Below are 57,671 nucleotides of genomic sequence, written 5' to 3'. Positions count from 1 at the left end.
ATCATCCTGAATAGAGTGCTTCGCCAATGGTAATGTGGATGAAATTTGGCGTATGTTTGATTGTTAGTATCATCCTGCTTCTTGTCGTTTTTAGACAAAAGAGTTGAAAGGTTTTTGTGATCTTAAAACAATATAAACAGAAAAAATAAATTTAAAAGCAATACTATAGCGTAACGACTAAGATTTCACCCTTAGTCGCTTTTTATTGTGGAAATTTTTAAATATGGCCAAATAATTGATTATAGTCCTAATATTTATTATAATTGAATAAATAATTTGAATTTAATTAATTAAAAGGAGTATTTATGAGAAAAAAGTTTTTAAGCCTAACGAGTATATTTTTATCAATTTTTATATTTTTATCTCCCCTGTCCTTGGCTGATGAAAGTAAATCTAGGCCTTGGGATGAGGAAATTATTTATATGGTAATGACTGACAGATTTTTTGATGGGGACCCAACAAATAATAATCCTCATAATATAGAAGGGTCTTATGACAAAGATCATCTTGAAGCCTATCACGGTGGAGACATCAAAGGCCTAATCGAAAAGGTTCCTTACCTAAAAGAACTCGGTATTACAACACTTTGGATAACACCGATTGTAAAAAATATTGAAACAAATATGATGGCTGACAAGGGCGGCAAGCAATATGGCTACCACGGCTATTGGGCAAGTGATTTTACAAAAATTGATCCCCATTTAGGAACAGAGGAAGATTTGAAAAACCTAATCGACCTCCTTCATGAAAACGGGATGAAACTAATGGTTGACGTGGTTATAAATCATTCGGGCTACGGGACAAAAAACCTAGGTGACTTTGCCGGTATGCACAGAGACCAAAGCAGGGCAGGAGATATAGAATCTGAACTTGCAGGCCTACCTGACTTTTTGACAGAAAATAAGGAAGTTAGGGATAAAATTATAAATTGGCAGGTTGACTGGCTAAGAAAAATTAAGACAGAAAAGGGCAATACCATAGATTATTTTAGGGTAGATACGGTAAAACACGTTGATATAGACACAATGAAAGACTTTAAGGCAGCAGCCCTCAAGGAAAAACCAGACTTTAAGATGATTGGGGAAAATTTTGGTGCTTCAGTTTTTAAAGACGGCGGTTACCTTGATCCAAGTATGATGGATTCGCTTTTGGACTTTGAATTTAAAGAATTAGCTAAAAACTTTGTTTATGGAAAGATTTCTGAAACAGAAGCCAAATTAGTAAAGAGAAACGAGGCCATAAGCGAAGAAAGAGAAATGGGCCAATTCCTATCATCCCACGATGAAAATGGCTTTTTGAAAGTACGCTTATCTGACGATATTGGGAAATTTTTAGTCGCTTCGTCCTTGCAATTAACAGCCAAGGGCGAACCTGTAATCTACTATGGCGAAGAAATCGGCCAATCAGGCAAAAAAGACAACTTTGACAAGGGAATCTTTAGCGAAAATAGGTACGACTTTGATTGGGATAAGAAAGAAAATAACGAGATTTTAAGCCACTATAAAAAGATGATTGCCATTAGAAATGCCTTTCCAGAAATTTTTGCCAAAGGCAATAGGGAGAACATTTATATGGACGACGGAGTTTCGGTATTCCAAAGGACTTATGGGGATAAAAAAGTAATCGTAGGTCTAAATACAAGTGGTGAAGCCAAGGAAATAAGCTTTGATTCTAAGATAGAAGGAAAAATTGTTGACCTCTATGGAAATACAAAAATAAACAACAAGGGCGGTAAAATTAGCCTAAAAATCCCTTCAAGAAATGAGGGAGGAACAGCAGTTTTAGTTGAAGAATCAATTATTCCAGAAGGCTTTAAGCTTGAAAAGTCAGGCTCAAATAAAAATATTTTCTACATCATAGGAAGCCTAATTGTCCTAGGTTTGGTGGCTATTTTATTAGTCCAAAGTAAAAACAAAGCGAGAAAAGATTTATAAAGTTATTTGAGATATAATAGACTAATAAAAAATATATTATTTTATGCTACACAAAAATAATTATATCAATCAAAGTCTTAAGAAACTTTATTTGATAAAAATGTAGGTAAATTTACCTACATTTTATCTTTTATAACAAATATTTAAAATAAATAGTAGGTTAATATGAATAAAAAAATATTTTTAAGCGACAAGAAATTTCTTCGTATGATGTTATCTGTCGCAATCCCAGTATCAATACAATTTTTAATTTCAACATCAATAAATATGGCAGATACCGTGATGATAAGCTCCTTAGGAGGTTCTGAAATTGCAGCTGTAGGACTTATAAATCAATTTGTATTTTTCTTCTTTGTTACGTGCTTTGGAGTTTGTAGTACCGGGGCTGTATTTTTCTCACAATACTTTGGTTACAATGATATAAAAAGTGTTAGGAAATATTTAACGACAATAATGCAATTTAGTATTTTAATAGGTTCTATATTTACAATACTTTCATTGTTGTATCCATATCAAATAATGAAAATTTTAATTCCGGATGAATCCGTTATTAATGTTGGTATAAGTTATTTGAGATTAATTTCATTAACTTTTATAATAACGGCAATTTCTCAATGTTTTAATACAGTATTACGTTCATGTAATAGAACTAAAGAACCTTTAATGGTGTCAATTGTTTCTTTTTTTGTGAATATATCTTTTAATTACATATTTATTTTTGGAAAACTAGGATTTCCGGCAATGGGAGTATCAGGAGCGGCATTAGGTACCGTTATAGCAAGAATTATTGAAATTATAATGCTTACAATAATGATTGTAAAAAATAGTCCTGGCGAGCATTCATTGATGCCTACAAATTTGTTAAAGTTTGAATCAAAAATAATTAAAAGATATTTTCAAATTGGAACAACCATAATTATTGCTGAAATTTTATGGTCTTTAGGTCAATTATTATTTGCAATAGCGTATGCCAGAATTGGAAAAGATGAAACGGCTTCGATTCAACTTACAACTACAATTCAAAATATATTTTTTATAGTTGTAAATGCCGTAAATACATCTGCAACAGTGCTTATTGGACAAACATTAGGTTCGGGAAAAATAGATAAAGCAGATAAATACTCAAAATACTTTTTACAAATAACTTCTATATTAGGAATTATTTCTTTAATATTATTGTCTACAATGCCAGATTTATTTATGAAAATATATACAAATATAGAGCCACACGTATATATTACATCTATTAATTTATTAATAATAAGAGGAATTTTCATACCATTTAGATTCCTAGATGGTATGCTTTATACAGGTATATTTAGAGCTGGTGGGGAAACAAAGATACCATTTTTGATTGAGTTTGCAACAATGTGGGCATTTGCAATTCCAATGGCATTCATTGGTGTACTAATATTAAAATGGCCAATAGAATGGATTTTTATGATAGTAAGCATTGAAGAATTTATAAAATTCTTCCTGATTTTACCTTTATATAAGAAAAAAAGATGGTTGAATAACTTAACAAATGAAGTCAACGTAAAAACAAATATAGATTAAGCCCTATCTATTTTGATCTAAAACTTTTAAATGAAACAAATTTTGATATAATAATTATAGTATAAATTAAAAATAAAATTTAAATATGTTTAAAATTTTATGCTGGAAAATGGAGGAAAAGTAATGAGATTTTATGAATCAATAGCTGAAAATTATGAAAATATTTTTAGTCCAAATGAGAAACAAATAAATTTCTTAAAAGAAAGGGCAAGCAATAAAATACTGGATGTAGCTTGTGCAACGGGAAAAGTAGCAAGTGAAATTAAAAAGGCTGGATTTGAAGTTTTAGGAATTGATTTAGAAGAAAAATTTATTGATAAAGCAATAAATAAAAATAAAATATCTGCAAAAGTTATGAATATGTTAGATTTAGATAAATTGTTGGAGAATTTCGGTTTAATTTATTGTATAGGAACTTCTTTAGTTCATTTGAAAACTAAGGAGCAGATTAAAAGTTTTTTAATTAAATGTTATGAAAAACTTGAAGATAAAGGTTATCTAGTAATTCAAATAATTAACTTTTATCCTTTTTTAAATAAAAATGAAAACTTTTTAGGTTCTTTACCTACCATAAAAAATGATAAAGTTGAATTTATAAGAAAATATTACAGAAATGGGGAATATATAAGATTCAATACCATTATGAATGATGGGGAAAATTCAATTGAAAATAATATTGATTTATTACCTATAACAGCACCAGAAATCAAGGATATACTGGAAAATATAGGATTTAATAATATAGAAATTTACGGTGGGTTTAATAAAGCTAGTTTTGATTTAGAAACGTCAATACCACTTGTGATATCTGCGGTTAAATAGTATCTTTATATGATTTTAGAGTGTAAAAAAAGTATATTTAGCAATATCCATAAAAATAAGAGAGAATCTGTTTTGGAAAAACTACAATCTATAAAGAAGTGTTATTATAGGGGCAATATTCCAGTTGAGATTGTGTAAAATTTTTGTATAGAAAACTCCTGATTTGTGTAAGAAAAACTAATCAGGAGAAATTTTTATGCAAATAGAGCTTGTATGATTCATTTCTCACAAGCCATATTTACATAAGTTAAAATCTATTAGAATGAGTCTATCAGTTCTAATTTATTTAAAGGAGTCATGACTACATCTATGGTATCTCCATCTTTATCAAAAAACTCAACTTCACAATTTTTATCATCATAAAGCAAAACAATCGTTCCTTTTGTTCCTTTACTTATTTCTTTGTAATCCTCTTTCAATCTTACAACATCGAATTCTTTCATTATAAATTTTTAACTCTCTCAGTTTCTTTATCATCAATTTCAAAGGACCCATCATTTATTTTATATAGTCTTTTTTTAAGTTTCTCTAATAATGCAAGCATTTTATATTTGTCTTTTTTCTCTTGTTTCTTGTCAAAATATACGGGTTCATCATTGTAATCAATTTTATAATATGATGAATATAAATTCTGAATTTCACCATTTATTTTTTGGACACATTCATCATTATCTACCACATTTATACCTGTAACTAATTCTTTCTTTTTAGTATCGTAAATATCTTTCCAAATTGGACCCGATATAAAATCTAACATAATTCTTAATTTTTTCATTATTTTGAACCTCCTCCTGGATAAACTGTAATAATCCTATATTTTGTTTTTCCTGAATCTTTTTGGAAAATGCAAACAACATTAGCAGTAATTTCTTTGTCGTTTTTTCCTACTAATTTGATTTTATAAGTGTTCTTTATTCCATAACTTGTATTTTCAACTTTTATTAGTTCTTTATAATAATTTTCTTGTTCTAAAAATCTTTTCGGACGTCCATCTTTAGGCACAATAAGCCCTCTTTTTCTTAGGATTACTAATTGCTGATTAAAAAGTTTTAAATTCTTTCATATGTATTCTCCATAAAAAAATAGCCAGGGCATCATATGCTTCCTGACCTAATCTTATGATTGAATTATATATCACAAATCACTAATTATCAAATGCTATAAAAAACTTTTTACACCCCTATATATAATTTTCTTACTTTTATTATTCCCTATTTTTCCTTTATTTTGCTATACAATTGAATTATCTATCAAAAGTCCTATCACCTTCTTTTCAACCCTATTCAAACCGACATTTTATTGTCAGATTATTTATTTACTAAGTTATGTAAAATATATTCATTAAAATATAGTGTTATATTCTTTATTTTTATCCACCAACACTATTTATTGTAAATCCGAGAAATTAAGATGTTCCTTTTTTATTTATTAATATTATGTAATATATATTATAAAATTAATATTTTTATTAAATATTGAAATTCTACCATTTTGTTAAATTTATGCAAAAATAAGAACTATAATTAGTTTGATTTTAATTTAACCATGTGCTAAAATATTTTTGACATTAATGTTAAAAATATAATAAACAGGAAAAGAATATGAAAAGATATGTAAAAAATATTAGTATGGTTTTAATTGCTCTTATATTGTTCTCCGTGGGAAGTGTTAATGCCCAAAGTAATAATTATGATTATTATGGTACAATTGAGGCAACAAAGAGGTATTTTGATTCCAAGAATGTAACAAGTTATGAAGAACTTAGTGAAAAATAAAAAGAAGAATTATACAATATAATTGATGCGTTAAAGCCAGTAGAATCCTTAAAACGTTCTGGTGGCACAACAATGCCGTCTGGTAAGAGAAATGATAAAATTCCATCGAAAGGAAATTATTATGGAGAAATTTTTATTACAATGGATAACTCTACTATTGGGTTTCGTCATGGGCATGCGGGTATCGGTGCAGATGGTCCTGGAGAGGTTATTGAGGCAAATCCAGGAGATGGTGTAAAATTATATAAAAATAGAATTGCAGATTATTGGATAAAATGTAATACTGGCGGAATCATGAGAGTAAGAGGTGCTTCTGCGAAAAAATATAGGACAGCATATAATTATGCTAAAAGTAAGATTGGTTTTAAATACTCAATAATCTCTAGAAATGATACATTTTATTGCAGTGAATTAGTTTACTATGCATGGAAAAGTGCAGGTTATAATATAGCATCAGGAAAGTGGGGATATCATTATTCACCATATGATATTATGTCTGATGACGATACATATTATTTATATAAATGGAGAATATAATGAAAATCAAAAAATATATTTTTGCTTTATTATCATTTTGCTTATGTTTATCTGCATGCACAAATAAACATATTACTTCGGGAAATATTAATAAAAATGCTAAATATATAACTTTATCTCCACATAATTCTCAATTTGATATAAAAGCAATTATTAGCTTATATAGTGAGGATGGTAAATTTTTAGAAAGTCATAAGTTTAATAATGTGAATTTAGACAGAGCTACGCCATTTAATGATCATATTTATTACCATGGTCCTAGGGGAGTAATAAAAGTTGATAGAAATAAAAATACAATTAAAAAGATTTTAAATTCTTCTTCAGATATTATTGATGAGGAAGATGGAATTTTATATTACAATGAAAATGATGGATTTGTTGAATTTCCTAAATCAGAATACAAAGTAAAAATTTGTAAATTTGGAGAAAATAATTGTATAAGTTTTAATGAGATAGTACACGGATTTAAAGTATTAAAAAATAATTTATATGTTATTTTAGATACACCACAGCTAGGAAGAGAAATTTGGACATTGAGAGTTTATGACTTTAACACAAAAAAGATATTAAACGAATATAATGTGCCAAAAGGTACTGATTTGCAGAAAGCAGATAATAAAATTTATGTAATAGAATCGGGAAAGCTAGCTTATGAATATGGTAATAAAGAAAATATTCTACTTACTAAATATGAAAATAAGGAAGATATTTTATCAAAAGAGGATTATATTAACAATATATTTTTAAATAAAAATGGTAAGCTACTTGTAGAAAAATATAATTTCGAAACGGGAACTTCTATTTTTTCACTTTATAATTTTACAGATAAAAAAGAAGTTGTAAAAATCAGTGATGGAGTTGGTATGTATTATACATCATATTCCGATGTTATTATATCAATGGATACAGCGAATAATAAATTTACTGACTTAAGTAATAATAAAACAATCGATTTAAAACAATTCTATAACTATAAGACTTTTAATGCGCTTCCTTTAAAATAATGTAAATTCTAGTTCAAAAAGTGGGTAATAGACGATGATAAAAGCGAAAATCAAGATTATCCTCGTTCAAATGTTTAAATTACTACGATGATAAATACAAAAATTGGAATTATCCTCGTAAATTTTTTAGAAACAGTTAAACTTCTATTCCCACACTAGTAAAATTAATTATCAAAAGTAGTTTTTGAGAATAAAGTAAAAAAAGACCAGTTCCCATATTTTTGGTTCTACAATAAATAGTGTTGGTGGATAAATTTCATCAACGCTATCTTTAATTTAAAATAAAAAAAGACAAATTGCTCAATTTATCTTAGAATTAGATTAACCAAAAACATACTCTTGCCCTAAATGTGGTAATTGTGATGATAGTAAAATAATTAAACATGGTACCAAAAATTCAATCGTTAGAATTCTTCCTATAAATGGTCAAACTGCCGCCATTGATCTTAAAAAACAGAGATTTCTTTGTAAAGAATGTAAATCTACTTTCATCGCTGAAACTAATCTAATAAGTAAATTTAAATCAATTTTAAATAGACTTAAAACGAAAATTTTAAGAGATATTTCTCTAGATTTACAGAAAAAGCTAGAGCTATGGTTGAGACTGTATGTATTGATATATACACGCCTTACATGAGTTTGATAACAGATATGTTTCCTAATGCAAAGATAATTCTTGATAGATTCCATATTGTAAATTTAATATCTAAAGCCTTAAATAAGACTAGAATAGCTACTATGAAGAATTTTAACACTTCAACTATGGAATATAAACGACTTAAAAAATATTGGAAATTAATTCTTAAAGATTCTCCTACATTACGATTTTCACATTTTTACAAATACACACATTTTAGGGAACTTAAGTCTCAAGAAACAATGGTTGAAGATTGTATAAAATGTGATCAAGAGCTTAAAGACACTTATGATGCATATCAAATAATTCTAGGCGACATTAGAACTAAAAATTTTGAAGATTTACAATCACATCTAGTAATGCTAAAAGATAATGTATCAGAGGTTATGAAGACAGCATTTGAAACACTAATTGAACATATAGAATATGTCAACAACGCATTAAAATATACTTATTAAATGGTTATACTGAAGGAGTAAATAACTATATCAAAACTATAAAAAAAGTTGCTTTTGGATATAAGTCATTCTTTCACTTTAGAAATAGAATATTAATTTCTTTCAAATTAAAACAACAATTTAATACAATTTAAAATAACAATGGAGCTAGATTCTACTCTAACTCCAATAAAATGTTATTCTAATTCTTTACCAACACTATTTGACAAAGAACCAAGATTTTTAGATCTTAAAGTCATGTGCTTTGTTTTTAAGTTGCTCTATGATTTAAAGAAATGCATTTTGCTTCTCTTACCCAGACTCTCCTTTGTATTTCTCTTGTCTTTTCTGAATCCAATACATATATACCCTTAAATACATATGCCTTTTCTCCAGATTCCGTTTTATAATATGGGAAAACGATTCTTTTCTGATCTACCTCTGGCTTTTGTAAGACTGCCTCAACAAACTCATTATTGTTTTTATTTGCTGATTCGTAGATTGTGTTTCCGTCAAGAGATATTTCATTATTATAAGGTACTCTTTGAATTACATCCTCTAACATGAGCTTCGGACACCAAATCCATATATTAGATTCCTTTCGACTTTTCGAAGTAACACCCCTGCATACCACGATATCCCTTGTCAAATAACTCCGACACTTCTTGGATTGTCCTCAATGCAATTTTGCCATCGAATATATCTTTACCTTCAGCTTTTACTTGATCTGCAGTTTTGATGATATCTTCCCACTCTAATGGTTTATTGCGTTTATTGATTCGTTCTTTAATAAGTTCAACAACTTTATCAATTTGTGCGTTTAGTGATTCAAGCGTTTGACTGGACTCAGCATTTATTCTTAATTCCTCTGGTTCAAATTCAACCACGTTTTCTAAACTACGCATCTTCTTAAGAATGTCTGCAGTACGTTCTTTATCCAATTCTTCTTGCGACTTATGGTGATCTTCGTCAATCTCAACCGATAAATTTAGTTGCGGAAAGTACAAATCTGCTAAGGCTATTTTGTTTTCTTTACGCCTGAACATTTGTTGTGTTACGAATTTTAAATCTGGATTGTCAATTTTATTATAGATTCGTTCTATGCAGTAATTTTCGCTCTTCTTATTCCAAGTTCTTCGAAACTGGTGAAGAATATAATCCTTTCTATTTGTAATTTTGCTCATTATTTTTTCTCCATATCCTTATCTCTTCAAATTCATATTTGTCACTCGTTATTTATACAAAAGACTCCCACCAAAATGATGAAAGACTTTCTAAACTATTTACCTAAATTCAACAACTCCCTTTCAGACCTGCTTTTTCTTACTTTTAGTATCAAAACAGTATCATCTAGAGAATTTCGCTACAATAAAACCGCTAAAATCTTGTATTTTCTACAGTTTTATAACAGTAACATATTTGCTACTTTCATTCCCATTCTTCTTTTTCAAACGTACGATATATCTCAAACCATTCAAAATACTAGATTCTAATTTTTCTAATATCACTAAATCCACCTAATTATAAGACGTTTTCAAGTTTTTAGTCCCGTCCCAGTCCCAGTACCGGAAAATTTCTTTGTTTATTTTGACGAAACAAATAAAAGATAAGAATATAATAAATTAAAGATAGGTTGATCCTCCATATAGAAACCATCATTTACTATACGTGTTAAACCATGAGTAGAAAAGTTATATTTATCTGCAAACTTACCACTTATTAAATCTTGTTTATTTAAATCATATATACTTTTAAGAGCTTTTTTATCTCTATCATCGATAATCTTATTAAATAAATTATTTTTTATTATTTTCTCTGAGAATACTTTTTTAATATTTTCTTTTAAATATTCGCTTTTATCTTCTTTCAAAACATCTAAAATATCACAGCTAATAATTTCTAGGAGAGTTCTTATTGAAGCAACTCTTAGTAACTTATAGCTATTATTAATATAAGAACTATTAAATTGATTTATAAAACTTGATAAATCATCATCTATAATAGAAGTATCGTCTATTGAGATTATTGAGTGAATAAACCCTGCTTTAAGAGCCTTAACTTCAACCTTTGTGTTATTAACACATAAAATTGATTGATTAAAATTAAAATTCTTACCCGATATTTTATCAACAAAGGTAATATTAAATTTAATTTCTGATGGACTCATAACGATTAGTTTTTCATTAGTCCTATCATATGAAATACTTTTTTTAGGTTGAATATCTATATTAGTTTTTATTCTTTTTGTGCCTTTACAATCAAAAACTTCTATTATATCATCAATACTATATTCTTTGCCAACTTCTAAAGTGTTGATTAAAAAGCGCATCTTTGCATCTGGATAATCAATAACATCTATGTTCGTCATATCTCCATTTTTATGAAATATTTTCCAACAGCCAAGTTTTTTAGAATCGAATAATTTAACTAATTTATCTTCAAAATATATTTCTTTTATATTGGTATCATCTATTCCCTTATCAGCTAGCGATTCATCTTTCATCATGTTAATTTTTTTTATATTTGGTTTTTTATGTTTCTTCAAATCCTCGATTTCCTTTATTTTAATTTGAGATGAAGAAGAAACAAAATCTAAAAATTCTTTTAATAAAATCTGATTTTTTGACTCTATTATTAGAGTTCTATCAGAATTAAAATCTAAAATTCCTTTATTAAATAAATTGATATTTATAATTCCAGTCTGTTGTCTAATTACATTTTTATTATTTTTAGAAGCATTTATTTCAACATCATACAATTCATTGTTGAAATATACATTGTTAAAATAAATAAGAGGTGAAATCTTTTTTAGGTTTTGATCTTTATAATAACCTGAAACCTTCTTTAGGCTTCCACTATTAAATTTATAATAATCTATTTCGAATTTAATTTCAAAATTATCATCTAGTAAGAATTCATTGTATTTTTTATCTATATCCAAATCATACCATTCATCATTTATAGCAATCCTATAGAAAAAACTAGTATTTGTTTTGTTTGAATTACTATCAAAGTAAGATTTTGCTATTATCTTGTCATTAACTTCAGAATTAGTAATATCCAAACTTATTTTACTTGAATTTTTATAATGTTTATTTATTCTTATTTCAAAAGTATCATCTATAATTGCATACTTTAGCTTGAGAAAATTCGAAGGATTATCTAGCAAATTTTTAAAAATTTGAATAGTTTCTATATCCAGGTTATCTATGACAATTTTAGTGCCATGCTTATTTAAGTCAATACTTTTACTTTCCTTAATATCAATATCTGAATCTTGTATATCTTTTAATTTTTCAATTTCATTCATATCAAGCATAAATTTATAATCTAAACCTTGATTTGAGGTCTCTACCCTAACATGGCTTCCAAATTTAAACACAGAAAAGAAACCCAATCCTTTTTCTCCAGATATTATTCTGCCGTTTTTAATAACTCCATATTCTTTATTGCTATGGCTTACTATAAGTAAATCTTTAATATCGATTAGATTCATCCCACTTCCGTCATCTATAATCTCAATCTTATTATCATATATATTGATTTCGATGAAGCTTGCCATAGCTTCATAGGCATTTTTAATTAATTCTACTATAGCATATGTCGTACTTGGAATTTTTTCAGAAATTTCTTTTATTATTTTCCCAGATACTGATAGTTTCATATTATCCCCCTATTATTACTTAGTGAATATTATAATTGTTTCCTTCTGTATTGTTTTTATTGTTTTCTTATCTTTTAATAAAGGTAATTTTGAAGGAGAGTTTTTATATAATATATTTCTATTGAATTTAGAAATCATCTTCAAACCCAAACTTTCTAATATTTCAATGGTTATATTATCTAAAGGTTGCCTTACTGCATCTACACTCCTATTGCCAACCGTCATTATTAAATAGCCGCTTTTTGCTAAGCATTTCTTCATGCATTTAAGTGATATATAATAATCTTCAAAGAAATTAATTACTTTTGCTTGCTTTTTTAATGAAATCTTGTCTAAGAAATCTTGCAATGATTTTATATCTTTAGTATTAATTATTTTTCTTTTTTTTCCACCAACACTTATCTTATCTATAGTTGTATATTTTTCTAATAACTTCTGACTGCAATATAAGTCTTTTGAGTCAATCCATTTTAAGAATAAAATAGAAGCTTGCCCATATGTTACTGTTGTCGGATTATCACCATACGGTGGGGAAGTGCATATAATGTCAAATTCCCTTTTTAATTTATTATTGATGATACTACTTGAATCACCGTATATTATATTTGAACTAGTTGTATTGCTATAATTTAAATGTTCTGAATTATCGTTAATAATTTTGATAAAATATTCTATACATTTATTTTCTATTAAATCTATTTTTTCCTTTGGATGAGCGTGCAATTTAAACGTGCTAGTCCTATCATTGCTAAATTTAAATATAACTTCAGATAAACAAATCCAAAAAAATTTTCTTATATCTTGACTTTTCTCTAATAATATACAATGCCTTATTTGACTCAAAGATTTTATTATATCATCTCTAAACCATTTTTTAATATTATAAAAATCATATATTGGAAAATTTAATTCCTTCTCTAAATTACTTTTAATTGTCGAAATTGCATTATAAACACCTGCTTTGTCATATTTATTAGTTTTTACAAACGACAATAATGTAGCGTATGGATTTATATCAATCCCTACAGAATTAATTCCTAATTCTTGTGCGATAACTAAAGTTGTTCCATATCCACAAAAAGGATTTAACAAAGTAATATTTTTATTATTTAAATGCTTGCTTATAACACTTAATAGCTGATATTGCATATCTGGGACCATTGTAGCAGGGTATTTGCCAATATTGTGTATGCCTGACTTAGTTGTCCCTTTAAAATCCCAATAATTATCAGGATATCTGTTTAATTCTTCGGCTATTTTATTCATAAAACTCTCTACTTCCATTTACAATCTATAGAAATAATAGTAGTAGGCATGCCTATTATTTGTATATCAAACTTCAAACTTGTTTCTACTTTAGTTGCTGCATTGTGTATTCTAAAGCTAAATTGCCAACCCCTATCAAGGTATAGTTCCAAAGTATTTTTGCTTCCTGGTCTAAATTCAAAACTAACAATCCTCGTAGGTAACGAAGCTATTGGTAGCTTGACACTTCTTTTTCTTACATTACCTTCTTTATTCAGAGTACCTCTCAGGTTATAGCTTTGAACTTGTGTCATTTGTTTACTGTCAATACCGATTACTTTATAAAAATCAAACTCTCCTAGCAGATATTCAACCATTAATTTTGGAATATCTTTACCATAAACATTATTTTGTCTATCGATTTCATTCTTAAAAGCATTTAGAAGAGGTAAGTAAACATCGTCTTCTTTACTAGGGAGATTTCTCCATTTTGATTCTTTTGCCTTTTCATTCTCTAGGTAATCAAAAATAGGTTTTATATCTTCCCAATATTTATCAGAACATTTTATTCCGTACCATTTTTCTCCAAAGTCTAGTCCTTTAGATAATCTACTATGCTTAACTGCAAAATGATTATGCTTTACACTTAGACCAATCTCCCATTCTATGCCTTTTCTAATGATTAAAACGTCCCTTACATCTCCATCTTTGCCCTTATGATCAGTCTGAATTTTTAATTCTAACTCATCATCTCCATCATCTAAAATTAAAGGCTCTAATTCTAAAATAGCATTAGTTCCTGCCAAAGCACTTACCTTATACATATCTTTTTCAGATTCTTCTAAAGTATTCCACGCCTTCTCAGCAGCTTTGTAGCTTGAGTTTTTTTCAATTTTTGAGACCCTATATTTTGATATTTCTTCATGTAGAGTATTTAAATATGCAAATTCATAAGCTCTACCTTGGTTATTACTTTTGTTACTCACAACACACCTCTAAATCATTTGTAATTGTTTAGGATAAGAAAATATACTAGGTTTATTAAGTGCTAAGTCAATGGCTTTAGCCATTTCATAGGCAAGATTTACTGGAACAGCATTTCCTATCATCTTATATGCATCATTTAGATTTGTATAATAGAATTTAAAATCATCTGGAAATCCTTGTATCCTTGCACATTCTCTAACAGATAATCTTCTATATAACTCTTCCTTACCTGGTTCAAATATTTGCTTATTCTTATCTTTTTTAATCATTTTAGGAGCTTGAGGATGCAATTGGCATTGTCTACCAGAAGCCTGAACAGTAAATGCTTGCTCATCCCAATCACGCACTCTATTCCTACTCATAAATATTGGCGAGTATGCCCCTATAAAATATTCGTGATTTGAAAAATTGCAATTATCACCATTAGTTTTATTCTTTTCTAAAGCTGGGATTGCGCTATCTCTTAAGTCATAAATGGCGTCTCTAAATATCAACTTATAATCGTATGGTTTAGGAGGTAAATCAAAACTAATATTTAAATCTTTTCTAAATCCTACATAAAAGACTCTTTTTCTATCTTGTGGAACACCATAGTCACTTGCATTTAATAAATGGATAAATACGTCATATCCAGCTTCTTCAAACTGTGAAACTATATTTTCTACTGCAAAGTTGTGTCTTTTTGCCATCATTCCTTTTACGTTTTCAGCAAGGAAAAATTTAGGCTTTTTATCTTTTAAAATTCTAATATATTGATAAAATAGTTGTCCTCTAGGATCATTAATTCCTTTAAGTGAGCCTGCTTCACTCCATGATTGACAAGGTGGTCCACCTATTATTCCATCACACTCTGGAAATTCATTTGAAGGTATTTTACATATATCGCCTTTTATCAATTTTGTTTCATGGTTTTTTTCATATGTTTCCCAAATAGTTTTGTCAAATTCATTGGCTGCAACTATCTCATAACCAGCTTTTTGAAATCCTAAATCAAGTCCTCCTGCTCCTGAAAATAAACTAATCAATTTCATCTTTTGTCTCCTTTGTTTCAAACTCTACACATTCCATCACATCTGATATATCACAATCCAGTGTATTACAAATTCCTAAAAGCACATCTGTAGTAACATTTTGTCCATTTTTTATTTTATAAAATGTACTTTTACTTACTTGTGCTTTGTCCATAAGTTCAGTATTTTTCATTTCTAAGTCTATAAATTTTTTAAACAATTTTTTATAACTAAATTTCAGCATGAGGTATTCGAAACAACTCCCTATATTTATCTATATTGTCTTAATTATACCATTAAAACCATTCTTTTAACAGGCTTTTATTCTCTTATTTCGAACTAATTAAATAATTATTTTCTTAATAACCGGGAATGTATATCCCATATCTCTTTTGACAACTTTTCTATTTTTTCTCTCATATAGTCAATATCTTTCTTGTAAATAACACCAGTTGTATTAGTAGCTTTTGCAATCTGGTTTATATTATTTGTTACATTTGAAAGTAGCCATTGTAGATTTCTAAATGGTTCTAAATCTACTACATAAATCTCTTTTTCTAATACACATTTCCTAAGAAAGTGGGACATGGTTTTGCACTTTGCAAGTTTCATTTTCTTTTCAAAAATTTATTTTTCTTCGTCTGTTAAATATATTTTTAGTTGATTTTTTCTTTTTCTATTATCCATATATTTCTCCTTTGCACTTATCTTTTGGGAGCTTAGGGTTCTCCCTAACAAGGTAAAAATTTAAAAATTACATAGCCTTCAAAGTTATTGATTTTTTGATTTTTTCGTAAGTGGGTACTCACTTACTGTGCTTGCTATTAATAACAAGTCTTTAATTTATTTTCTAATAATTTTCCAAATAGGAATTAATAAGTGTAACTGTAACTTATAAAATAAAAACTTCCAAAATTAGGCAAGCTTGTTTTAAGAGTCTGTGTTTACCCCTTATTATCAATCCATTAATTTATGTAATCCTAATTTAAGAAGATTTATAACGGTAGGTTACAGGTTACAAAGTTACATCTGTATTTTCACTTGATTTACTGTATCTATTTCTAATTGATTTTCTTTTTGCCATTCTTCTGGCAACAAATTCTTATCAACTTCTATAAAGTCAGTTTCGTTTTCTGTTTTCTTTTCATAATATAGTTTTACTGGGATTGAAACTCCACTTGGTGATATTCTTTGGGTCTTTGATGACCTGACTGGAATCTATTCTTGAAAATAATTATCCATAATCTCTTAAAAAGACTTTGATTTTATTTGGTAGCCTTGCATGGTTAGTTCTTTGAAACAAGTTATATTAGGATTTGCACTTTTTGGCTTATATTCTTCTAAGAAATACCTAATATCTTCAACATCTGGATTTAGATATTTAAACTTTTCTTGCTCCTTATGCAAGTCTTTTAAAAGATTTTTTGGTATAGTCCATGCATGAGTCTTGTTTTTAAAGATTTCATATCCCAAGGCTAGAGCCTGATTAAAATCTTCTCTTATGCGTGACATATATTCTTTATCCGAAAGTTTTTCATTGTTATTTTTATCTGGATATATAGACCTTATTCTTTGATTCGGGTTACATTCAACAGGCAAATATCTTCTTTCTCCAGTATGGTCATTAAGAAAAGTTCTTTCATTTAATGTCCCTATGAAGATACAAGTTCTAGGCACATCTGTGGCATATTTTTCGTAGGGTATTCTTATCCTATCACTTAATTTTGATAAAAAAGATTTAGCTTCATTAGCCGATTTTGTATTTCTTAAAGCAACAAATTCTTCGATTTCAACGACAGTTTTACCCATAAGGTTCATGACAGCAGCCTTACCTTGAATGTTTTCTATTGTACAAAACCAATCATCTGTTATGTACAAGTATCTTGCAAAAGTCGATTTGCCTATACCTTGTCCCCCAACTAAAACAATCATCTCATCAAACTTAGATCATGGATTGAAAATTCTTTTTATCATGCCCAATATCATGTGTTCCATTATCCAATTATTAAGCTCTGTATCATCTGCTCCCAAATACCTTGGCAAAAGTTTTCTAATGGCATTTTTATCTCCATTCCATTTTAAATTTTGAAGATATTGCTTTGGCGGACTCACTTCATATTGATGAGCCACAAAACGAATAGCTTCCCACATTTTATTGGCGTTATAATTAATTCCAAAATGTTTTTCTATCTCTAAGCCTAGTCTATTATTTAAGGAATCATCCCAAAGTCGTATTTGATTTTCCTTTATATTTCTTTCTCCAATAATTTTCCTCTGGAATTTTATTTCAAAAGTATTCTCTATTTACCTTTCCTCTTTGTACACGATAGCCCAATTTAAGTAGGTCTTGATTCATATCGTTTATTATCTGATATGCTGTTGTCCTACTTACATCAAGAAATTCTTGAACATCTTTTGCATTCATAAAAATACCTTTCATAATGTCCTCCTTTTATAGTTTGTAAGGTTCTACATCCTCAAAAAAGGCGAGCATTAATTTATATGTCTTACAATTTCCGTTCAACATTGAACTGTATGTGTATATAATAACAGTTCATATTTGTTCTGCCAAGCTTTTTCTATATATTTTTTCTAAAATATTCAGATACTTGCAGATATTTATAACAGAACAGTTTTGTTGAGCTTTTGTTTATTTTGTGATAAAATATTTATAGTTATTGTGAAATAAGGAGGAGTTAGTTTGATTTCTGGAGAAAAATTAAAAAAGTTAAGACTTATGAGAAACTTAACTCAAAAAGAACTTGCCATTAAGTCTGGTTTGACAGATGCTGCTATAAGAAATTACGAACTTGGAAATAGATCCCCAAGTAAAGAACAGTTACAAAAAATATCTGAAGCACTTGATTGTGATATATCAGCATTAATTAATCATGAACCTAATTCTATTTTTGAAATAATGCATATAATTTTTGATTATGAAAAAGACATGAAACTTAGACCCTTAGCAGACGATGGAGAAATTACAGGGCTCTTATCAAATGATGTAGACTTCAATAATTTTCTAATAGAATGGAATGAAATGAGGAAGAAACATTACAACGATGAAATAACAGACGAAGAATTCGAAGATTGGAAGTTGTCTTACCCTAAAAAATCAAGATTTTTAAAGAAAACTAGATAAAATGAGCAAATTAGAATTTAAGAGAGGGAGGACAAGTCATGAAAGAAATAACCAAATTTCTTTTGTTATCTTTATTATTAATATTTCCACCACTAATAAAAGGTGTGATTGCTTTGATTTCGAACGGATTTAATTTTTCTGCATTAACCCTCAAAATTATATCCTTAAATTTTTTCCAAACAATTATGGAAAACTTAAATTTTTACGCAACTTGTTTTAGTTTGATATGGGCAATAGAGTCATATTTTAAACAACAAAAAGATAGAGAGGAATCAATAGCCAGAGATAATAAAAAATTTCAAGATGAAAATAGAGAGATAAAACTAAAAGAATTGGAAAAATACAAAGATAGCTTTCGCCCAAATTTTGTGTTGAGTCAAGATGGTAAAAAACTAACCTTAATAATGAAAAATAATGACTACTATTTAGAAAATGTTTACTATTATAAATCAGGCAATGATAAAGGGGAACGATACATAAACTTAGCACATAAAATGAATATTGATTTAAACGGAGTTAGCAACAACTATTTTGTGACTGCGGAGACTTTAATTGGCGAAAAGATAATTTTTGGTGTAATTTTAAATAATTTAAAAGTTTACAAATTACTAAAAGAAGGTCGTTCTCCAATTATTCCTAGCGATTTTCATAATATAAATAATAATATAGAAAATAAAATCAATGATAATTGGATTTCTTTCAATGATATTGACATAAATGATGATAGCCATGATTCGAAATTTATAGATATAAATTTTATGTATAAAACAGTTGCTATACGTGAAAAAATGGCATTAAACAGGACAGAACATATGAAAAAAATACTATCAATAAAATCAGTAAAAGATATATTTATTACAGTTCTTGGAAGCATTTCTTCTAACAAAAAAGAATTTAATGATACTATAAGACAAAAAGTGATTAAGGAGCTTCAAGAGATATTAAAAGAAAATTTAGATAACATAACTATTAATCCAAGTAATATAGAACAAAATATTTGGAAATACATTAGTAGTAAAAGCAGCGTTCAAAATAATTTAACTGATGACAAGAGTTATGCAGCATTATATCTTATTGAGCCACATGTTAATATTATGTCTTCCAAAAATATAGAGAATGTTATCAGCGTCTTTATGACATTTATGAAAAATGCAAATTTTTCAGAACAATTGGAACTAAATATAGAAATTTATAAGTATAGGATACTTAAGTGTATTGAAAACTAAATCATTTTATAAGACATCTGTAAGGGTAAGTGTCTTTTTTATGCCCTTTTTGAGAAAAAGAGAGATTTTAGTAACCAATAGAATAATGGGCAAATACTGTACATATGTATAAAGAAACACAAAAAGACCGCAGCTTGAAACTACGGTCTAATTTTTTATCCAAATGTAAACCACCTGGAACTATTATTCAATTTATTCTTTTTTACAAATGTTCCCATTTTAATCCCAGTTACAGTTTTTCATCTTATGTAACTGTTGAATTTGCAAAATTTTTTAGTTTTTTGCTACTATTCCCATTCAATTATTACATTGTGATATATTTTATTAACATCTTCAGCATCATTTAGCATGGACATTAATTTATCAAATGTTTCAATATCCTCTTTCTTTGTTAAAGTAACAAATTCATTAGGTATCATGGCAGTTTCCGATTGAGCAAAATCAACTTCTGGTATAAATTTTTCTATAGAGTCTTGTCCAGCACCAAAATCATCAAACGTCGTTTTTACAGTCATTACACCATCATCAACCTTTACATCCAAAACATCAACGCCATCTTCTAAAAGAACCTCTAGCATTTTATCCTCATTGTCATAATCAAATACGAATAATCCGACAGATTCATAATTATATGAAACGCCACCAGAATTGACCATTTTGCAGCCTTTAGTCTTTGTGAAAGCTGTTCTAACATCCGTCATTGATCTCATTGTATTGTCTGTTAAGCAGTCAACAATAAATGTAGAATTGGCAGGACCAAAGCCTTCATATCTAGCTTCTGTATAATTTTCAACGTCACCACCTTTAGCTTTTTCAATGGCTCTATTTATAACATCTGCTGGAATTTGATTTGATTTAGCCTCTTGAATTTTTCTTTTAAGAGTTAAGTTCATCTCAGGATCAGGCTCACCGCTTTTTGCTGCTATATAAATCTCTTTACCAAATCTTGAATATAATTTTGTCTTAAAAGCAGCTGTTTTAGCCATATCTTTAGCACGAACTTCATGCGCTCTACCCATATTATTACCTCTTTTCTAGTTTTAAATTATCTTAATTATTATAACAAAAAATATTTAGAATGTGAAGAAGTAAAGAGTTGAGACACTCAACAAAGTGTTCTCAATATAAATTGGTATCATTCTTAAAATAAGATTATGGTAATTATAACTTAACATTGAAATTCAATCTTTCTAATGTTAAAATATCCAGGTATATTTAATTATGAAAAGGGGAAAAATGAAAGAGAATTTTTGGAATGAATTACCAAGGCCATTTTTTATACTCGCTCCGATGGATGATGTAACCGATACGGTCTTTAGGCACGTTGTTGCTAAGGCGGCAGCTCCGGATGTTTATTTTACAGAATTTACTAACACTAAAGCGTATAGTCATCCTAAAGGTAGAAAATCATTAACAAGTAGATTGTTTTATAGTCAAGACGAGCAACCTATTGTTGCCCATATTTGGGGAAATGAGCCTGCAAATTTTGCAATAATGGCAAAGGATATGAAAAAGTTGGGATATAAAGGAATTGATATAAATATGGGGTGTCCCGCACAAAATGTTGTAAAAAAAGGAAGAGGCTCAGGACTTATAAAAAGGCCTGAATTAGCAGCAGAAATAATTCAAGCTGCAAAAGAAGGGGGGCTTCCAGTAAGTGTAAAGACTAGATTAGGGTACTATGATGTTGAAGAATATAAGGAATGGATTAGTCATATACTTAGACAGGATATAGTAAATTTATCGATACATTTAAGAACAAAAGTTGAGATGTCAGATTGTGATGCTCATTGGGAATTAATTCCAGAAATAAAAAAACTCAGAGATGAAATTGCTCCAAATACTTTATTGACAATAAATGGTGACATTTTAAATAGAGAAATGGGTCTAGAGTTAATAGAAAAGTATGGGGTAGACGGTATAATGATAGGTAGAGGAGTTTTTAAGGATATTTTTGCATTTGAAAAAGAAAAAAAAGAACATTTTACCAAAGATTATATAGAAATGCTTTATTACCATTTAGATTTTTATGAAAAGATGGTTCAAATTGAACCGAGTTTAAGTAAGTTAATAAATAGACTGTACAAAACATATATTAAGGAATTTAGAGATTCAAGACAGCTTAGAGATAAATTAGTAAGGACTAGAAGTACACAAGAAGCTCGACAAGTATTAAATGACTTTGGTTTTGAACATAAGAATTATATGATTAAGTGAAAATATAAACAAATATTGCAATTAGTAGCGAATTAGAGTATACTTATCAAATAGATTTTGTAAATGGAAACATATTAGAAAGAATGCTGTAAAATTCTAATGTTTGAAAATTTCACTAAAGAAAATCTAATATATAAATGTTTAGAATATTATATTTTGGGCATATATGTATAGTAAAATGTTCACATTCTTAATTTAATTGTGTAGGCTTTGCCTATTTTAATTAAGTTAAAAACAATTTATAATAGAATTATATTTATAAGGAGAGATTATTATGAATAATAGAAATACGAGAAGAGCCAATTGGTTCTCAAAACAATATGAAGGTGAAGATAGAACTAATGTATCATGGGGAGCAATTTTTGCTGGTGCAGTTACATTTGTTTCAGTATTCTTCTTACTAAGTTTAATAGGTGCAGCAATCGGATTTGGAACACTTAACTTCCAAAGTTCAACACCATTTTCAGGAGTGTTTGAAAGTCTAGGAATCTGGACAATAGTTCAAATATTATTATCATTCTTTGCTGGTGGTTTTGTATCAGGTTTAGCATCAAGAAGAGTTGGATTTTTACATGGTTTCTTAACATGGTCACTTTCAACAGCTTTAATAGTATTTACAGTGTTTTCATTAGTAACAGGATTAGTAAATACAACAGCTAGAGTTGCAGGTAGTGCAGCACAAACTGCAGGAAAAGCAGTAGGTGGAGTAGCTTCATCAGCTGGAGATTTAGTAAAAACAGCTACAGATGCAGCAACTAAAGAAATTCAAAAATCACTTACTGGTGTAAATGATGAAAAAGTTAAAGCAGATATTGAAAAGTATCTAAAAGATACTGAAAATGAAAAATTAAAACCAGCTTACCTAAAAGGTCAAGTTGAAGAAGTTACAAATGAATTAGTTGAAACAGCTAAAAATATAGCTTTAAAACCAGAAAATGCTAAAGAAAACATTGATAAATTAGCAAAAAATATTTCTGAAAGAGCTAAAACAATTAGCAACTCAGTATCAAAAGAAGATATCAAAAAGTCAGTATCAAAAAATAGTGACTTATCTCAAGCAGAAGTTGAAAAAATCACAAATAATATTTACGAAGGAATGCAAAAATCACAAGTTGAGCTAGAAAAAGCACTTAAAGATGCATCAGCTCAATTAGAAAAAGTGAGTGCAGAAGCAGAAAAAACATTAAATAAAACAGCAAAAGCAGTAAAAGATACAGCTGATAAAGCAACAAACATTACAACAGCTGCAGCGATTTGGGCATTTGTAGGATTTTTACTAGGTGCAGTAATTTCAATATTTGCTGGTAAACTAGGTGCAGATTTATCACACAATCCAGATGTATTAAATAGCTAAAAATAATTTTCATAAGTGATACAAAATGATAATTCATTTTGTGTCACTTTTTAAATTTTATGGGTATATAAAACAAAACTAAAAAAAAGAAGGATATTTCAATGAAAATATTAGATATAAAAGTAGGCGATATACCACTAAAAGTATTTAGACCAGAAGGCTTTAACGAAGATACAAAAACGATAATACATTATCATGGATGGACATCAAATATTGATAAATTTAATTCGTATGCAAAGTTATTTGTTTCTAAAGGGTATCAAGTGATTTTACCAGAGATTGTTCATCATGGTAATAGGGAAAAAATAGAAGATACATTAGATGAAATGATTTTTTTAAAAGTAGTCGTTCAAACTATCGAAGAATATGATATTATTCACAAATATCTCGTAGAGAATGAGATTATAAATAAGGATAGATTAATTTTAACAGGTCATTCAATGGGTGGATTTATAGTAAATATATTAAGAGGATTGAAATCTAGCTTAGTATCCACAATTTCGTTTAATGGAATTGCAAATATATTTGATTTATCGCCGAAAGATATTGGAGATTTTGAGGGTGAAATTGAAGATGCAAAAATTGTGAATAGAATAATTGAATTAAATCCGGCATCAAATTATCAACGTTATGATGGCAAGAAAATGTATGTGTTAATAGGAGAATTAGATAATACCGTACCGCCTTCAAATATGAATAAATTATTAGATCAAATGGAAAAAGCGAATTTAAAATTGGATAGTATAGAAGTAGATCATTTTCCTGATGCAAATCATGATATGAATATGTCTATGGTGAAATCAGCTTTGAAATATGTAAAAAAACTATAAAAAAGTTGGAGAAATTCTCCAACTTTTTATGTTATTTAGCATTTAATGCAGCTTTTACAATATAGTTATATGGTTGATTAAAGTGAGGTAAGAAGAACATATCAGTCAACGCTAGTTTATCAATAGTTATACCTTCTTGAATTGCTAGTGAGAACATATGGATACCCATAGACATATCATATTCTGAAGCTATTTGAGCCCCAACTATTCTTCTTGATTCTTTTTCATAAACTATTCTAATCTTTACTGAAGGATTTATATCCTCGATAAAGTTAGGTTTTTGTTTATCTTCAAAGTCTGTGTATTTAACATCAATACCTAATTTTTTAGCTTTTTCAACCGTAATACCAGTTGAAACCATTTTTAGTTTATAAATTGAAATACCGTTTGACCCTTGTACGCCGTTTGACACGATATCGCCACCAGCAACATTATGACCACCTACGATACCTGATCTGGCAGCATTTGATGCAAGAGCTATATAGTTTGTGCTTTCAATAGCATTATCATAAACTGTAGCACAGTCACCAACTGCGTAAACATCTTTAATACTTGTTTCTTGTTTTTTATTTACCAAGAATGATCCATTGGCATATAATTCTAATTTACCATTAGCAAGAGCTGTGTTTGGTCTAAAACCAATACATAGGACTACCATATCAGTGTCCCATTCTTTTTTATCTGTAACTATAGAGGTTACTTTACCGTTTTCACCTTTTATTTCTTGAACTAATTGACCATATTCAGAATTAATACCATGTTTTTCAAGATTTTCCTTCATTAATTTGGTGAATGATTCATCATAATATGCTGATAGACAAGTATCTGCCATATCGACAATAGTAACATTTTTGCCATGTCTTTCAAAAGCTTCAACTAGCTCAACACCAATATATCCAGCTCCGACAACTGTTACATTTTTAATTTCAGGATCTTTTAATTTTTCGATAACAGCCTGTGCGTCTTGGAATAATTTTACTTGCTGTACATTTTTTAAATCTTTACCAGGAATATCTGGAGTTATAGGTAGTGAACCTGTTGCTAAAACCAACTTATCATAACTATCTTCGATTTCTTCACCATTTTTAAGTTTCACAAAAACTTTTTTGTTATCAAAGTCGATATCATATACATCAGCTTCCATATGAACCGTAGCACCTTTTTCTTCAAATTCTTCCTTACTTGCATAAAATAGTCCATCTGGTTTTGAAATTTGATGACCAATCCATAAAGCCATTCCACATCCTAAAAAAGATATATTATCGTTTCTATCGTAAATTGTCACTTCATGTTCTGGATAATTTTCTATAATAGTTCTAATTGCGGCGGTACCTGCATGATTAGCACCTACCACTATAATTTTTGACATATTGCCTCCCTTAAAATTATATTATGTTTTTATATTAACACATTTTTATAAGAAAATAAATAAAAACCCTACTAATTTTGTAGGGATTAAATTAAATCTTTGTTTATATCAAATTATAAGCGATATTAGTCGTGTTGAATTTAAGCTTATAAATTAGATGTCTATTAGCATAGAAAAAGAAACTAAAAGAGGATACTACCTATATAAGTAGTATCCAAATTGCTAAATATATTTAATTTTTTATAACAAAACAAATAAAAAATTTATGCTATATACTTTCCAAATCTTGATATTAATATTTTTAATAAAATTATTGAAAGAATTGCCTCTATAATTATTTTTAATAATCTAGCACTAAATAATACAAGATATGGTGTGCCAAATAATTGTGATAACCATAATGTATTTAATAATAAATGTGCTATAAAATAAACAGAAATTACAGATAATATTATTTTTGTATTTGTTTTTTCTCTGTAGTCTGGTCTATATATTACAAAGCAAATTATTGCAGGTAACAATGCGTTTAATACTGATGTGAAAGTAAACCCTAAATGAGGTGTTCCACCTGCATTTATAAGCACTCCAATAAAATCCGAAGTAATACCTGCAAAGATGGCAGCTACTGGACCAAAAAACATTCCAGATAAGATTAATGGAATTGATCCAAAGCCTATTCTTGCCTGAGGTGTAATATAAATTGATAAAAATCTGGTTAAAATTATTGATAAAGCTGATAATATAGCTACTTTCACTAAAGTTTCAACATTTAATTTCATTAGATTTCCCCCTTTCTTAAATTTCAAAGTGGGTTAGCGGTTGCAATAAAGAATCGCAGTTTTCACTTTCGTTTAAGCACGACAACCCATTGCTTAACACTTGACGTTCTTTACCTACTCTGATAGTATTATTTTATTAAAAAAATGACTGAAATACAAGAGGTTTAAATGGCAAGATTTGAGAATTTTAATGAATATATTGACTGGATGTATTCTAGGGGGAAATCAGGGGATATACCTACGCTTGAAAATATAAAGATATTATTAAATAATATAGGGAATCCTCAAGATGATGTGAAAATAATTCACGTAGCAGGGACAAATGGAAAGGGATCGACCTCAAACTTTATTTCAAGCACAATTTCAAAAGTAAAAAAGTGTGGATTATTCGTATCTCCATATATGTTTACAATTACTGACTCTATAAAAATTAATAACAAAGAAATATCAGAATCTAAATTTATTGAATATTTAGAATATATGTTTCCTTATGTAGAAGAGTTAGATAAAAAAGGAAAATCTGTAACATATTTTGAATTGCTTACTGCTTTAATGTTCAAGTATTTTAGTGATGAAAAAGTAGATTATGCAGTGGTTGAAGTAGGGCTAGGAGGAGAATGGGATTCCACAAATGTTATCAAAAAACCTTTAGCATCAGTAATCACTACAATTTCTATGGATCATATTAATGTTTTAGGTAATAATATTGAACAAATAGCTGAAAATAAAGCGGGAATAATCAAACAAAATTGTCCAGTATTTATATATCCACAATTGGAAAAAGTTTTTAGTGTATTTAGTAAAAAAGCAAAATCTATGGAATCAGATATTTATACTTTTACCATAGATGAAGTTGAAATTATTGATCTAAAAGAACGTGAAAATATATTTAATTTTAGAAATTATAAAAATGTAAAATCTAAACTTGTAGGTATACATCAAGTGTATAATGCTTCATTGGCGATAATGGTTTTAGATTTTTTCAAAGAAGAAATAGGCTTAAATAAGCAAAATATTTTAGATGGTATAAACGACTCTATAAATGTTGGTAGACTACAATTTGTAAGTGAAGATCCACGTGTGATTTTTGATGGTAGTCATAATGCAGAGTCGATAGATGTATTAAAAAAGTCATTAGAAGCTTTTAATTATGACAAACTTATTGTTGGATTTAGTGTTTTAAAGGATAAAGATTATAACTATGTTATAAAAGAAATTGCAAGCATGGCAAGTAAAATTGTTGTCACCACTATAGATAATCCCAGTAGAGAATTTAAGTTAGATGAACTCGTAGAAAAAGTTAAAAAAATCACCCCAAATGCTATTGGTATAGAAAATAGAATAGAAGCATATGAATACTCTAAAACTCTTGCTGGTAAAAATGACTTAATATTATGGTGTGGATCCTTATACTTAATAAGAGAACTGTTGGTATATATTAAAAATTCTAATAAATAAATTTAATTATATAAATTTAAGATTTTAATAAAAGGCAAACTATATAAAGAATATATTAAACTAGAAGCTATACTTAGTTTCTAGTTTTTTATTTCTAAAAAATATTAACAAGAAAACAATATCTATAAAAAAATAACAATAATATATAAAAATGTGCAAGTGTTTTCATGATAATATAATGATGATAACTAAAAATAGGAGGGAACATGGAAAATATACGTAAAAATAAGACGTTTAAGACGTTTTTAACTATGTTATTGTTAGTATGCATGATAGGAAATCATATTTCTTTTGCGACTAATGCTGTTTTGAATGAACAGCCGAAAAAAGCTGAAGAAAAAGCTGATAATACTAAAGATGCAGAAGATACAGCTGGTCAGGATAAAACAGAAAAGGATGCTGATAAAGCAGATGATGCTAGTGATGTGTCTGGTACGGATAAAGCTTCTGATACGGATAAAGCTGCTGATGATGAAAATGTAGCATCAGAAGGTAATGAAAATACAGTGAATAAACAAGAAAAAAAAGAAAATATTGACTGGGAAGCTACATCGGATGTAAAAGGGGAAATCTCAGTTATAGAAAAAAATGGAGTTAGATACAATTCATTAAAATCTAAAGCTGGACAAGAAAACTCAACTGCACCGGCAACATTCACTAAAAATGGCTGGAAAGTTTCAGAAGACGGAAATGCTTCAGTTGAGCTAGAATTTATTGAAAAATCTAGTGAAAATCATGGTAGATTTGGAGTTTTTCTATACTATAAAGATGCAAATAACTTTGTTTTTGTTGGATACGACAAAGATGGTTGGTTCTGGGAATATAAAAAAGATGGACAAGGAACATGGTATAGTGGACAGAGAATGGCGGCGCCACAAGTAGATGAAAAGACCACTTTAAATATATCCTTAAAATCTGACGGTCAATTAAATGCTACAGTAAATGATCAAAAAGCATTTGATACAACAAATATTCCGGAAGATGTATTGACTGCATTAAGAGATCACAAACAAATGCAATTAAAACTTGGATCATTTGGAGACGAGAGAACCAATGTTTGGATTCCAACATCTAATCAAGAAGGTGTTACACCACAGAAAGAAGCTCCAACAATAGAAGGTGAAAATTTAGACAAAAATCAAGAACATGAGGTTATTAGCTCAAATGAAATGAAAATTACCGTTGATAAAAAATTTCCAAGAGTATATAAATATGAAATGGATGGAAAAGTTTTATCTGGTAATATTAATACTGTAGACACAATTGGAATAAACGATACACAGGTAACTCCAAAAGTTAAATTTACAAAGGTTGATGATACAAAAGTAAGATATGAATTAACAGTAAAAGATGAAGCAAATACTATTGATGCCGTTATAACATTAGAAATAAAAGTTGAAAAAAATCAATTGCATTTTGATGTTACAAATATAAAAAACAATTATGAAGTTGTACCAGGAAAATCAATAGATAATGTAGCTAAACTATTAGAAAAGATTGACTTTTCAAATATTCACCTTGTATCTGTTTCTAAGAAAGATACAAATGCAGTATTTAGTGGTGCACGTATGAGTACAAATACACAGAAAAAAGGTGATATACATGTAAAACCAGGTGAAAATCTAGCGAATTCAGGATATATGTATGGATTTGTTTCTACTAATGAACTATCAGCAGGTGTGTGGAGTAATTCACAATTTAGCTATGGTGGTAAAAGCAATGATTATACAAGAGTAACAGCAACAAAACAAGTTATTGAGGGCAACCCATATATTGGTATTGCTAGCTCACCATATATTTATCAAAGAGCATATCAAAATGGAAATGTAAATAAAGTTTACGATGAAAGAACATTTATTTTACCTAAGACAAAAGTTGTATTAACAAAAGATGTAAACAACGATGGTAAGGTAGACTGGCAAGATGGTGCAGTTGCATATAGAGATATAATGAACAATCCAACAGGCCATGAATATGTAAAAGATTTAGTAGCGTATAGAATAGCGATGAACTTTGGTTCACAAGCTCAAAATCCATTTTTAATGACTTTAGATGGTATTAAGAAAATATCCTTAAATACTGATGGATTAGGACAATCTATACTATTAAAAGGTTACGGTAGTGAAGGACACGACTCAGGTCACTTAAACTATGCAGATATTGGTAAGAGAATTGGTGGAGCAGAAGACTTCAAGGCACTCATTAATAAAGCGAAACCATTTGGAGCAAAAATTGGTATTCATGTTAATGCTTCAGAAACATATCCAGAATCAAAATACTTTGAACCGGATCGTTTGAAAAAAACAAATAGTGGAGGCTACTCATATGGTTGGAACTGGATAGATCAAGGTATCAATATTAATGCTGATTATGATTTAGCTCATGGAAGATATCAAAGATTTGCCGATCTAAAAGAAAAAATTGGAGAAGGATTGGACTTCATTTATGTCGATGTATGGGGTAATGGTCAATCTGGAGACAATAGTGCTTGGGCAACACACATGATATCAAACGAAATCAAGAGTCTTGGATGGAGACCTACATTTGAGTGGGGATTTGCTGGAGAGTATGATTCTACATTCCAACACTGGGCAGCTGACTTAACATATGGTGGTTATACCTTAAAAGGTATCAACTCAGATATTACAAGATTTATAAGAAATCACCAAAAAGACTCATGGGTAGGACAATATCCAGAATATGGTGGAGCAGCAGTAGCCCCATTACTATTCGGATATGATATGAAAGATTTCGAAGGATGGCAAGGTAGATCTGACTATAAAGGATATATAACAAATCTATTTAAGACAAATATTCCTACTAAATTTATACAACATTACAAAGTAAATAAACTTGAAATAGGTGAAGCTACTCAAATGAATCATAAAGGTAATTCATACAAATATGAACCTATGATGAGAGCAGAGCTTATAAACGAAAATGGTAATTTAGAAATCACAAGAAAATCAAATGACTATGCTGGAAACCGTGAAGGATATATGCATAGAACGATGAAATTAGATGGAAAAGTTATTTACGATGGAAATAAATACTTAATTCCATGGAAAAACGATGCTAATGGTAAAACATTATCAAGCAAAAATCAAAAATTATATCACTTTAATGAAGAAGGTGGAAATTCAACTTGGAAACTACCATCATCATGGAATGTATCAAAAGTGTATGTTTATGAATTAACAGATATTGGTAGAACAAATGAAAAAGTTGTAAATGTAAGCAATGGTGAAGTGACCTTAACTTCAGAAGCTAATACACCTTATGTTGTGTATAAAAATGCCCAATCAACTGATGAGCATTTAAGTACTAACTGGAGTGAAGGAATGCATGTTTATGACCAAGGATTTAACTCAAAGAGTTTAGATCATTGGACCATAAAAGGAGATTCTTCAAAAGCTAATATAGCTTATTCACAAGGTTATAATCCTATGTTGAAAATTGCTGACAATGAAGAAGAAGTTTCATTAACTCAAAAATTAACAGGCTTGAAACCTAATACAAAGTACGCAGTATATGTAGGTGTTGATAATAGAAGTGATTCAAAAGCTAAAATCACTGTGAATACTGGAGAAAAAGAACTCTCCAATTATACAAATCACTCAATTGCTTATAATTATGTCAAAGCTTACGCTCATAACACCTTAAGTAGAAATGCTACAATAAATAACTCATCATATTTCCAAAATATGTATGTATACTTTACAACAGGTGATAATGTTGATAATGTAACATTGACATTAAGCAAGGAGTCAGGTGAAGGAAGTTCATATTTCGATGAAATAAGAGTCTTTGAAAATAAATCAACTATGTTCAATGATTCACATGACACAAAAACTGGATCAGACGTCGTATTTAAGCAAGATTTTGAAAATGTAGCACAAGGTATATTCCCATTTGTAATAGGTGGAATAGAAGGTGTAGAAGATAATAGAACACACTTAGCAGAAAAAAATGAACCATACACTCAAAGAGGTTGGAACAACAAAGTAATAAATGATGTTATTGAAGGAAACTGGTCAATTAAAACTAATGGACTAGTATCAAGAAATAGATTAGTTTACCAAACAATTCCTCAAAACTTTAGATTCGAACCTGGTAAAAAATATGAAGTATCATTTGATTATGAAGCAGGTTCAGATGGAACATATGCTACAATAGTTGGTCATAAACAATATGATCAAAGTGCAATAAATGATTTTGATATAAATGGATTAAAAAATACTTGGGAAGGTTCAAATAAACCTAAGAGAGTAAAACTATTTATTGAAGGTTCAGAAACTGGAGAAACATGGTTTGGTATCTATTCAACAGGTAAAGCACCAGAACTAAAAGGTACAGGCGGAAACGAAGCTAACTTTAAATCTTACAAAGATTTCATGTTAGACAATCTGGTAATTAGAGAAGTTGAGTTTAATGCTAAAGATATTTTAGATGAATTCATAAAAGATATAAAACCTCTGGAAGATGAAACTCCTTATACAGAAAATAGCTTAAAAGCATATAAAGATAAGTTACGTGAACTTTTCTTAGTAAAACCTGAAGAATTAACTGTAGAAGAAGCTAAAAAACTTATAAAAGAAGTTAAAGCAGCGTATTACAATTTAGAAATAAAGAGAACAACAATTACTAGCGAAGACATCGAATCATTCGAAGCGAATTCACAAAATGCTTCAAGTTCATTGGAGAAAGCTTTCGATGGTAATGAGTCAACATTATGGCATACAGCATGGAATGGACAACATGCATTTGATCCTGTAAATATTACTCTTGTAAAACCTACAGAAATTAAATCATTAGAATATTTACCAAGATCAAACGGGGTAAATGGTAGATTAAAATCTGGTAAATTTACAATTACTGATGAAAATGGTAAGGCACACGAATTTACATTCCAGGATTGGGAAAACTCAGCAAAAAGAAAAACTATTGATTTTGGTAAAGTGATAAATGCTAAATCAATTAGATTAGATATCACTGGTACCTATGGTGATACACCTAATGCATTCTCATCTGCTGCTGAATTTATTATAAATAAAGTGGTAGAAGAAGAGCAAGAAAGAGAAAAAGTGGATTATGAAAAAGTACTATCTACACTTAATAAACTTAAAGGATATAAAGTGACAGATGCAGTACTATTAGATACATTGAAAATCAAAGATAAACTACAACCTTTCAATTTATTAACAGCTGAAATGGCTAAAACAATAATTGAAAAATCTGAGCAAATTTTAGCAACTCAACCAGCTCCAAAGAATCCTGAAGAAACATCAAAGGAAACATCTGAAGAAACACCTAAAGAAACAGAAGGTGAAACATCAAAAGAAACACCTGAAGAAACAGAAGGTGAAACATCAAAAGAAACACCTGAAAAAGAGAGTCGAAAACCAAAAGATAATAAAGATTTATCAAATAAGAATCCAGGTACTGGAGATTCTGGAATTACAGTATCATTAGTACTGTTATTGTTTGCGACATCTATGATTTTTGTAATAAATAAAACAAAAAAAGAAAATAATTCCTAAATAAACTGACGCAAGTTTTTGTTTAATAAATAAAGATGAATTTTAATCATCTAAAAAGGTTCTAGATTTAATTTCTAGGACCTTTTTTGTTTGTATAATAAAGAATGGAAATATAGCATAACAAAGGGAACTATATAAATTTACAAATATGTATTTTTGTAGTAAACTATAGCAAGAAAATTAATATATATTATATTTAATTTTGATAAAAATTAGTAACTTATTTTAATAGGAGGGAAAATGGATGATAAGAAAAAAATAAATAAAAAATTTATTTTAAATACCATCAAGAAATTTACAGTTAGTGCCTTAGTTGGTGCAATGTTAATTAATTCAAGTGCATTCACGGTAAATGCCCAAGAATCAAGGGGGGGGGGGTAGATAAACAAGCTACCCAAGGTGCAGAAAACACCAATCAAGCTGATGATAACATCCCAGTACAAAAACCTGATGGAGATGGAAAAGTAGTTTTTGAAAAAGACGGATTTAGATTTGAGTTAATAGATGATGTTGAAGCAAATAAAAAAGAGAGATATAACGGAGAATATGTTAGTGAATATCGTCATAAAAGATTGAATATTACTTACTCAGGTGCTGAAAATATTGAAAACGCCACATTAAAATTATCACTTCCTACAGAAGTAACCAATAAAAAAGAAAATGAAAGTCACTCAAATAATATTAACTTTAGATTGAATAATGTTGAAGATACTAAATCTTATACTAATGAGAATAATCAGTATATTGAAATAAATGAAAAAAATATAACTTCCGGTGTTTATAGCCGTTCAATTCCTCTTGAGTTTAAGACAGATTCATATGCTAAATTAGTTGAAAACCTAAGAGTAACACTAAGCACAGCAGATAATAAACTTATAGACACTAAAATGCAAGTGGAACAAAAAGGACTGCTTAAATTAACAGAAGCAGATTTAATTAACACTGAACTAAATATTTATTATATAAAGTTCAAGGATTTAAATAAAAGATTACTTGGATATCAAGATTTAAATCCAGATGACCCTACTATAAGACGTAATAACCTTAAATTAGAATTTAATTCAAGATTTAGAGGTAAGGATGCACATAAAGGACCAGTATATGTATCTAATATAAGTTCTGAAATAAGATTTCCTTCTGAATTTAAGGAAGTTACAATAGAAAATTTAAGACCTCTATATAATACAAAAAAAATAAATGCAACAACATACAATGTAACATTTTCTAATACAATATTGCATAAAAACGATTCTTCAGAATATGAATTAGAATTATATATCAAAGATATTAAACACTCAGCAACGGATCCATTAGTTGAAAATCCAGAGCAATTTGTTGATAGGATTTATCTCAATAAATATAAAGAACCTCCAACTGACAAACAAAAAACACTTAGCATGTCAGCATCGATTTTTGGACAAACTATAAACTATGAAAATAATTTTTTTTGGGGATTCAGAAATACAGGTCTAAAAGAACCCAATAAACTTAAATATGCCAGTGTTAATGAAATACGATTTCCATCTATAGAAAAACTAAAAAAAGAATATAAAAAAAATCCAAATATATTTTCAGATAGATTAAATAGTGAAATACTTGCTGAAAAAGGTAGAAATAATGAACTTACATTTGATTGTATTAAAAGAAAAATTACCATGCCTACAGATAGTGAAAATAAACCACTATTTAAGATAAAAAGTATATCTTTTGTTGGCGATGCTAAAGAAATAATTAAAGATAAAGATGTTATTGTAAAAATAAATGATACAGTATTAAATAAATCTACTGAAAAAGAAGCCTTTTATGAAAATACATTAAGTGATGATGTATCGACTTATACTATTGACATAAAATTTGCAGAACCGATAAATTTACCTAAATCTAAAAATAATAATTGGTTTCGATATATTAGAGTAGAGTATGATGTAGTCGACATAGATAAAGCTGAACAATTCTTAGAAAATCCTGCAAAAGCCGAGACTTTTCAAAAGGTAATTGTCGATAGATCATCTGTATATAATAACGACAAACAAGAGGCTGACGATTCTAGAAATGTATTATCTATACTAATAAGACCAGGTGAATTACAAGATTTAAGAAATGGAACGAAAGATTACGATACACATAATAAATTATCATTTAATGAGTTGAATCAAACTATACAAATTAATAAAAATGTTTTAGACGCTGGTTTTATAAATGGAGCAAATAACTATTGGACTTCATTTACTTTTCAAAGTGAAGATAAAGAACATTATAAAGGTGAATATAATATTGGTAAAGTAACCATGAAAGCAGAAGTAACACCAGGTCTTGAAATTGACTATTCTGAATTTAAGAATGTCGAAGGATTTTCATATACAAAAGAAACTGTAGGAGGTAAAACTGTATATACCGCTACATTAACTAATGTAGATGCATATAAAGCGTTTTCTGATGATGTTGTTGATGGTAATTTAGTAGGTAAGATTTTAAGAGCACCTATCACTGCTACAGAAGGTATATTTAAAGGGAAACAATATTCATCAGCACATTTAGAAGCTAAATATAGCGTATTTGTAGAAGATACACCTGAGAAACTTAAAGTTCCTGATACACTAAAAAAAGGTAGCGAAGAATCTCTGACATTTACGGGTCAAATTGTAATGCCACAGGGACTAAGTCTAGAGCATTCATTCTCAACATCACAAGATGAAAACTACAAAAATACTGATACTGTAGGTTCGGTACTTCACAATGAAGATGTCTATCTAAAAGCATCATTTATTAACCTAGCTGGTACAGTACAAGAAAATAAAGGATTTATATTCTTCTTACCAAGAAAAAATGGATATACATTCACTGGATATCAGACAAATAAGCATGATGTGTATTTGAAAGAATTACCACAAAATGATAACTACAATGTCTACTATACAACAGATACATTAAGTGCAAATAGTACGCATGATAACACTACATGGACACAAGTTACTCAGCAAAACAATGCCCTTAATTTACAAAATATTACAGCAGTTAAGCTAGAGAGAAAAACCTCACTTCCAGCATATACAATTGATGAGATTAAACTTAAAGTATTAACACCTAATGAAGACATTGGATATGATGTAGACTTTAAGTCATATGTAAGCTTGTATGATACAAAAACAAAAGTGGTATCAGCTCCAAATGTATCTACATTTAAGATTGCACCATTAAAAGCAGTTACAACTAATGTTTCGATACCTCACGGAGAAAATGTAACTGAAAGTCCAGCAGTACCAAAAGGTGAACAAAGAGTAACTGAAGGTCGTGATGGTAATATCCAAACAACAAAACACTACAAACAAAGAAATGGTTTAATAGTTGATGAAAATAATCCAGTGAGAGTAGATGAACCAGTAAGAAAAGATCCAGTTGCTAAAGAAATAGTAAAAGGTACAGGGGTGCTACCAACACTTGCCGTAAAAGAAGACTATGTAAATAATGCTACAAACAAAGTAAGTGTAAAGCCTGATGATGCAAATACTCAAAAAACAAGCGTTAAATTCTATAACGAGGCTGGTCAAGTAATTGACAAAGAAATAAACGCCCTACAATTAAAATATGGGACAACTCTTGATGAATTAAAACAAATGCTTTATGCAAATGATAAAAATACTGGAGATATCGATTTATCACGTGTGACACATACATTTAAGGACGATAACAATCCATTTACTGACAATAAAGCAACAAAAGTTGGAAGTGGATATAGCGTGACATTTAAGCTTGTTGATGAGCATATGACTGATAAATTTACAGAACTAACCGTACCATTTGAAGTACTAGAAGCAGATAGAGTATTCTTACCAAAAGAAGATTTAACATTTAATCAAAAAAATGAAACCACTGAAAGAAATCAAGATGGTAATTTAATAACTTATGTAGGTAATGTAGAAAATAAAACTGAAACAATACCAATGCAAACTATCTACAAAAAGCTATACAAACAAGATGGTACACTAGCAGAAGGTATTACTAAAGACGAACTTCCAGAAGACTTAGCATTTGGACAAAGCTATGTGAAAAATGAAGGAAGTGAAGGAACAAAGAAAATAAAAGTAACTTATGAAGTAAATTCAAAAACTGGTGAAACTACAAATCCTAAAGAAGAAGTAATAAGTGAAACTACAAATCATAGAATAGAGTATGTAAACAATCGTCAAATGATTAATGAAACTGACAACTTTACAACACGCTATGAAGCAGATGATACACTAGACTTCAAACAAGAAAAAACAAAGACTGAAGGTAAAAATCGTATTAACAAATACTATGAAATATATCTAATGGATGATAAAGGTAGTGTATTTAAACCTGAAGAATCACCAAATAAAAAAGATATAGACGGACTATCTGAAGTTAAGAAAATTACAATTGAAAATCAAGCTTTAGAACAAAAAGTAATTGGTATAGGTAACATTGAAACCACAAAAACCCCAATCGACTTTAATACAACTTATCAACCAAAAGAAGATTTAACATTTGGTGAAAAGAAGGTATTAGTAGAAGGGAAAACAGGGACTGAAACAATTAAATATCAATATGATGTAAACCCACAAGATGGTTCACTAAGCAATAAGAGAGAACAATTACGTGAAACAGAAAAAGCTAGAGATAAAGTAATTGGTGTAGGTGCTAAAAAGGTAGAAGAAGTAACACTAAATCACGGACATCAAGAAACTACCGATAATCTATTAGCTAAGGGAGAAAGAAAAGTAATCCAAACTGGTAAAAATGGACTTGTAAAATACACATATAAATATGTGGTATATTGAAGTACGGGGAAATTTACTGGAAGAGAAGTTCTTGAAAGAGAAGTGTTAGAACAAGCACAAGATGAAGTAGTTGCAGTTGGAACATTTGAATCAAGTAAGGAACAACCAGAAACTCAGGAAACACCTAAAGAAACAGAAGGTGAAACATCAAAAGAAACACCTGAAGAAACAGAAGGTGAAACATCAAAAGAAACACCTAAAGAAACAGAAGGTGAAACATCAAAAGAAACACCTGAAAAAACAAAAGGTGAAACATCAAAGGAAACAGAAAAAGAGAGTCGAAAACCAAAAGATAATAAAGATTTATCAAATAAGAATCCAGGTACTGGAGATTCTGGAATTACAGTATCATTAGTACTGTTATTGTTTGCGACATCTATGATTTTTGTAATAAATAAAACAAAAAAAGAAAATAATTCCTAAATAAACTGATGCAAGTTTTTGTTTAATGAATAAAGATGAATTTTAATCATCTAAAAAGGTTCTAGATTTAATTTCTAGGGCCTTTTTTTTGGTATGACGGGCATGTCATCAATCTGTGGTGAAAGTCCACTAAGGGCGTAGTTGCCAACGAACCTCACAGTAATTCCCAAGGTTTGCACCGTGAGATGCAGGCGAGAAGAAGGGATAGCAAAATTGTAGCCTGACGAACAGAAACCTAATACTAAGGCTTGCACGGTGGACAAGCGGACCAAAAGTCGTGAAGTCCAAAAGGCAACCGTAAACCATGCAAGTAGATTAGGCAGGTAGACAAGGAAAGATTGATGGCTTATCCCGTGAGGTCTCACTAGCGAATAAGTAGTAACAACGAATAGTGAGAAGTCAGCAAAAGCCATAGTAGTATTGAAGCCTTTGTAATAGAGGTGGAGCGAAGGGCTGAATAATTCAAAGTCAAATGGACTTGCAAAAGTCTGTATCCATATCCGACGAGAAAATCGTACCAAAGACGTAACGGCGGAAAATTTTCACAGGAGTTAGGAGTAAGAGGATACAGAGCATAACAAAGAAAGGAGACAATCCAAATGTCAGAACTGCTAGAACAAATACTCAGTAGAGAAAACATGTTTGCAGCATTAAACAAAGTGAAAGCAAACAAAGGAGCAGGAGGAATAGATGGAATATCCACCGAAGAAATAGACCAACATCTCAAAAACAACTGGGTAGAAATTAGAGACAAAATTCGAAGAAGAAAGTATAAACCAAAACCGGTCAGAAGGGTAGAAATACCAAAACCAAATGGAGGTGTACGCAATCTAGGAATACCAACAGTAGTAGACAGAGTAATAGAACAAGCAATTGCACAAGTTCTAACACCAATAGCAGAACCACACTTTAGTGATAAAAGTTACGGTTTTAGACCAAATCGCAAAGCACAACAAGCGATAGTGAAACTTCTTGAATACTTTAACGACGGATACAGCTATATTGTAGACATAGACCTAGAGAAATTCTTTGATAACGTCCCGCAAGACAAACTCATGACCTTGGTTCATAACCTCATAAATGACCCAAACACAGAATCCTTAATTAGGAAATATCTTAATGCGGGAGTAATGATAAAAGGAAATTATGAAGAAACACCCAAGGGAACACCACAAGGAGGAAATCTATCGCCCCTTCTAAGTAACATAATGCTAAACGAATTAGACAAAGAACTAGAAGCAAGAGGACTACACTTTGTAAGATATGCAGACGACTGCATAATAGCCGTAGGAAGTAGCGCAGCAGCTAACAGAGTAATGGCAACAGTAACAAAGTGGATAGAAAAGAAACTAGGACTAAAAGTAAATGCAACAAAATCCAAAGTCACAAAACCAAGAAAACTAAAATATTTAGGATATGGTTTTTGGAAAGACAAAGCAGGATGGAAAGCAAGACCACACAAAGAATCAATCCGAAGGTTTCAAAGAAAGTTGAAACAGTTGACAAAGAGGAGTTGGTCAGTACCAATGACCTATAGAATCAACAGACTGAACCAAGTAATTAGAGGGTGGATAAACTATTTTAGACTAGGAGATATGAAGACGGTCCTTAGAAAGATAGATGAACGACTTAGAACAAGAATGAGAATAGTCATATGGAAGCAGTGGAAGACAAGTGGGAAACGCCTATGGGGACTTCGAAAGTTAGGCGTTCCGATGTGGATGGCAAAACAGTCAGTAGGATTTGGAGACCACTATCAAGCGGTTGCCAAAACCACAGGACTACATCACATAAACAAAGAAATCCTCGCAAAGCGAGGACTTCAAAGTTGTTTGGATTATTATTTGAATTAAACCGCTGTATGCCGAACGGCACGTACAGTGGTGTGAGAGGGGCTACATGTTAGCTCCTACTCGATTTTGCATAATATAGATAATTAAATTTTGTTAATTTTTCCATGAAAAAAAGAGAAAACGATTGCCTTAAATAAATCTTTAATATATAATCATTAATGTAAAGTTTATTTATAGTATGTAACTTTAGGAGGGAAAATGAAAGGTAAATTTAAGAGAATAGTTTCAACGGTATTAGCGTTAGCCATGGGGATTCCACCTATGCTAAGTTTTAGTACAGTTCAAGCTACAAATTTAGCGAATCAAAACCAAACAACTATTACAGGAGATCCGGTAAAGACCAACTTTGATAATCTAGAGTTGTCTTTAGGAAGAAAAAATATTGATGAGAACTGGAAATTCTATAAAGGAGACCAGTCAGGGGCTCAAGCACCAGAATTTGATGCATCAAATTGGGAAAATATAAATCTTCCACATGACTATAGCATCAATTCAGAATATACACGTGAGGGTGAAGCTGAAAGTGGATATAAACTAGGTGGAATTGGTTGGTATAGAAAGTCTTTACAAGTGGGTGAAGACTTAAAAGGAAAAAGATTTGTTGTAGAATTTGGTGGCGTATATATGAATGCTACAGTTTACATAAATGGAAAAGAAGTAGGTACACACCCATACGGATATTCTCCATTTGCGTTTGATTTAACAAATCATATCGAATTTGGTAAAGAAAACGTAATCGCAGTAAAAGTAAATCATCAATTCCCATCAAGTAGATGGTATTCAGGAAGTGGTATTTATAGAAGTGTACACCTAACAATATCAAATCAAATACATACTGAGAGATATGGTGTAAGTATCACAACTCCTAAAATAGATGAACAATTTGATAGTAAAAACATTGATACAAAACTAAAAACTAAGGTTGTAAATAATGGTACAAGTTCAAAACAAGTATCAGTAAAACAAGAAATCAAGCTAAGAGGTACTGAGGAAGTTATAAGTACAAAAACAACCGAATCTCAAACTTTAGAGGCTGGGAAAACTAAAGAGTTTGTAAATGAAATGACAGTTTCAGAAGTTAAGATGTGGTCAATAGAAGATCCAAATCTTTATGAAGTTGTAACTAAAGTTATGGTTGATGGTGAAGAAGTAGATAAAGTTGTAAATGAATTTGGTTATAGAATTATAAAACAAGATCCGGATACTGGATTCTATTTAAATGGTAAGCCAATGAAATTAAAAGGTGTAAGTATGCACCATGACCAAGGAGCTTTAGGGGCTGCAGCACATTATAGAGCTATCGAAAGACAAGTAGAAATATTGAAAAATATGGGTGTAAATGCAATTCGTGTTACACATAATCCGGCATCAGACAAACTTATTGAAATAGCTAATAGAAAAGGTATGATGATTATCGATGAAATATTCGATACTTGGATTAGTGCTAAAAATGGAAACATACATGACTTTGCAAAATGGTTTAATGTAAAAATTGGTGAAGAAAATAAAGTCTTAGGTAAAAAAGATGATTCTCAAACTTGGGCAGAATTTGTTACAAAACAAATGGTTCTAAGAGGGCAAAATGCTCCATCCATCATCATGTGGTCAGCAGGTAATGAAGTAATGGAAGGAAATAGAGGACCATACAGAGATTACCCTCAAATTTTAGAAAATATTATTAGCTGGATTCAAGAAATCGATACAGAGAGATTTTCAACAATTGGTGACAATAAATTCAAGGCTAACTGGAATGAATCAAAAGAATTTGGTAAATTGATAACTAAAAAAGGTGGTACTGTTGGGATGAATTATTCCAATGGTCAACAATTTGATAGATTTCATAGAGATTATCCAAACTGGAGCATATATGCATCAGAAACAGCATCTGCAATTAATTCAAGAGGTATTTACTCTACAGAAGACACAAATAGCGACAAATTAATGACTTCATATGATACGAAAACAGTTGGATGGGGTCATAAATCAGCAGAGTCATGGTATTCAATAATTCAAAGAGACTTCATGGCAGGAGAGTTTGTCTGGACAGGTTTTGACTATTTAGGAGAACCTACAAACTATAATAAAATAAATAGGGGAGCACATCCTTCAGGCTGGCCATCTCCAAAATCTTCATATTTTGGTATAGTAGATACAGCAGGTCTACCAAAAGACAGATACTATTTCTATAAATCACAATGGGATGAAAAATCTACAACCTTACACATCTTACCTGAATGGAAAGAAAATGAAGTTAAGAAAGATGCAAAAGGAAATGTGAGAGTTAATGTATACAGTAATGCGAAATCTGTTGAGCTATTCTTTAAATCAACAAATGGAGAAGAAGAAAGCTTAGGAAAGAAAACATTTAATAAAGAAACAAGTAAAGGTGGTAATTACACATACCAAATTTATAAAGGTAATGATAAATCTGACAAAGAATATGAAAATTTATATCTAAGATGGGATGTTCCTTATAAAGATGGGACATTAAGAGCTGTAGCATACGATGAAAATGATAAAGTAATAAGTGAAACAGAAGGTAGAAGTTCAGTTACAACTTATGGAGATGCTACAAAATTAACACTGGAAGCAGATAGTGAAAATATTACAGCAGACGGTAAAGATTTAAGTTATGTAACTATTGACGTAAGAGATGCAAACGGAAACATTGTTGCAAATGCAAAAAATATGATAAATGTTTCTGTAGAAGGCGACGGTAAACTACTTGGATTAGATAATGGTGATCAAACAGACCATGAATTATATAATAGTGGCAAGAGAAAAGCTTTAAGTGGTAAATTAGTTGCGATAGTACAATCTACTAAAAAAGCAGGATCATTTACAGTCAAAGCAACTGCTGAAGGATTAAATGAAGGAACTGCCAGTGTAACAACTAATGCTGTATCTGAAAGAGAAGATAATATTGTGGCATACACAACACCACAAGTATATTATGTAAAAGCAGGTACAACTCCAAACTTAGAAAATGAAGTTACTATTCATGAACAAGACAATTCAACAAGAAATACTAAGGTTAATTGGGATAAAGTAGATACTACAATCGAAGGTGTTAAAGTTATTAGAGGTAAATTAGAAGGAATAGATAAGACTGTTAAAACAACAGTTGTAGTAATAGAAGAAGTAGGAGCATTGCTAAACTACTCAACAGCTACAACAGTTGGATCAGGCGAAGTAAATCTACCTAAGGAAAGGCCTATAGTTACTGCAAGTGGAAAAGTATTACCTGCAAATTATCCAGTAAAATGGGAACAACAAAATGTAGAACAATACAAAACTAAAGGGGTATATACTGTAAAAGGAAGTGCAGAACTATTCGGTAAAAAATTAGAAGTTACAGCTACAATAAGAGTTACAGAAGGAGAAACAACTACAAATGATACAAATATTGCTCCAAGCAGACTAACTCTTAAACAAGATATTCCAGAAAATAAACAGTCAGATAGTTTAGAAGCTATCGTTGATGGAAATAAAAACTTTAAGACTGTAACTCAAGGAGCAAATGATAGTGTTTGGACAAACTACAACAATGCACAAGATGGGAAAAAAGAAGCTACAATAACATTTACTTTTGCAACTGCACAAATTCTTTCAAAATCTAAATTACATGCATATCAGGATTCTTGGGCAGCAAGATTACCTAAAAACGTAAAAATCCAATACTCAGCTGATGGAGAAACGGATTGGAAAGATATTGATGCGAAAGAAGAAATAGGTGAAGCATCAAGAAGTAGAAAGCCAAACGTGACTCCAATGACATATACATTTAGTCCGATTTCAGCAACAGGTATTAGATTTGTATTAACTGCACAAGATGGTGATAATGGAAGAAATGCTAAATTATGTTTAGGTCTAACAGAATTAGAATTATTTACTGCAACAACTACATTTGAACAAAATACAACAGCAGATTTATCAGAATTAAAAGTGAATGAAAAATCTATAAATGAAGATTTATCTAAAAAGAAAGATTTCCACGTTGAAGGCGCAGATTTAAAAGTTGAAGCTAAAGGTAAAGATAATGCAGCTGTAACAGTATTACCTGAATATAAAGAAAAGGTAACAATAATTACAGAATCAGAAGATAAAAAAACACAAGCTAGATATAATGTTTATTCTAAAGATTATAAATTATCAAATGAAGTAGAAAATAACTCCGAATATAAAATATATCCTAAGCCACAAGAAATTAAATATGAAGAAAAAGGAATCCGTTTAGGAAAATCTCTAAACTTGATCTTGGAAGAAAAACTAGATGAATACACAGTTAAAAAAGTAGATAAAGTATTAGCTGTGAAGAATTTAGAAAATACAAAATCCAATCAAATAGATGATTCAAAAGTCAATTTATTAGTTGGTACAAAAGGAAGTGGTGGAGTAGTAGATCAGTACTTCAATGAAAATTCAGATTTAGCAGATAACTTTGGTAAAGTAGATGCATATCAAATTATAATTAAAGGAAATGTAATTGCTATTTTAGGTAAAGATACAGATGCGGCATTCTACGGATTGACGACACTGGAACATATCCTTAAACAAGCAAAAGGCAATGAATTAAGACAATTAAAAATAAATGACTTTTCTAGTCAAGAAATTAGAGGGGTTATCGAAGGTTACTATGGTGTTCCATGGACATGGGAAAGAAGAGCAGACCTAATGGAATTTGGAGCTCAATTCAAGAATAATGTAATGATATTCGCTCCAAAAGATAATCCGTACCATAGAGATAATTGGAGAGCGCTATATCCAGAAGAAGAATTAGCAAAGATTGCTGAATTAGCAAAACGTGGTAATGAAACAAAGAATAGATTTGTTTGGACAATAGCTCCATTCCACAAAGAGGCTATAACAGAAGAAAACTATGATGAAAGTATTGAAATTTTAATAGCAAAATTAGAACAACTATACAAAGCGGGAGTAAGACAATTTGGTGTCTTAAGAGATGATATAGCTTCCCCACACGGTTATAAAACAGTTTCTAAAGTTATGAATCGTTTAAGTGAATGGGCAAAAGAAAAAGGCGACGTTTATGACTTCCTATTCTGTCCATATTCATACACATTAGAAGGCTGGGCATGGAGACCAGGCGAGTTAAATGAATATACAGCTAATTTCCCGAAAAATGTAAAAATATTCTTTACCGGTAAAAACGTATGTGCACCTGTTGAACAATCAGCAAATGAAAAATTCATTTCTCAACAAATCGTTAATGGTAAAAAGAGACCAAATCCATTAATTTGGTTAAATTGGCCAGTAAATGATGTATTTAAAGACAGTCATGGATTTATGTCATTAGTAATGGGTAATCCAAAATCTATCTTAAATACAGATGTAACAAATGCAGTTGGAGTTGTAACAAATCCAATGCAAGAATCATACGCATCATATGTTGCAGTCTTTGCAATAGGTGATTACACATGGAATACCGTAAATTATAATGCTGATGTAAGCTATGCTGATGGATTCAAATATATTGATCCAAATGCAAGCGAGGAATTAAAAGAACTATCTTCACATATGGCAAGTGCAAATGGTACAATCGGTATCCAAAACTTACCAGAATCAAAACAAATGGCTAATGAAATTAGCGAATTTGAAAATAGTATGAATAATGATCAATCAACAGATTTAGCAGATAAGGGACAAGCTTTAATCAAAAAATATGAAACAATAATTAAAGCAGTTGATAAGTTTAAGGAAAAATCAAAATTTGAAGGATTGAAAACAGATTTAGACCCATATATTACAGTATTAAAAGAAAAATCAGAAGCTGCAATTAAATACATTAAGGCTATAATAGCTAATAGAGAAGATAAAAATGCAGAAGCTGCAGCTCTATATGCGGAAGCCGAAATTAAGTATGAAGAATCAAGGAGCCATAAAGTTAAAGTTAGCCCTGATGGAAAATTAAGAAGAGCAGAGGCTGGTATTGCAAGAATTAATCCAAATATTGCAAATATGAGAAGAGTTGCAAAAGGATTAATTGAATCACCAGATGATGATTTAGAAAAATTATTAGGAAATAACATAGCAAAATCTAAAGAAGACTCAAGATTACCATTAGCAATAGCTTCATGGACAAATGATGCTTCACCATCAAACGATAAAGTGGAATATATAAATGATGGGCAAATAGATTTTGAAGGTACATCTGGAAATAGATGGACAAACTGGGTTCGTCAAAAACGTGCGGGTGACTGGGTTGGTATACTATTCGGAGAAAATGATAAAGTAGCGAAAAAAGATGTAGAAGGGATAAAACTAGGATTCTTCGAGGATAATGGAGTTACAATTCCTGAATCATATACAATAGAATACTATGATGGGCCAGAAGTAGAAAATATCCCTTCAAATCCAGCACATATTTCAGAGTCAGATAGTCCACTAAAAGAGGACTCAAATTGGAAACAAGTTACAGGATTGAAAGCTAATACTTTTGAATTAAATAAACTAAATACAGTTACATTTGATAAAGTGAAAACTCAAGCAATCAGAATTAAGATGAAGCCTAAAGCAAATATGGGCTTAGCAATAACAGAGTTTGAAGTATATTCACAAAAAGAAATGAAAGGTGCATTCGATAATCCATACATCACTGAAGATATGGTTATTGGAAAACCAGATTCAAGACATTCAATCTGGCAACAATATGATAAATCTAAAATGATAGATGCTGATGATTCTTCATTTACATGGTGGAATTTACAAGATAATAAAGCTAAAGCTGGAGATATAATTGGTTTAGATTTGAAGAAAGTTATGAAACTTGGAAGGTTTAGATTTGTAATGGGTGGTCAAGAAAATGGAAATGACTACTATAACAAATATGTAATTAAATATTCTAAGAATGGTACAGATTGGAAAACTTTTGGTGAACCTATAACACAAGATGAGTCCAAGAAGGTTACAGATGTAAATCTAGAAGGAATAGAAGCAAGATACTTAGTGGTACAAAATTTAGAAGACAAACCAAATTGGGTTCAAATTTCTGAATTTATGGTAGCTACAACAGAAATATCAGAAGTTCCTGAAGAAACAAAAGAGGAAACATCTAAGGAAACAAAAGAGGAAACACCTAAAGAAACAGAAAAGGAAACACCTAAAGAAACAGAAAAGGAAACATCTAAGGAAACAGAAAAGGAAACACCTAAGGAAACAGAAAAAGAAAAACCTAAAGAAACAGAAAAAGAAACATCTAAGGAAACAAAAGAGGAAACACCTAAGGAAACAAAAGAGGAAACACCTGAGGAAACAAAAGAAGAAACACCTGAGGAAACAAAAGAGAAAAATAATCCTTCAAACAAGAATCCAGGCACAGGAGATTCTGGAATTGCGATATTAGTAATATTGTTAGCTATTGTAGGATTTGGAATTTTCGTATTAAATAAAATCAAAAAAAATCATTCAAAAATAAAGTAATTCGAGCCTTTGTTTTATGAATGAAGATAAAATTTAAGCCTCTATAAAGGTTCTAGAATTAATTTCTAGGACCTTTATTTTTATGGCTAAGCAAACAATTAATAATAACCATAAAAATATTAAATATTTTTAGAAACCATTTTTATATAAAGTGATATAATTAAAATACAAAAAAATAGAATTGAGAACAGTATGATTAATAATAAAATTAAAAGTAAAATAATTAGGTACACAATAGATGGTTTACTTGTTGGTATCGTAGGTGGGGGTTTTTCTACTATATTTGTTTTCATAGTTAAATTAATGTTTGGATTTTCTGAAAAAGTATTTAGCGAAGCAAATATATACATGATAATTCTGTATCTATTAATATTTATTATAATAGGAGTGATTTTATTTAAATTGCTTGAATTTGAGCCGCTTTCTTCAGGCTCAGGCATTCCATTTATAAGAGCCGAGTTAAATGGATATATGGAAATAAATGAATCTAAAATACTAATATCACGAATAATAAGTGGAGGATTAACTTCATTTGCAGGGATGTCACTTGGCTCATCTGGTCCGTCCATTCACATAGGTAGTTCAGGTGCTAAATTAATTTGCAAAATATTTAGACATGATAATGAAGAAATGAAGATGATGATAAAAGCTGGTGCAGCCGTAGGTATGGCTGTAGCTTATAATGCTCCAATAGCAGGAGTAGTATTTATGTTAGAAGAAATTCATAAAAAACTTTCTTTTAGTATAGTGTACGTATCTTTAATTGCGACATTTACAGCAACCTTTATCTCGAAAAATTTAATGGGAGAATCGGCATTTGTTAATTTTTATGAAATAAATCCATTTCCGTTAAATAATATATATTATTTAATTACAATAGCTATTATGACGGGAATAATGGGAGTTCTATTTAATTACGGAATGCTAAAGACTCAAGAAATTGTTGAAAAGTCAAAATTACCATTGATTTATAGAATGACTTTAGTATTGATTACGGCATTTGTTATAGGGTATTTTGTAAATTATTCTACAGGAACGGGAAGTAATCTTTTATTAATTTTAAGAAAAGCAGAGTCATCACTAACATTTTTATTAATATTTCTGATAGCTAAAATTTTATATACATGGTTTTGTTATGGATTTGGAGTTTCAGGTGGTCTATTTTTTCCAATACTAATAATAGGCGGAGTCTGTGGAGCGATAGCTTTTAAACTTCTTGGATTGACATTTCTAAATGATTTTTATATTAATTTTATTTTTTTAGGAATGGCAGGAATGATGGCATCGACTATTAAAGCAAATTTTTTAAGTATTGTTTTAATAATTGAATTAACAGGAAATATAAAACACATTTGGTCAGTACTTTTTGTTGTAGTTTTATCTTATTTAATTTCTAAACTATTTAAATCAAGACCATTAAATACAATATTTTACGAAAAATTAAAGTCTAAATTTTAAGTGTTAAATTATCATAAACTTGGGTATACAATAATAAGTAACTAAAAATACAATATATAAAGGAGAAATTATGTCATTAATAGGAAAAAAAATAAATGAATTTAAAGTTCAAGCTTTTTTTGATGGAGATTTTATAGAGGTAACAGAAAAAGATTTACAAGATAAATGGTCAATCTTGTTCTTTTATCCAGCAGACTTCTCATTTGTATGTCCGACAGAATTAGAAGATTTAGCAAATAAATATGAAGAATTTAAGAAAATAGGTGCTGAAGTATATTCCGTATCAACAGATACTCACTTTTGTCATAAAGCATGGCACGAAAGCTCAGAGTCAATATCCAAAATTGATTACCCTATGATTGGCTATCCAACTCATGTGCTTACAAAAGATTTAGAAAGTCTAATCGAAGAGTCTGGTTTAGCTGAAAGATTAACATTTATTATTAACCCAAAAGGTGAAGTAGCAGCATATGAAGTAAGTGCTGGAAATGTTGGTAGAAATGCAGGCGAACTATTAAGAAAAGTTCAAGCATTACAATTTTTATGGGAAAATGGAGATAATGTATGTCCAGCTAATTGGTTACCTGGAGGAGAAACATTAAAACCTTCAGCAGATTTAGTAGGTAAAATTTAATAAAGAAAAATAAACGGATTGATTTATATTAGATTAATCCGTTTTAAATAAAAAAATGGATGACAGCAAAAGTCATCCATAATACATTTTAAATCTAAATTATTTTAGCATTGTTGATAAGAACCATTCATGTTTTAAGTATGCTTCTAGATGATCTTCAAGCATATTCGCAATTTGGAATTTACCTTCTTCATCAGCTTTTTCTCTGATTTCTTTAGCTTGTGTACTTAAAGCTTTAATATATTCAAGAGCGTAGTCAACAGCCTTTTCATCTGAGAATGTTGTTTCTTCTAATTCTTTAATTGTTGCAACTTCTAAATAACCCTTTAATGTTGAAATTGGTTGTTCACCTAACATTTTTTGTAATTCTGCAACTTCATCAATATACTCAAAAGATTCATCATACATAACTTCTAAATATTCGTGTACTTGCTTGAAGTGTATACCTTCTAAATTCCAATGTAAATTGTGTAGTTTTGTATTTCCAACTACTAAATTTGCTAAATATTTATCTAATAAAGCCATATCTCCTCCTAATTTTCTTAATTCCTTTTCAAAACATATATACCCAAAAAAATCATTTGAAACATTTATTATGATATAATCTTAAATTAGGAGGATAGATGATACATTCAATTTTAATTATCGTATTATCGATAGCGACAATATATAACTTAGTAAAAAGAACAGATTTAATATATAACACAATAATAAAAAGAACAGATTTAATAGCTTTAACTATAACAGCTATACTTCTTTTTATACTCTGCTATTTCATCTTACCTTACAATTTAAATAACTATTTTGTAGCGATAGCGTTCATGTTATTTACAATCTCATCACATTTGGTGAGGGGATTTAATAAAAAAGGGGTATATAATATAAATCAAGTAGTAACTATTGCTCGATTTATAAAGTGGCAAGATATTAAAACTATAAACATAGCCTATAATGAAGAAGAGTATATAGATGTAACTTTTGTTACGGATTTTAAATCTTTCGAACACAGATATAAAAATGAAATAGAGAAGATACTAATTAAGGTAAAAGCAGATTTAAAAATTTAAGGGGGGAATATGAAATTTTATGGTTCAATGATATGTGGGGACACAGTTTATGCAGACAAGGTATTAAGAAGCAACAATATTAAGGTTGAATATATTGATATTACAGCAAATATTGCTAATATGAAGGAGTTTATCAGATTAAGAGATTCAAGAAAAGAATTTGATAGTGCAAAAGAAAACGGATATGTAGGTATACCAGCATTCTTAAAGGAAGATGGTAGCATTGAATTTGATGTATTTAATTTAGAAGGAGTTGAAAAGAAAGAGAAAGAGCAAAATTCAGAAGGAACATGCTCCATATAATAATTAAAATATATTTTTATAAAAAATATTTGTAAAAAAATATATTTATAATTTAGACTAGAATCGATATATCTTTTCTAGTCTTTTTTATGTATATAGTTATCAATTAAAAAAAGAACATACTTATAGATAAAAATATCTTGTATAGAACGATAGATTACTTTTTGATATACTATTTACTATAAGAAAAGGTTAATTTTAAGTTTATAAGTATACTTAGTTATCTTAAATTTTAATTCAAAAAGGAGAAAATGTATGATTAAATTTATAGCTATAGACCTTGACGGTACATTATTAACAACATTTAAGAGAATTACAAAGAAAAATAAAGAGGTAATCGAAAAAATTCAAAAAGAAGGGCATATAGTTATGATTGCAACGGGAAGACCCTACGAAAATGCGATTAAGTATGCTAAAGAGCTAGAAATTAATAAGTATAGTGGGTTATTAGCCACTTATAATGGTTCCGTAATTACTGATATAAAAAATGATAAAGAGATAGTGAATAAAAAATTTGAAATCCCTCTATTAAAAGAGATAATTGCATTTATAGATTCTCAAAAAATTGATTATTCAATTATGAAAGATGATATTTTATATACCAATCATCATTCCAAATTTATATTTAAGCTTTATAGAAAATTTATAGGACAAGAGGTAGTTAAAAATAGAAATTTCAGTGAAAATATAACCTTTACTGCTAACAAAGTCCTTTTAAATGATACAAAAAAACATTTACAAAAAGCCAAAAAGTTACTTGAAGAAAAATTTGGAGATAAAATTAATGTTTGCTTTTCATCACCATTTTCAATAGAAATTATGCCTCAAAACGCTTCGAAAGGGATTGCGTGTTTAGAAATGGCAGAGAAATTAGGTATAGATAGAGAAAACATTATTACATTTGGAAATACGGGAAATGACGAGTCAATGATAAAGATTGCAGGTGTCGGAGTGGCAGTTGGGAATGCCTCACAATCATTAAAAGATATGGCAGACCATGTTACACTAAGAAACAATAAATCTGGTGTAGGGATATATTTAGAAAATTTTGTATTGGAAAAATCATGAAAAAAAATTTAAGGATTTTAGTTTATTTAGGTTCAAGTGTTGGGAATAAAGAATATTTTAAAGAAGCGGCAATAGAAATAGCTGACTGGATAGGTAAAAATAGACATACATTAGTCTATGGTGGTAATGCATATGGATTGATGGGGATACTTGCAGATAGGGTTAAAGAACATGGTTGTAAGCTTATAGCCTCAATTCCCAAATATTTATTAGAAACAGAGAAACCACATTCCGATTTAGACGTTTTTGAAATTGTAGATACAATGAATGAAAGAAAAGAGTTTATGAGAAAGAATTCAGATATTTGTATAGCACTACCGGGTGGCCCAGGCACATTGGAGGAAATAACTGAGGCTGTTTCTCTGTATCGTGTTAAAGAACACAATAATCCCTGTATATTCTACAACAAAAATGGATTTTACGACCCTATAAAAAAAATGTATGAAGATATGCTTGAAAATGGATTTATGACACAAGAGGATAGAAGAACAATTTTATTTACAGATGATGTAAATGAAATAGAGGAATTTTTTGATAAACTTAAACCGTAATAGAGTGAAAAGCAATGATTTGGGTATAAATACTAAGAATTTTAAAAAGAATAGGAGACTTAATGAATGTAATTTTAAGCAAATTAAAAGAGATTTCTTTTACAGTTTTACCTATAACTTTAATAGTTTTTATTATTAATTTCACATTAGTAAGTATGTCGATAAGTGTAATGACAAGATTTGTTATAGGTACAATATTGGTAATAATTGGACTTACATTATTTTTAATGGGAGTAGATTTAGGTGTTACCCCTTTTGGCGACAAGACCGGAAACGCTTTGGCAAAAAAAAATAGCTTCTGGATAGTTATTTTATCCGGCTTAGTTCTGGGATTTTTTATATCGATAGCAGAACCAGGGCTTTTAGTTTTAGGTGGACAAGTACAAGAAATAACAAACTCTAGTGTTTCGGCATCAAGTATATTTATAGTAGTATCTATAGGGCTTGCTTTTATGATATCGGTAGGTTTTATCAGAGTTTTTTATAATTTATCATTAAGAAAAATTTTATTTACTGTTTATGGAATAATTTTCATTTTAGCATTTCTAGTTTCAGAAGAGTTCTTAGGTATATCATTTGATGCTTCAGGAGCTACGACTGGTATCTTAGCTGTTCCATTTATATTATCATTATCAACAGGTGTTTCAAAATTAAAAAAAGACAGTATAGCAGGAGAAACAGATAGTTTTGGTCTTGTAGCATTAGCGTCATCAGGTGCAATTGTTGGAGTCATGTTGTTAAATATATTTACACCAAGTTATGAATTTTCTAAAAACTTGACTGTACAAGCATTAAACGATGAAAGTATATTTAGACCATATATAGATGGATTTTTAAATAACTTTATGGAAGCTACGATTTCTTTAGGGCCACTATTAGTTATATATCTAGCTTTAAATTCCTTACATTTTAAGACTGAGAATAGAGAAAATAGAAAAATATTAACGGGATTTTTAATGTCATATATCGGACTTATACTATTTTTAACGGGAGTAAATGGAGGGTTTATGGAAGTTGGTCTTTTGATTGGAGAGGGACTGACAAGACTTGAAACCAACATTTGGATAATACTAATTTCTTTTGTAATTGGAGTTATAACCATACTAGCAGAACCGGCAGTTTTTGTACTCACAAAACAAATTGAAGAAATCACTTCTGGTTATGTAAAAAGAAAAGTTGTTTCGATATTTTTATCAGTTGGTGTTGGACTAGCAATAGTATTGTCTGTTTTAAGGATTTTGATAACCGATTTCAAATTGTGGCATATACTTTTAGTAGGATATTTTATTTCATTGTTACTAACACTTTTTACTCCCAAGCTTTTCATAGGTATAGCCTTTGATGCTGGAGGTGTGGCAACCGGACCAATAACTGCTACTTTTATACTAGCTTTTATTCAAGGATCAGCAAGTGTAAAGGAGTCTGCAAGTTTATTGATAGAAGGGTTTGGGATGATAGCATTAGTCGCTATGATGCCAATAATTACTCTACAAATTTTAGGTATAATATTTAAAATCAAAAAAAAGGAGTCTGCAAATGTATGATTCTAGTTATCAATTAGTATATATGGTTGTACCAACTGGAAAAGCATCAAATGTTGTAAGTTATGCAAAAAAATTAGGTGCAACAGGTGGTACCATTACTTTAGCAAGAGGTACAGTAAAAAATAAATTATTAAATTTTCTTTCGGTATTTAGTTCTGAAAAGGAAATGATAATGATGGGATGTAAAAGTGAATTGGCTAAAGAAATTTTACCCAAAATAGTAAGTAAATTTAAATTTGAAAAATCAAATCGTGGAATAATTTTCTCGACCAAGGTAAATCGTTTGGCAAAATCGTCAGATGTAAAAAAGTTTAATACTGAGATAGGAGAATGCATGCATAAGTTGATTACAGTTATTGTAGAAAAAGGTAAAGCTGAAACAATTGTAGAAACTGCAAATGCTGCTGGAGCAAGAGGTGGAACTATTGTAAACGCTAGAGGTGCAGGAACTGCAGAAACTATGAAACTATTCAATATGGAAATTGAACCTCAAAAAGAAGTACTGTTAATAGTTGTAAAAAATGAAAAATTTCAAAATGTAGTAAATAATATACTAGAAAAACATGAAATTCAAAAACCAGGTTCTGGTATATTATTTGTTCAAGACGTGCATGACGCATATGGACTAACAAATTAAAAGTGAGTATAATCACTTTTTTAAAACATCTATTAAAGTAAAATTAGAGGTGATACTTTATAAAAAAACATAAATGTTACACATATTTTACAAATTCTAAATGTATAATTTAAGAATAAAGTAAAATAAGAGTATTTAATGCAAAAGTTATCAAAAAACTTAGTTAAAAAAATACTTTATTGGTTAATATGACATGTAGGTGTATAATAAAAGATGACAATATAAAGAGGAAGGATATATTATGGGCAAATATTCAGATAAATTAACAAAAGAACAAAAGCTAGAAATGTTAAAACTAATGGAAACATGTAGACATTTCGACTTACAACTTTCTAAGCTATATTCAAGAGGACTAGTAGCAGGGATGACTCACTATTCAGTTGGAGAGGAAGCTGCAAACGTTGGTGCAATTTACGCAATGAAAAAAGAAGACTTAATGTACTCAAACCACAGAGGTCATGCTCAAACAATAACAAAAGGTATTGACTTAAAAAGAATGATGGCAGAGATTTTAGGTAAGGAACCAGGATACTGTAAGGGTAAAGGTGGTTCAATGCACGTGTTTAACTTAGAAGTGAACAATATGGGTTGTAATGGTATTGTAGGTGGTGGACACGGTATTAGTATCGGTGCAGCATTTGCACAAAAAAGAAAGAAAACAGGAAATATCGTTGTTTCATGTATGGGTGATGGATCAACAAATGAAGGATCATTTCATGAAACATTAAATATGGCATCAATATGGGACTTACCTGTGATTTACTATGTAATCAACAATAAATATGGTATCTCAATGGATATTAACGATGCTATGAATGTAGCTAAAATAACAGATAGAGCAGCTGCTTACAATATTAAATCTATTCACATAGAAGATGGTAATGATGTACTAGCAATTTATGATGCTATGTCAGAAGCTATAGAACACACAAGAAATGGAAATGGTCCAGTTTTAATGGAATCATTAACATATAGATGGTTTGGTCATTCTGCTTCAGATGCAGGTGCATATAGATCAAGAGAAGAAATCAATTCATGGAAAGATAGAGATCCAATCGAAGCTTTTAGAGATGTTCTATTAGAAGATAAAACAGCTACTTTAGAAGAAGTTGATAAAGTTAGAGAAGAAGCAATTAATGAAGTTAAAGAAGCAGTAGAATTTGCTAAAAATGCTCCATATCCTGAAGAATCAGCAGCATTTGAAGATAACTACGCTGACTAATTTTAGATAAATATAAGACTTAAAGCTAAGAAAAAGGAGACTATAATGGGAGAAAAGAAAACAATGCAATTTCGTGAAGCCATAAAACAAGCTATGGTTGACGAAATGAGATTAGATGAAGATATATTTTTAATTGGTGAAGACGTAGGTATTTTTGGTGGTGACTTTGGTACTACTGTAGGTATGATTGAAGAATTTGGCGAGAAAGAGTTATTGATACACCAATTTCTGAAGCGGCAATAGCAGGTTTAGCAACAGGTGCTGCATCTGTTGGTATGAGACCAATTGTAGATATGACATTTATGGACTTTACTACAATCGCTATGGATGCTATCGTTAATCAAGCTGCTCCAATGAGATATATGTTAGGAGGACAAGTGCAAGTTCCTGCAACATTTAGATTTGCAAACGGTGCGGGTACAGGTGCTGCTGCTCAACATAGTAAGTCGCTAGAAACATGGTTTACATTAATTCCTGGACTAAAAGTTGTTGCACCATCAAATCCAAATGATGCATACGGATTGTTAAGAGCAGCAATAAGGGACAATAATCCAGTTATGTATATGGAGCCAAAAACGCACTTTGGTATGAAAGGTGAAGTTGATGCAAGTGATGATAATATTGCAACAATTGGTAAAGGTAAAATTGTTCGTGAAGGTAAAGACATTACAATTGTATCATGGGGTAAATCATTCCATTTAGCAGAAGAAGCAAGTGAAGAACTAGCAAAAGAAGGTATTGAAGTTGAATTAGTTGATATTATGACATTGATTCCTTTAGATGAGGAAATAATATTTGAATCCGTTAAAAAGACTGGAAAATTAGTTGTTGTACATGACTCATTCAAAACAAGTGGTTTTGGAGGGGAAATTATTGCCAGAGTTGTTGAAAGTGAGGCGTTTGACTTTTTAGATGCTCCAATAAGAAGGGTTGCGAGTGCAGATACACATGTTCCGTCAGCACCAAACTTAGAAAAAGCAGTACAACCAAGTGTTGAAAAAGTTAAAGAGGCAGTATTAAAGACAATTAATAAACAATAGTAAGGAGAAGCTATGTCAGAGACAAAATTTAGAGCTACTCCAGCCGCAAGAAAATATGCCAGAGATAATGGCTTAGACTTGTCAGTTGTTAAAGGTACTGGAGCAAAAGGA

General features: G+C 29.8%; 47 protein-coding genes and 2 pseudogenes (2 of these 49 only partly in view). 32 read left to right on the top strand and 17 right to left on the bottom strand.

All coding sequences use genetic code 11. The features are described 5' to 3' along the window. The 4 genes from AC4KN9_RS06795 to AC4KN9_RS06780 all read left to right on the top strand — a co-directional run. Window positions 1-14, top strand: partial view of a helix-turn-helix transcriptional regulator gene (locus AC4KN9_RS06795; RefSeq protein ID WP_491017831.1) — the 3' portion only. 253 nt of this gene lie to the left of the window's left edge; the window shows 14 of its 267 coding nt (coding positions 254-267); its start codon lies beyond the left edge, outside the window; it ends in the stop codon at window positions 12-14. 291 nt (window positions 15-305) lie between these two features. Beyond that, window positions 306-1,934 carry an alpha-amylase family glycosyl hydrolase gene (locus AC4KN9_RS06790; RefSeq protein ID WP_491017830.1) on the top strand — a complete coding sequence of 543 codons (1,629 nt, stop codon included), beginning with the start codon at window positions 306-308 and terminating at the stop codon, window positions 1,932-1,934. A gap of 165 nt (window positions 1,935-2,099) precedes the next feature. Then, window positions 2,100-3,491 carry an MATE family efflux transporter gene (locus AC4KN9_RS06785; RefSeq protein ID WP_491017829.1) on the top strand — a complete coding sequence of 464 codons (1,392 nt, stop codon included), beginning with the start codon at window positions 2,100-2,102 and terminating at the stop codon, window positions 3,489-3,491. A gap of 123 nt (window positions 3,492-3,614) precedes the next feature. Further along, entirely contained in the window at window positions 3,615-4,313 is a 699-nt protein-coding gene (locus AC4KN9_RS06780; protein WP_491017828.1) for a class I SAM-dependent methyltransferase, read from the top strand. 257 nt (window positions 4,314-4,570) lie between these two features. On the opposite strand, the gene AC4KN9_RS06775 is transcribed toward AC4KN9_RS06780, so the two are convergent. The 3 genes from AC4KN9_RS06775 to AC4KN9_RS06765 are packed head-to-tail and all read right to left on the bottom strand — an operon-like array spanning window position 4,571 to window position 5,315. Next, window positions 4,571-4,756 carry a DUF4926 domain-containing protein gene (locus tag AC4KN9_RS06775; RefSeq protein ID WP_491017827.1) on the bottom strand — a complete coding sequence of 62 codons (186 nt, stop codon included), beginning with the start codon at window positions 4,754-4,756 and terminating at the stop codon, window positions 4,571-4,573. Further along, window positions 4,756-5,088 (bottom strand): RNA helicase, encoded by a 333-nt coding sequence (locus AC4KN9_RS06770; RefSeq protein ID WP_491017826.1) that lies wholly within the window; start codon window positions 5,086-5,088, stop codon window positions 4,756-4,758. The genes AC4KN9_RS06775 and AC4KN9_RS06770 overlap by 1 nt, the downstream gene beginning before the upstream one ends. Continuing rightward, window positions 5,088-5,315: a hypothetical protein gene (locus AC4KN9_RS06765; RefSeq protein WP_491017825.1), complete on the bottom strand. Its 228-nt coding sequence runs from the start codon at window positions 5,313-5,315 to the stop codon at window positions 5,088-5,090. The genes AC4KN9_RS06770 and AC4KN9_RS06765 overlap by 1 nt, the downstream gene beginning before the upstream one ends. 599 nt (window positions 5,316-5,914) lie before the next feature. On the opposite strand from AC4KN9_RS06765, the gene AC4KN9_RS06760 reads away from it, so the two are divergent. From AC4KN9_RS06760 to AC4KN9_RS06745, 4 genes and pseudogenes are all read left to right on the top strand, one after another. Further along, window positions 5,915-6,088, top strand: coding sequence for a hypothetical protein (locus AC4KN9_RS06760; protein ID WP_491017824.1), 174 nt, complete (start codon window positions 5,915-5,917; stop codon window positions 6,086-6,088). A gap of 72 nt (window positions 6,089-6,160) precedes the next feature. Continuing rightward, on the top strand, window positions 6,161-6,625 hold the full coding sequence (locus AC4KN9_RS06755) for a YiiX/YebB-like N1pC/P60 family cysteine hydrolase (RefSeq protein ID WP_491017823.1): 465 nt from the start codon (window positions 6,161-6,163) through the stop codon (window positions 6,623-6,625). Continuing rightward, window positions 6,625-7,629, top strand: a complete 1,005-nt coding sequence (locus AC4KN9_RS06750; protein WP_491017822.1) for a hypothetical protein — start codon at window positions 6,625-6,627, stop codon at window positions 7,627-7,629. Before AC4KN9_RS06755 ends, AC4KN9_RS06750 begins: the two co-directional genes overlap by 1 nt. Window positions 7,630-7,957: 328 nt before the next feature. Continuing rightward, window positions 7,958-8,858: pseudogene (locus AC4KN9_RS06745) on the top strand (transposase); the annotation flags it as partial. Window positions 8,859-8,974: 116 nt separating this feature from the next. On the opposite strand, the gene AC4KN9_RS06740 reads toward AC4KN9_RS06745, so the two are convergent. The 10 genes and pseudogenes from AC4KN9_RS06740 to AC4KN9_RS06695 form a co-directional block, all read right to left on the bottom strand. Further along, on the bottom strand, window positions 8,975-9,268 hold the full coding sequence (locus AC4KN9_RS06740; protein WP_491017821.1) for a hypothetical protein: 294 nt from the start codon (window positions 9,266-9,268) through the stop codon (window positions 8,975-8,977). 25 nt (window positions 9,269-9,293) lie between these two features. Then, on the bottom strand, window positions 9,294-9,887 hold the full coding sequence (locus AC4KN9_RS06735) for an AbaSI family restriction endonuclease (RefSeq protein WP_491017820.1): 594 nt from the start codon (window positions 9,885-9,887) through the stop codon (window positions 9,294-9,296). Between the two features lie 398 nt (window positions 9,888-10,285). Further along, complete coding sequence (locus AC4KN9_RS06730) at window positions 10,286-12,367, bottom strand: ATP-binding protein (protein ID WP_491017819.1); 2,082 nt, start codon at window positions 12,365-12,367, stop codon at window positions 10,286-10,288. A 15-nt stretch (window positions 12,368-12,382) separates the two neighbouring features. Continuing rightward, entirely contained in the window at window positions 12,383-13,633 is a 1,251-nt protein-coding gene (locus AC4KN9_RS06725) for a DNA methyltransferase (RefSeq protein ID WP_491017818.1), read from the bottom strand. A gap of 8 nt (window positions 13,634-13,641) precedes the next feature. Continuing rightward, window positions 13,642-14,598 carry a HaeIII family restriction endonuclease gene (locus AC4KN9_RS06720; RefSeq protein WP_491017817.1) on the bottom strand — a complete coding sequence of 319 codons (957 nt, stop codon included), beginning with the start codon at window positions 14,596-14,598 and terminating at the stop codon, window positions 13,642-13,644. Between the two features lie 9 nt (window positions 14,599-14,607). Further along, window positions 14,608-15,630, bottom strand: a complete 1,023-nt coding sequence (locus AC4KN9_RS06715) for a DNA cytosine methyltransferase (protein ID WP_491017816.1) — start codon at window positions 15,628-15,630, stop codon at window positions 14,608-14,610. Beyond that, window positions 15,617-15,853 (bottom strand): helix-turn-helix domain-containing protein, encoded by a 237-nt coding sequence (locus tag AC4KN9_RS06710; protein WP_491017815.1) that lies wholly within the window; start codon window positions 15,851-15,853, stop codon window positions 15,617-15,619. Before AC4KN9_RS06710 ends, AC4KN9_RS06715 begins: the two co-directional genes overlap by 14 nt. A 107-nt stretch (window positions 15,854-15,960) precedes the next feature. After that, window positions 15,961-16,236 (bottom strand): MobC domain-containing protein, encoded by a 276-nt coding sequence (locus AC4KN9_RS06705; RefSeq protein WP_491017961.1) that lies wholly within the window; start codon window positions 16,234-16,236, stop codon window positions 15,961-15,963. A 621-nt stretch (window positions 16,237-16,857) separates the two neighbouring features. After that, window positions 16,858-17,721, bottom strand: a pseudogene (locus tag AC4KN9_RS06700) (VapE domain-containing protein). Between the two features lie 175 nt (window positions 17,722-17,896). Then, entirely contained in the window at window positions 17,897-18,049 is a 153-nt protein-coding gene (locus tag AC4KN9_RS06695; RefSeq protein ID WP_491017814.1) for a DNA-binding protein, read from the bottom strand. A gap of 261 nt (window positions 18,050-18,310) precedes the next feature. Here AC4KN9_RS06695 and AC4KN9_RS06690 point away from each other — a divergent pair, with 261 nt between their 5' ends. Then, a complete protein-coding gene (locus AC4KN9_RS06690) occupies window positions 18,311-18,751 on the top strand; it encodes a helix-turn-helix domain-containing protein (protein WP_491017813.1) in 441 nt (146 codons plus the stop codon). Between the two features lie 38 nt (window positions 18,752-18,789). Next, window positions 18,790-19,977, top strand: coding sequence for a hypothetical protein (locus tag AC4KN9_RS06685; protein ID WP_491017812.1), 1,188 nt, complete (start codon window positions 18,790-18,792; stop codon window positions 19,975-19,977). Between the two features lie 287 nt (window positions 19,978-20,264). On the opposite strand, the gene AC4KN9_RS06680 is transcribed toward AC4KN9_RS06685, so the two are convergent. Further along, on the bottom strand, window positions 20,265-20,996 hold the full coding sequence (locus AC4KN9_RS06680; RefSeq protein ID WP_491017811.1) for a YebC/PmpR family DNA-binding transcriptional regulator: 732 nt from the start codon (window positions 20,994-20,996) through the stop codon (window positions 20,265-20,267). 217 nt (window positions 20,997-21,213) lie between these two features. On the opposite strand from AC4KN9_RS06680, the gene AC4KN9_RS06675 reads away from it, so the two are divergent. The 3 genes from AC4KN9_RS06675 (at window position 21,214) to AC4KN9_RS06665 (ending at window position 24,378) form a co-directional block, all read left to right on the top strand. After that, entirely contained in the window at window positions 21,214-22,194 is a 981-nt protein-coding gene (locus tag AC4KN9_RS06675; protein WP_491017810.1) for a tRNA dihydrouridine synthase, read from the top strand. 274 nt (window positions 22,195-22,468) lie between these two features. Further along, complete coding sequence (locus AC4KN9_RS06670; protein ID WP_491017809.1) at window positions 22,469-23,548, top strand: hypothetical protein; 1,080 nt, start codon at window positions 22,469-22,471, stop codon at window positions 23,546-23,548. A 101-nt stretch (window positions 23,549-23,649) separates the two neighbouring features. Beyond that, window positions 23,650-24,378 (top strand): alpha/beta hydrolase family protein, encoded by a 729-nt coding sequence (locus AC4KN9_RS06665; RefSeq protein ID WP_491017808.1) that lies wholly within the window; start codon window positions 23,650-23,652, stop codon window positions 24,376-24,378. Between the two features lie 31 nt (window positions 24,379-24,409). Here AC4KN9_RS06665 and nox read toward each other — a convergent pair whose 3' ends face one another. Further along, on the bottom strand, window positions 24,410-25,747 hold the full coding sequence (gene nox / locus AC4KN9_RS06660; protein ID WP_491017807.1) for a H2O-forming NADH oxidase: 1,338 nt from the start codon (window positions 25,745-25,747) through the stop codon (window positions 24,410-24,412). Between the two features lie 263 nt (window positions 25,748-26,010). Next, window positions 26,011-26,526 carry a folate family ECF transporter S component gene (locus tag AC4KN9_RS06655; protein ID WP_491017806.1) on the bottom strand — a complete coding sequence of 172 codons (516 nt, stop codon included), beginning with the start codon at window positions 26,524-26,526 and terminating at the stop codon, window positions 26,011-26,013. Between the two features lie 168 nt (window positions 26,527-26,694). Between AC4KN9_RS06655 and AC4KN9_RS06650 the strand changes: the two genes are divergently transcribed. From AC4KN9_RS06650 to ahpC, 9 genes are all read left to right on the top strand, one after another. Next, window positions 26,695-27,984: a bifunctional folylpolyglutamate synthase/dihydrofolate synthase gene (locus tag AC4KN9_RS06650; protein ID WP_491017805.1), complete on the top strand. Its 1,290-nt coding sequence runs from the start codon at window positions 26,695-26,697 to the stop codon at window positions 27,982-27,984. Window positions 27,985-28,190: 206 nt separating this feature from the next. Further along, a complete protein-coding gene (locus tag AC4KN9_RS06645; RefSeq protein ID WP_491017804.1) occupies window positions 28,191-33,524 on the top strand; it encodes an endo-alpha-N-acetylgalactosaminidase family protein in 5,334 nt (1,777 codons plus the stop codon). A gap of 240 nt (window positions 33,525-33,764) precedes the next feature. Beyond that, window positions 33,765-33,905, top strand: coding sequence for a hypothetical protein (locus tag AC4KN9_RS06640; protein WP_491017803.1), 141 nt, complete (start codon window positions 33,765-33,767; stop codon window positions 33,903-33,905). 191 nt (window positions 33,906-34,096) lie between these two features. After that, complete coding sequence (locus AC4KN9_RS06635; RefSeq protein ID WP_491017802.1) at window positions 34,097-38,323, top strand: G5 domain-containing protein; 4,227 nt, start codon at window positions 34,097-34,099, stop codon at window positions 38,321-38,323. Between the two features lie 42 nt (window positions 38,324-38,365). Next, window positions 38,366-38,746, top strand: coding sequence for a hypothetical protein (locus AC4KN9_RS06630; RefSeq protein ID WP_491017801.1), 381 nt, complete (start codon window positions 38,366-38,368; stop codon window positions 38,744-38,746). Window positions 38,747-39,345: 599 nt separating this feature from the next. Next, on the top strand, window positions 39,346-40,599 hold the full coding sequence (gene ltrA / locus AC4KN9_RS06625) for a group II intron reverse transcriptase/maturase (RefSeq protein WP_491017244.1): 1,254 nt from the start codon (window positions 39,346-39,348) through the stop codon (window positions 40,597-40,599). A gap of 198 nt (window positions 40,600-40,797) precedes the next feature. Beyond that, window positions 40,798-48,036, top strand: coding sequence for a beta-N-acetylglucosaminidase domain-containing protein (locus AC4KN9_RS06620; protein ID WP_491017800.1), 7,239 nt, complete (start codon window positions 40,798-40,800; stop codon window positions 48,034-48,036). Window positions 48,037-48,228: 192 nt separating this feature from the next. Continuing rightward, a complete protein-coding gene (locus tag AC4KN9_RS06615; protein ID WP_491017799.1) occupies window positions 48,229-49,494 on the top strand; it encodes a chloride channel protein in 1,266 nt (421 codons plus the stop codon). A 70-nt stretch (window positions 49,495-49,564) separates the two neighbouring features. Continuing rightward, on the top strand, window positions 49,565-50,128 hold the full coding sequence (gene ahpC / locus AC4KN9_RS06610) for an alkyl hydroperoxide reductase subunit C (RefSeq protein ID WP_491017798.1): 564 nt from the start codon (window positions 49,565-49,567) through the stop codon (window positions 50,126-50,128). Between the two features lie 99 nt (window positions 50,129-50,227). Here ahpC and AC4KN9_RS06605 read toward each other — a convergent pair whose 3' ends face one another. Then, window positions 50,228-50,653 carry a Dps family protein gene (locus AC4KN9_RS06605; RefSeq protein WP_491017797.1) on the bottom strand — a complete coding sequence of 142 codons (426 nt, stop codon included), beginning with the start codon at window positions 50,651-50,653 and terminating at the stop codon, window positions 50,228-50,230. A gap of 98 nt (window positions 50,654-50,751) precedes the next feature. Between AC4KN9_RS06605 and AC4KN9_RS06600 the strand changes: the two genes are divergently transcribed. From AC4KN9_RS06600 to AC4KN9_RS06555, 10 genes are all read left to right on the top strand, one after another. Next, on the top strand, window positions 50,752-51,195 hold the full coding sequence (locus tag AC4KN9_RS06600; protein WP_491017796.1) for a hypothetical protein: 444 nt from the start codon (window positions 50,752-50,754) through the stop codon (window positions 51,193-51,195). A gap of 9 nt (window positions 51,196-51,204) precedes the next feature. Then, window positions 51,205-51,498 (top strand): hypothetical protein, encoded by a 294-nt coding sequence (locus tag AC4KN9_RS06595; protein ID WP_491017795.1) that lies wholly within the window; start codon window positions 51,205-51,207, stop codon window positions 51,496-51,498. Window positions 51,499-51,753: 255 nt separating this feature from the next. Continuing rightward, window positions 51,754-52,566: a Cof-type HAD-IIB family hydrolase gene (locus AC4KN9_RS06590; RefSeq protein WP_491017794.1), complete on the top strand. Its 813-nt coding sequence runs from the start codon at window positions 51,754-51,756 to the stop codon at window positions 52,564-52,566. Then, window positions 52,563-53,117: an LOG family protein gene (locus AC4KN9_RS06585; protein WP_491017793.1), complete on the top strand. Its 555-nt coding sequence runs from the start codon at window positions 52,563-52,565 to the stop codon at window positions 53,115-53,117. The genes AC4KN9_RS06590 and AC4KN9_RS06585 overlap by 4 nt, the downstream gene beginning before the upstream one ends. A gap of 62 nt (window positions 53,118-53,179) precedes the next feature. Then, window positions 53,180-54,661 (top strand): DUF1538 domain-containing protein, encoded by a 1,482-nt coding sequence (locus tag AC4KN9_RS06580; protein WP_491017792.1) that lies wholly within the window; start codon window positions 53,180-53,182, stop codon window positions 54,659-54,661. Then, complete coding sequence (locus tag AC4KN9_RS06575; protein WP_491017791.1) at window positions 54,654-55,298, top strand: P-II family nitrogen regulator; 645 nt, start codon at window positions 54,654-54,656, stop codon at window positions 55,296-55,298. Before AC4KN9_RS06580 ends, AC4KN9_RS06575 begins: the two co-directional genes overlap by 8 nt. 241 nt (window positions 55,299-55,539) lie before the next feature. After that, window positions 55,540-56,520, top strand: coding sequence for a thiamine pyrophosphate-dependent dehydrogenase E1 component subunit alpha (locus AC4KN9_RS06570; RefSeq protein ID WP_491017790.1), 981 nt, complete (start codon window positions 55,540-55,542; stop codon window positions 56,518-56,520). 63 nt (window positions 56,521-56,583) lie between these two features. After that, complete coding sequence (locus AC4KN9_RS06565) at window positions 56,584-56,763, top strand: hypothetical protein (RefSeq protein WP_491017789.1); 180 nt, start codon at window positions 56,584-56,586, stop codon at window positions 56,761-56,763. Then, window positions 56,715-57,560: an alpha-ketoacid dehydrogenase subunit beta gene (locus tag AC4KN9_RS06560; protein WP_491017960.1), complete on the top strand. Its 846-nt coding sequence runs from the start codon at window positions 56,715-56,717 to the stop codon at window positions 57,558-57,560. The genes AC4KN9_RS06565 and AC4KN9_RS06560 overlap by 49 nt, the downstream gene beginning before the upstream one ends. 12 nt (window positions 57,561-57,572) lie before the next feature. Continuing rightward, on the top strand, window positions 57,573-57,671 hold the beginning of the coding sequence (locus AC4KN9_RS06555; protein ID WP_491017788.1) for a dihydrolipoamide acetyltransferase. It continues 942 nt past the right edge of the window; 99 of the gene's 1,041 nt are visible here — the first part of the coding sequence; its start codon is at window positions 57,573-57,575; the stop codon falls past the right edge of the window.

It is taken from the genome of Helcococcus sp. SA-HE-C1 (assembly GCF_985670335.1).
This window is presented reverse-complemented; position numbering and strand designations above follow the sequence as displayed.

Excerpts from the sequence above, each read along its gene's own strand:
- AC4KN9_RS06680 (WP_491017811.1), bottom strand. The coding sequence starts at position 20,996 with ATGGGTAGAGCGCATGAAGTTCGTGCTAAAGATATGGCTAAAACAGCT.
- AC4KN9_RS06695 (WP_491017814.1), bottom strand. The coding sequence starts at position 18,049 with ATGAAAGGTATTTTTATGAATGCAAAAGATGTTCAAGAATTTCTTGAT.
- AC4KN9_RS06650 (WP_491017805.1), top strand. The coding sequence starts at position 26,695 with ATGGCAAGATTTGAGAATTTTAATGAATATATTGACTGGATGTATTCT.
- AC4KN9_RS06615 (WP_491017799.1), top strand. The coding sequence starts at position 48,229 with ATGATTAATAATAAAATTAAAAGTAAAATAATTAGGTACACAATAGAT.
- AC4KN9_RS06780 (WP_491017828.1), top strand. The coding sequence starts at position 3,615 with ATGAGATTTTATGAATCAATAGCTGAAAATTATGAAAATATTTTTAGT.
- AC4KN9_RS06725 (WP_491017818.1), bottom strand. The coding sequence starts at position 13,633 with ATGAATAAAATAGCCGAAGAATTAAACAGATATCCTGATAATTATTGG.
- AC4KN9_RS06665 (WP_491017808.1), top strand. The coding sequence starts at position 23,650 with ATGAAAATATTAGATATAAAAGTAGGCGATATACCACTAAAAGTATTT.
- AC4KN9_RS06585 (WP_491017793.1), top strand. The coding sequence starts at position 52,563 with ATGAAAAAAAATTTAAGGATTTTAGTTTATTTAGGTTCAAGTGTTGGG.
- nox (WP_491017807.1), bottom strand. The coding sequence starts at position 25,747 with ATGTCAAAAATTATAGTGGTAGGTGCTAATCATGCAGGTACCGCCGCA.
- AC4KN9_RS06740 (WP_491017821.1), bottom strand. The coding sequence starts at position 9,268 with ATGTTAGAGGATGTAATTCAAAGAGTACCTTATAATAATGAAATATCT.
- AC4KN9_RS06640 (WP_491017803.1), top strand. The coding sequence starts at position 33,765 with ATGGATGATAAGAAAAAAATAAATAAAAAATTTATTTTAAATACCATC.
- AC4KN9_RS06620 (WP_491017800.1), top strand. The coding sequence starts at position 40,798 with ATGAAAGGTAAATTTAAGAGAATAGTTTCAACGGTATTAGCGTTAGCC.
- AC4KN9_RS06595 (WP_491017795.1), top strand. The coding sequence starts at position 51,205 with ATGAAATTTTATGGTTCAATGATATGTGGGGACACAGTTTATGCAGAC.
- AC4KN9_RS06575 (WP_491017791.1), top strand. The coding sequence starts at position 54,654 with ATGTATGATTCTAGTTATCAATTAGTATATATGGTTGTACCAACTGGA.
- AC4KN9_RS06790 (WP_491017830.1), top strand. The coding sequence starts at position 306 with ATGAGAAAAAAGTTTTTAAGCCTAACGAGTATATTTTTATCAATTTTT.
- AC4KN9_RS06645 (WP_491017804.1), top strand. The coding sequence starts at position 28,191 with ATGGAAAATATACGTAAAAATAAGACGTTTAAGACGTTTTTAACTATG.
- AC4KN9_RS06750 (WP_491017822.1), top strand. The coding sequence starts at position 6,625 with ATGAAAATCAAAAAATATATTTTTGCTTTATTATCATTTTGCTTATGT.
- AC4KN9_RS06570 (WP_491017790.1), top strand. The coding sequence starts at position 55,540 with ATGGGCAAATATTCAGATAAATTAACAAAAGAACAAAAGCTAGAAATG.
- AC4KN9_RS06655 (WP_491017806.1), bottom strand. The coding sequence starts at position 26,526 with ATGAAATTAAATGTTGAAACTTTAGTGAAAGTAGCTATATTATCAGCT.
- AC4KN9_RS06590 (WP_491017794.1), top strand. The coding sequence starts at position 51,754 with ATGATTAAATTTATAGCTATAGACCTTGACGGTACATTATTAACAACA.
- AC4KN9_RS06670 (WP_491017809.1), top strand. The coding sequence starts at position 22,469 with ATGAATAATAGAAATACGAGAAGAGCCAATTGGTTCTCAAAACAATAT.
- AC4KN9_RS06600 (WP_491017796.1), top strand. The coding sequence starts at position 50,752 with ATGATACATTCAATTTTAATTATCGTATTATCGATAGCGACAATATAT.
- AC4KN9_RS06580 (WP_491017792.1), top strand. The coding sequence starts at position 53,180 with ATGAATGTAATTTTAAGCAAATTAAAAGAGATTTCTTTTACAGTTTTA.
- AC4KN9_RS06710 (WP_491017815.1), bottom strand. The coding sequence starts at position 15,853 with ATGCTGAAATTTAGTTATAAAAAATTGTTTAAAAAATTTATAGACTTA.
- AC4KN9_RS06760 (WP_491017824.1), top strand. The coding sequence starts at position 5,915 with ATGAAAAGATATGTAAAAAATATTAGTATGGTTTTAATTGCTCTTATA.
- AC4KN9_RS06775 (WP_491017827.1), bottom strand. The coding sequence starts at position 4,756 with ATGAAAGAATTCGATGTTGTAAGATTGAAAGAGGATTACAAAGAAATA.
- AC4KN9_RS06755 (WP_491017823.1), top strand. The coding sequence starts at position 6,161 with ATGCCGTCTGGTAAGAGAAATGATAAAATTCCATCGAAAGGAAATTAT.
- AC4KN9_RS06735 (WP_491017820.1), bottom strand. The coding sequence starts at position 9,887 with ATGAGCAAAATTACAAATAGAAAGGATTATATTCTTCACCAGTTTCGA.
- AC4KN9_RS06675 (WP_491017810.1), top strand. The coding sequence starts at position 21,214 with ATGAAAGAGAATTTTTGGAATGAATTACCAAGGCCATTTTTTATACTC.
- AC4KN9_RS06605 (WP_491017797.1), bottom strand. The coding sequence starts at position 50,653 with ATGGCTTTATTAGATAAATATTTAGCAAATTTAGTAGTTGGAAATACA.
- ahpC (WP_491017798.1), top strand. The coding sequence starts at position 49,565 with ATGTCATTAATAGGAAAAAAAATAAATGAATTTAAAGTTCAAGCTTTT.
- AC4KN9_RS06685 (WP_491017812.1), top strand. The coding sequence starts at position 18,790 with ATGAAAGAAATAACCAAATTTCTTTTGTTATCTTTATTATTAATATTT.
- AC4KN9_RS06730 (WP_491017819.1), bottom strand. The coding sequence starts at position 12,367 with ATGAAACTATCAGTATCTGGGAAAATAATAAAAGAAATTTCTGAAAAA.
- ltrA (WP_491017244.1), top strand. The coding sequence starts at position 39,346 with ATGTCAGAACTGCTAGAACAAATACTCAGTAGAGAAAACATGTTTGCA.
- AC4KN9_RS06770 (WP_491017826.1), bottom strand. The coding sequence starts at position 5,088 with ATGAAAAAATTAAGAATTATGTTAGATTTTATATCGGGTCCAATTTGG.
- AC4KN9_RS06785 (WP_491017829.1), top strand. The coding sequence starts at position 2,100 with ATGAATAAAAAAATATTTTTAAGCGACAAGAAATTTCTTCGTATGATG.
- AC4KN9_RS06565 (WP_491017789.1), top strand. The coding sequence starts at position 56,584 with ATGCAATTTCGTGAAGCCATAAAACAAGCTATGGTTGACGAAATGAGA.
- AC4KN9_RS06715 (WP_491017816.1), bottom strand. The coding sequence starts at position 15,630 with ATGAAATTGATTAGTTTATTTTCAGGAGCAGGAGGACTTGATTTAGGA.